Annotated in this window: 61 protein-coding genes (1 of these 61 running past the window's edge); 35 read left to right on the top strand and 26 right to left on the bottom strand. The window is 40.4% G+C overall.

Going from position 1 to position 57671, the window contains the following annotated elements; translation table 11 throughout:
- Together NLF92_RS10410 and NLF92_RS10405 are read right to left on the bottom strand one after the other, a co-directional pair.
- Positions 1 to 342, bottom strand: the beginning of a protein-coding gene (locus tag NLF92_RS10410) for a VCBS domain-containing protein (RefSeq protein WP_254101584.1). The gene continues 1887 nt to the left of window position 1, outside the view; 342 of the gene's 2229 nt are visible here — the first part of the coding sequence; it begins with the start codon at positions 340 to 342; the stop codon falls past the left edge of the window.
- A gap of 85 nt (positions 343 to 427) precedes the next feature.
- Positions 428 to 3472, bottom strand: coding sequence for a TonB-dependent receptor (locus NLF92_RS10405; RefSeq protein ID WP_254101582.1), 3045 nt, complete (start codon positions 3470 to 3472; stop codon positions 428 to 430).
- A gap of 174 nt (positions 3473 to 3646) precedes the next feature.
- On the opposite strand from NLF92_RS10405, the gene NLF92_RS10400 reads away from it, so the two are divergent.
- A complete protein-coding gene (locus NLF92_RS10400; RefSeq protein WP_254101576.1) occupies positions 3647 to 4654 on the top strand; it encodes a polysaccharide lyase family 7 protein in 1008 nt (335 codons plus the stop codon).
- A complete protein-coding gene (locus NLF92_RS10395) occupies positions 4647 to 6176 on the top strand; it encodes a polysaccharide lyase family 7 protein (protein WP_254101574.1) in 1530 nt (509 codons plus the stop codon). The genes NLF92_RS10400 and NLF92_RS10395 overlap by 8 nt, the downstream gene beginning before the upstream one ends.
- A gap of 36 nt (positions 6177 to 6212) precedes the next feature.
- On the opposite strand, the gene NLF92_RS10390 is transcribed toward NLF92_RS10395, so the two are convergent.
- Both NLF92_RS10390 and NLF92_RS10385 read right to left on the bottom strand, forming a co-directional pair.
- Positions 6213 to 7142, bottom strand: coding sequence for a bile acid:sodium symporter family protein (locus NLF92_RS10390; RefSeq protein ID WP_254101572.1), 930 nt, complete (start codon positions 7140 to 7142; stop codon positions 6213 to 6215).
- A 27-nt stretch (positions 7143 to 7169) separates the two neighbouring features.
- Positions 7170 to 9332 (bottom strand): S9 family peptidase, encoded by a 2163-nt coding sequence (locus NLF92_RS10385; protein ID WP_254101592.1) that lies wholly within the window; start codon positions 9330 to 9332, stop codon positions 7170 to 7172.
- A 147-nt stretch (positions 9333 to 9479) separates the two neighbouring features.
- Here NLF92_RS10385 and NLF92_RS10380 point away from each other — a divergent pair, with 147 nt between their 5' ends.
- The 3 genes from NLF92_RS10380 to NLF92_RS10370 are packed head-to-tail and all read left to right on the top strand — an operon-like array spanning position 9480 to position 11291.
- A complete protein-coding gene (locus tag NLF92_RS10380) occupies positions 9480 to 10112 on the top strand; it encodes an NAD(P)H-binding protein (RefSeq protein WP_254101570.1) in 633 nt (210 codons plus the stop codon).
- 20 nt (positions 10113 to 10132) lie between these two features.
- A complete protein-coding gene (locus NLF92_RS10375) occupies positions 10133 to 10879 on the top strand; it encodes a tRNA1(Val) (adenine(37)-N6)-methyltransferase (RefSeq protein ID WP_254101568.1) in 747 nt (248 codons plus the stop codon).
- Between the two features lie 25 nt (positions 10880 to 10904).
- Positions 10905 to 11291, top strand: coding sequence for a hypothetical protein (locus NLF92_RS10370; protein WP_254101566.1), 387 nt, complete (start codon positions 10905 to 10907; stop codon positions 11289 to 11291).
- A gap of 132 nt (positions 11292 to 11423) precedes the next feature.
- On the opposite strand, the gene NLF92_RS10365 is transcribed toward NLF92_RS10370, so the two are convergent.
- The 4 genes from NLF92_RS10365 to NLF92_RS10350 all read right to left on the bottom strand — a co-directional run bounded on the left by NLF92_RS10365 (position 11424) and on the right by NLF92_RS10350 (position 15411).
- The gene (locus NLF92_RS10365) at positions 11424 to 11825 is read right to left on the bottom strand and encodes an ExbD/TolR family protein (protein ID WP_254101563.1); all 402 of its coding nucleotides are present in this window, start codon (positions 11823 to 11825) and stop codon (positions 11424 to 11426) included.
- A 120-nt stretch (positions 11826 to 11945) separates the two neighbouring features.
- Positions 11946 to 12737 (bottom strand): CLCA_X family protein, encoded by a 792-nt coding sequence (locus tag NLF92_RS10360; RefSeq protein ID WP_254101561.1) that lies wholly within the window; start codon positions 12735 to 12737, stop codon positions 11946 to 11948.
- Between the two features lie 6 nt (positions 12738 to 12743).
- Positions 12744 to 13277 (bottom strand): flavodoxin FldB, encoded by a 534-nt coding sequence (gene fldB, locus NLF92_RS10355; RefSeq protein WP_254101559.1) that lies wholly within the window; start codon positions 13275 to 13277, stop codon positions 12744 to 12746.
- Between the two features lie 130 nt (positions 13278 to 13407).
- Positions 13408 to 15411, bottom strand: a complete 2004-nt coding sequence (locus NLF92_RS10350) for a metallophosphoesterase family protein (RefSeq protein WP_254101557.1) — start codon at positions 15409 to 15411, stop codon at positions 13408 to 13410.
- Positions 15412 to 15514: 103 nt separating this feature from the next.
- Here NLF92_RS10350 and NLF92_RS10345 point away from each other — a divergent pair, with 103 nt between their 5' ends.
- Entirely contained in the window at positions 15515 to 16756 is a 1242-nt protein-coding gene (locus NLF92_RS10345) for a hypothetical protein (protein ID WP_254101555.1), read from the top strand.
- Between the two features lie 33 nt (positions 16757 to 16789).
- Here the strand turns inward: NLF92_RS10345 and murA are convergent, their stop codons facing one another.
- From murA to mlaF, 7 genes are read right to left on the bottom strand one after another with little or no spacing between them, the layout of a single operon-like run.
- Positions 16790 to 18052 (bottom strand): UDP-N-acetylglucosamine 1-carboxyvinyltransferase, encoded by a 1263-nt coding sequence (murA, locus tag NLF92_RS10340; protein WP_254101553.1) that lies wholly within the window; start codon positions 18050 to 18052, stop codon positions 16790 to 16792.
- An 8-nt stretch (positions 18053 to 18060) separates the two neighbouring features.
- Positions 18061 to 18318, bottom strand: coding sequence for a BolA family protein (locus NLF92_RS10335; protein WP_254101551.1), 258 nt, complete (start codon positions 18316 to 18318; stop codon positions 18061 to 18063).
- A 38-nt stretch (positions 18319 to 18356) separates the two neighbouring features.
- Positions 18357 to 18647 carry an STAS domain-containing protein gene (locus NLF92_RS10330; RefSeq protein ID WP_254101550.1) on the bottom strand — a complete coding sequence of 97 codons (291 nt, stop codon included), beginning with the start codon at positions 18645 to 18647 and terminating at the stop codon, positions 18357 to 18359.
- On the bottom strand, positions 18647 to 19312 hold the full coding sequence (locus NLF92_RS10325) for an MlaC/ttg2D family ABC transporter substrate-binding protein (protein WP_254101548.1): 666 nt from the start codon (positions 19310 to 19312) through the stop codon (positions 18647 to 18649). Before NLF92_RS10325 ends, NLF92_RS10330 begins: the two co-directional genes overlap by 1 nt.
- An 18-nt stretch (positions 19313 to 19330) precedes the next feature.
- The gene (gene mlaD, locus NLF92_RS10320; protein WP_254101546.1) at positions 19331 to 19798 is read right to left on the bottom strand and encodes an outer membrane lipid asymmetry maintenance protein MlaD; all 468 of its coding nucleotides are present in this window, start codon (positions 19796 to 19798) and stop codon (positions 19331 to 19333) included.
- A gap of 8 nt (positions 19799 to 19806) precedes the next feature.
- Positions 19807 to 20586 (bottom strand): lipid asymmetry maintenance ABC transporter permease subunit MlaE, encoded by a 780-nt coding sequence (gene mlaE, locus NLF92_RS10315; protein ID WP_284700412.1) that lies wholly within the window; start codon positions 20584 to 20586, stop codon positions 19807 to 19809.
- A gap of 1 nt (position 20587) precedes the next feature.
- Positions 20588 to 21394, bottom strand: coding sequence for a phospholipid ABC transporter ATP-binding protein MlaF (gene mlaF / locus NLF92_RS10310; RefSeq protein ID WP_254101544.1), 807 nt, complete (start codon positions 21392 to 21394; stop codon positions 20588 to 20590).
- Between the two features lie 304 nt (positions 21395 to 21698).
- Between mlaF and NLF92_RS10305 the strand changes: the two genes are divergently transcribed.
- From NLF92_RS10305 to mgtE, 12 genes are all read left to right on the top strand, one after another.
- Positions 21699 to 22655: a calcium/sodium antiporter gene (locus NLF92_RS10305; protein WP_254101542.1), complete on the top strand. Its 957-nt coding sequence runs from the start codon at positions 21699 to 21701 to the stop codon at positions 22653 to 22655.
- 31 nt (positions 22656 to 22686) lie between these two features.
- Positions 22687 to 23652, top strand: a complete 966-nt coding sequence (locus NLF92_RS10300; RefSeq protein WP_254101540.1) for a KpsF/GutQ family sugar-phosphate isomerase — start codon at positions 22687 to 22689, stop codon at positions 23650 to 23652.
- Positions 23653 to 24213: a 3-deoxy-manno-octulosonate-8-phosphatase KdsC gene (gene kdsC / locus NLF92_RS10295; protein ID WP_254101538.1), complete on the top strand. Its 561-nt coding sequence runs from the start codon at positions 23653 to 23655 to the stop codon at positions 24211 to 24213.
- The gene (gene lptC, locus NLF92_RS10290; protein WP_254101536.1) at positions 24214 to 24780 is read left to right on the top strand and encodes an LPS export ABC transporter periplasmic protein LptC; all 567 of its coding nucleotides are present in this window, start codon (positions 24214 to 24216) and stop codon (positions 24778 to 24780) included.
- An 8-nt stretch (positions 24781 to 24788) separates the two neighbouring features.
- A complete protein-coding gene (gene lptA / locus NLF92_RS10285; RefSeq protein ID WP_254101534.1) occupies positions 24789 to 25349 on the top strand; it encodes a lipopolysaccharide transport periplasmic protein LptA in 561 nt (186 codons plus the stop codon).
- A complete protein-coding gene (lptB, locus tag NLF92_RS10280; RefSeq protein ID WP_254101525.1) occupies positions 25349 to 26074 on the top strand; it encodes an LPS export ABC transporter ATP-binding protein in 726 nt (241 codons plus the stop codon). The genes lptA and lptB overlap by 1 nt, the downstream gene beginning before the upstream one ends.
- A gap of 54 nt (positions 26075 to 26128) precedes the next feature.
- Positions 26129 to 27598 (top strand): RNA polymerase factor sigma-54, encoded by a 1470-nt coding sequence (locus NLF92_RS10275; RefSeq protein ID WP_254101523.1) that lies wholly within the window; start codon positions 26129 to 26131, stop codon positions 27596 to 27598.
- Positions 27599 to 27622: 24 nt separating this feature from the next.
- Complete coding sequence (gene hpf / locus NLF92_RS10270) at positions 27623 to 27910, top strand: ribosome hibernation promoting factor (protein WP_254101521.1); 288 nt, start codon at positions 27623 to 27625, stop codon at positions 27908 to 27910.
- Between the two features lie 3 nt (positions 27911 to 27913).
- The gene (gene ptsN / locus NLF92_RS10265; protein ID WP_254101519.1) at positions 27914 to 28372 is read left to right on the top strand and encodes a PTS IIA-like nitrogen regulatory protein PtsN; all 459 of its coding nucleotides are present in this window, start codon (positions 27914 to 27916) and stop codon (positions 28370 to 28372) included.
- A gap of 13 nt (positions 28373 to 28385) precedes the next feature.
- Positions 28386 to 29258: an RNase adapter RapZ gene (rapZ, locus tag NLF92_RS10260; RefSeq protein WP_254101517.1), complete on the top strand. Its 873-nt coding sequence runs from the start codon at positions 28386 to 28388 to the stop codon at positions 29256 to 29258.
- A gap of 31 nt (positions 29259 to 29289) precedes the next feature.
- Positions 29290 to 29565, top strand: a complete 276-nt coding sequence (locus NLF92_RS10255) for an HPr family phosphocarrier protein (protein WP_254101515.1) — start codon at positions 29290 to 29292, stop codon at positions 29563 to 29565.
- Between the two features lie 118 nt (positions 29566 to 29683).
- Positions 29684 to 31042: a magnesium transporter gene (gene mgtE / locus NLF92_RS10250; protein ID WP_254101513.1), complete on the top strand. Its 1359-nt coding sequence runs from the start codon at positions 29684 to 29686 to the stop codon at positions 31040 to 31042.
- Here mgtE and msrA read toward each other — a convergent pair.
- Complete coding sequence (msrA, locus tag NLF92_RS10245; RefSeq protein ID WP_254101511.1) at positions 31039 to 31581, bottom strand: peptide-methionine (S)-S-oxide reductase MsrA; 543 nt, start codon at positions 31579 to 31581, stop codon at positions 31039 to 31041. The genes mgtE and msrA overlap by 4 nt on opposite strands.
- 145 nt (positions 31582 to 31726) lie before the next feature.
- Between msrA and NLF92_RS10240 the strand changes: the two genes are divergently transcribed.
- The 3 genes from NLF92_RS10240 (at position 31727) to NLF92_RS10230 (ending at position 34369) form a co-directional block, all read left to right on the top strand.
- Positions 31727 to 32116 carry a thiol-disulfide oxidoreductase DCC family protein gene (locus NLF92_RS10240; protein ID WP_254101509.1) on the top strand — a complete coding sequence of 130 codons (390 nt, stop codon included), beginning with the start codon at positions 31727 to 31729 and terminating at the stop codon, positions 32114 to 32116.
- Between the two features lie 11 nt (positions 32117 to 32127).
- Entirely contained in the window at positions 32128 to 32880 is a 753-nt protein-coding gene (locus NLF92_RS10235; RefSeq protein ID WP_254101507.1) for an SDR family NAD(P)-dependent oxidoreductase, read from the top strand.
- A gap of 67 nt (positions 32881 to 32947) precedes the next feature.
- Positions 32948 to 34369 carry a sodium-dependent transporter gene (locus tag NLF92_RS10230; RefSeq protein WP_254101505.1) on the top strand — a complete coding sequence of 474 codons (1422 nt, stop codon included), beginning with the start codon at positions 32948 to 32950 and terminating at the stop codon, positions 34367 to 34369.
- Positions 34370 to 34378: 9 nt separating this feature from the next.
- Here NLF92_RS10230 and NLF92_RS10225 read toward each other — a convergent pair whose 3' ends face one another.
- A complete protein-coding gene (locus NLF92_RS10225; protein WP_254101503.1) occupies positions 34379 to 35242 on the bottom strand; it encodes a Rossmann-fold NAD(P)-binding domain-containing protein in 864 nt (287 codons plus the stop codon).
- Positions 35243 to 36088 (bottom strand): DUF2884 family protein, encoded by an 846-nt coding sequence (locus tag NLF92_RS10220; protein WP_254101501.1) that lies wholly within the window; start codon positions 36086 to 36088, stop codon positions 35243 to 35245.
- A gap of 286 nt (positions 36089 to 36374) precedes the next feature.
- Here NLF92_RS10220 and NLF92_RS10215 point away from each other — a divergent pair, with 286 nt between their 5' ends.
- Positions 36375 to 36563: a hypothetical protein gene (locus NLF92_RS10215; protein WP_254101499.1), complete on the top strand. Its 189-nt coding sequence runs from the start codon at positions 36375 to 36377 to the stop codon at positions 36561 to 36563.
- Positions 36564 to 36749: 186 nt separating this feature from the next.
- On the opposite strand, the gene NLF92_RS10210 is transcribed toward NLF92_RS10215, so the two are convergent.
- Both NLF92_RS10210 and yihG read right to left on the bottom strand, forming a co-directional pair.
- On the bottom strand, positions 36750 to 38012 hold the full coding sequence (locus NLF92_RS10210; protein ID WP_254101497.1) for a mechanosensitive ion channel family protein: 1263 nt from the start codon (positions 38010 to 38012) through the stop codon (positions 36750 to 36752).
- Positions 38013 to 38038: 26 nt separating this feature from the next.
- Complete coding sequence (yihG, locus tag NLF92_RS10205) at positions 38039 to 38932, bottom strand: 1-acylglycerol-3-phosphate O-acyltransferase, YihG family (protein ID WP_254101495.1); 894 nt, start codon at positions 38930 to 38932, stop codon at positions 38039 to 38041.
- 342 nt (positions 38933 to 39274) lie between these two features.
- Between yihG and dusA the strand changes: the two genes are divergently transcribed.
- The 3 genes from dusA to NLF92_RS10190 all read left to right on the top strand — a co-directional run bounded on the left by dusA (position 39275) and on the right by NLF92_RS10190 (position 41013).
- Positions 39275 to 40291 (top strand): tRNA dihydrouridine(20/20a) synthase DusA, encoded by a 1017-nt coding sequence (gene dusA, locus NLF92_RS10200; protein ID WP_254101493.1) that lies wholly within the window; start codon positions 39275 to 39277, stop codon positions 40289 to 40291.
- A 243-nt stretch (positions 40292 to 40534) separates the two neighbouring features.
- The gene (locus NLF92_RS10195) at positions 40535 to 40861 is read left to right on the top strand and encodes a hypothetical protein (RefSeq protein WP_254101491.1); all 327 of its coding nucleotides are present in this window, start codon (positions 40535 to 40537) and stop codon (positions 40859 to 40861) included.
- A 2-nt stretch (positions 40862 to 40863) separates the two neighbouring features.
- Positions 40864 to 41013, top strand: coding sequence for a hypothetical protein (locus NLF92_RS10190; RefSeq protein ID WP_254101489.1), 150 nt, complete (start codon positions 40864 to 40866; stop codon positions 41011 to 41013).
- Between the two features lie 39 nt (positions 41014 to 41052).
- Here NLF92_RS10190 and NLF92_RS10185 read toward each other — a convergent pair whose 3' ends face one another.
- Entirely contained in the window at positions 41053 to 41478 is a 426-nt protein-coding gene (locus NLF92_RS10185) for a hypothetical protein (RefSeq protein ID WP_254101487.1), read from the bottom strand.
- Between the two features lie 374 nt (positions 41479 to 41852).
- Here NLF92_RS10185 and NLF92_RS10180 point away from each other — a divergent pair, with 374 nt between their 5' ends.
- From NLF92_RS10180 to NLF92_RS10145, 8 genes are all read left to right on the top strand, one after another.
- The gene (locus NLF92_RS10180; RefSeq protein WP_254101485.1) at positions 41853 to 42572 is read left to right on the top strand and encodes a PspA/IM30 family protein; all 720 of its coding nucleotides are present in this window, start codon (positions 41853 to 41855) and stop codon (positions 42570 to 42572) included.
- Positions 42573 to 42624: 52 nt separating this feature from the next.
- Positions 42625 to 42828: a PspC domain-containing protein gene (locus NLF92_RS10175; protein ID WP_254101483.1), complete on the top strand. Its 204-nt coding sequence runs from the start codon at positions 42625 to 42627 to the stop codon at positions 42826 to 42828.
- 17 nt (positions 42829 to 42845) lie between these two features.
- Positions 42846 to 43196, top strand: a complete 351-nt coding sequence (locus tag NLF92_RS10170) for a hypothetical protein (protein ID WP_254101481.1) — start codon at positions 42846 to 42848, stop codon at positions 43194 to 43196.
- A 114-nt stretch (positions 43197 to 43310) separates the two neighbouring features.
- On the top strand, positions 43311 to 44303 hold the full coding sequence (locus tag NLF92_RS10165; protein ID WP_254101479.1) for a DUF2333 family protein: 993 nt from the start codon (positions 43311 to 43313) through the stop codon (positions 44301 to 44303).
- Positions 44304 to 44307: 4 nt separating this feature from the next.
- Positions 44308 to 45078 carry a TIGR04219 family outer membrane beta-barrel protein gene (locus tag NLF92_RS10160; protein ID WP_254101477.1) on the top strand — a complete coding sequence of 257 codons (771 nt, stop codon included), beginning with the start codon at positions 44308 to 44310 and terminating at the stop codon, positions 45076 to 45078.
- A 123-nt stretch (positions 45079 to 45201) separates the two neighbouring features.
- On the top strand, positions 45202 to 47004 hold the full coding sequence (locus tag NLF92_RS10155) for an assimilatory sulfite reductase (NADPH) flavoprotein subunit (protein ID WP_254101475.1): 1803 nt from the start codon (positions 45202 to 45204) through the stop codon (positions 47002 to 47004).
- Entirely contained in the window at positions 47004 to 48707 is a 1704-nt protein-coding gene (gene cysI / locus NLF92_RS10150) for an assimilatory sulfite reductase (NADPH) hemoprotein subunit (protein ID WP_254101473.1), read from the top strand. Before NLF92_RS10155 ends, cysI begins: the two co-directional genes overlap by 1 nt.
- Positions 48700 to 49458 (top strand): phosphoadenylyl-sulfate reductase, encoded by a 759-nt coding sequence (locus tag NLF92_RS10145; RefSeq protein WP_254101471.1) that lies wholly within the window; start codon positions 48700 to 48702, stop codon positions 49456 to 49458. The genes cysI and NLF92_RS10145 overlap by 8 nt, the downstream gene beginning before the upstream one ends.
- Positions 49459 to 49545: 87 nt before the next feature.
- On the opposite strand, the gene NLF92_RS10140 is transcribed toward NLF92_RS10145, so the two are convergent.
- The gene (locus NLF92_RS10140) at positions 49546 to 50406 is read right to left on the bottom strand and encodes a TIGR03899 family protein (RefSeq protein ID WP_254101469.1); all 861 of its coding nucleotides are present in this window, start codon (positions 50404 to 50406) and stop codon (positions 49546 to 49548) included.
- Positions 50407 to 50487: 81 nt separating this feature from the next.
- Between NLF92_RS10140 and NLF92_RS10135 the strand changes: the two genes are divergently transcribed.
- A complete protein-coding gene (locus NLF92_RS10135) occupies positions 50488 to 52284 on the top strand; it encodes a bifunctional diguanylate cyclase/phosphodiesterase (RefSeq protein ID WP_254101467.1) in 1797 nt (598 codons plus the stop codon).
- A 120-nt stretch (positions 52285 to 52404) separates the two neighbouring features.
- Here NLF92_RS10135 and sthA read toward each other — a convergent pair whose 3' ends face one another.
- Entirely contained in the window at positions 52405 to 53811 is a 1407-nt protein-coding gene (gene sthA, locus NLF92_RS10130; RefSeq protein ID WP_254101465.1) for a Si-specific NAD(P)(+) transhydrogenase, read from the bottom strand.
- A 66-nt stretch (positions 53812 to 53877) separates the two neighbouring features.
- Entirely contained in the window at positions 53878 to 55032 is a 1155-nt protein-coding gene (locus NLF92_RS10125; RefSeq protein ID WP_254101463.1) for a fatty acid desaturase, read from the bottom strand.
- A gap of 82 nt (positions 55033 to 55114) precedes the next feature.
- On the opposite strand from NLF92_RS10125, the gene fabR reads away from it, so the two are divergent.
- Positions 55115 to 55756, top strand: coding sequence for an HTH-type transcriptional repressor FabR (fabR, locus tag NLF92_RS10120; protein ID WP_254101461.1), 642 nt, complete (start codon positions 55115 to 55117; stop codon positions 55754 to 55756).
- Positions 55757 to 55832: 76 nt separating this feature from the next.
- Here fabR and trmA read toward each other — a convergent pair whose 3' ends face one another.
- Positions 55833 to 56930 (bottom strand): tRNA (uridine(54)-C5)-methyltransferase TrmA, encoded by a 1098-nt coding sequence (gene trmA / locus NLF92_RS10115; RefSeq protein WP_254101459.1) that lies wholly within the window; start codon positions 56928 to 56930, stop codon positions 55833 to 55835.
- A 5-nt stretch (positions 56931 to 56935) separates the two neighbouring features.
- Entirely contained in the window at positions 56936 to 57385 is a 450-nt protein-coding gene (locus tag NLF92_RS10110) for an RNA recognition motif domain-containing protein (RefSeq protein ID WP_254101457.1), read from the bottom strand.
- Positions 57386 to 57671: the final 286 nt, after the last annotated feature.

Here is a 57671-nt window from a genome sequence, read left to right as displayed (position 1 = left end):
AAGTACGGCAGTGGTGTTACCAGAAGTTGTACTTTCGCGATTTCCTGCATTATCTATGTATGTAACCGCCACTCGCATAACATTGCCACGTTGTGCCGTAGTTAGCGTAAAAGTAGAGCTTGTTGCTGCCGTTAGCGGTACATTATTGACTAGCCATTGATAAGCAATATTACTCGTGTCAACACCATCTGCATCGCTTACTGTTGCGGTCAAGGTTTCACCAGCGACTGGGGTACCTGAAATAGCAACGGAACCTGGGGCATTCGTATTTGTTTCGTCAGAGCTACATCCAGAAAGTGCAACTGCTACGGCTCCGAGCGCAAATAATTGGTTAATTTTCATTATCCTTTACCTTTTTATTTTAAGTTAATTTTTATCTTTGCCAAATCATTGGCAACATTCAAAGGGTTATAGTTAATCCTGCTAATTACATTCTGTACTGAATACCAGCAAAGAGGCGCGGACCATATACGTTGATTTCTGCAAAATTATCACGAGTTGGGTTAAACTGACGTTTTGGGTCATCAAAGATATTTAGTGCAGACACTGACATTTTCCAGTTTCTGTCAATGCGATATGAGGCTTTAAATTCATAGACCTCTTTATCATCGATGAAACGTAAGTTCCCTGGAGTACTAATATACTGTTGGAAATACTCACTGCGATACTTGTAGTTAATAGATGCGCTAAACCCATCTTTTTGGTAATAAAGTTGACTAGACAAAACATGTTCTGAGAAACCAAAAATATCCGCTGGGCTCACGATCCCCTGTCTCTGAATTAACTCTTCACCATCAAAGAAGTTTGAAGCACCAAATTGTGCATCCTCAAACTCAAAATCCGAATCAGCGTAGTTATAACTAACTTTAAAACCGGTATTTTGGAAGAACTCATTATCCAGGTAACTAAATGCGTGAGTTGCAGTAAGTTCTATACCTTTAATAGTACTTGTGTCATCCACAACGTTTTGCGTTGTTACAACCGTATCGACATCAACATTATCTACTCTAAAGGTTTCGATTTGCGATGAGTTCTCAAATCCACCTTTAAACTTTTTGATGTATGCACCTAGTGCTAAAACAGTATCAGCGTTGGGATACCATTCTACTGCGACATCATAATTGACAGAGGTCATTGGCTTAGTAAAAGGGTTACCATTAGCACTAGCTAAACCAACCGCATCATCCAAAGATACGCCATCACTACTTTCGCTTAAGCCTGCAAAATCACGGCCATAGCCTAAATCAGATGGGTCAGGTCGAGATAATGCTTTATATACTGCGGCACGTAGCTGCACATCATCGTTGAGTTCCATAACTAGATTCACGCTAGGCAGTAATTCGGTATATTCTCCGACTGCAGAAACAGGAGATAACTCACCTTCTTCAACAATATCCACTAGTGTGTCATCTACTTCGTTATAAACAGCGACCAAATCTCCTCTTAAAGAAGTGGATGTCACTTCAGTGTTGACATAACGCACACCAAAATTACCTCGGATAGGATACTCACCCAGCATAGTGTCGTAGTTCGCTTGAATGTAAGCGGCTGTAGTATTTTCTTGGACGTCGACTGAAGCAATGGTTTGCTCAGGCGCAGGAATAGCAATATCACTGCCTAACAAAGTACTAGCCAAACATAACGGGTCAAATGTCGCCCAAGTATTACCTGTACCTTGAGCGATAACATTGCCATCGCTGTCGACATTAGTAATCAGGGCTTGTCCACCAGAGACACTACTGAGGAAACCAGATTCTGGGAAAACATCATTTTTACAAGTGTTTGAAGCGTTAGCTATCGCCGATTTGTCAAAAGTGTACTCATCTCTTACTCGAGGCACGCTATCGTATTCAAGCTCTGATAAGCGAACACCTGCTTTAATCATAGAAATAGATTCCGAATCAGGTAAATATTCACCATCGAGTCTAAAAGCTGTGATTTTATTATTTCTAAATTGATTTAAGTCTGCTCTAGTTCGTGCACTATCAGCGAATAACTCGTGATGGTTAACGTCAAAGTTTTGCACAGTAAAGATAGGGATTTCAGAGCCGTTTTGAGCAATATCTGTTCTAGTCAAAACACGTCCGCTATTTTCTGCACCAGGAACAGCATTGCCATAAATGTCGCGCTCTTCAGATTGCAAACGTGTTTGAATGATATTTTCGCGGCGTTCAGTTTTAGAAACTGAATAATCTCCACTTAGTTTAAATACGTCACTGACGTCATAAGCGAAAGAAACACCACCGCCGGTATATTCTTCTAAACGCTCTTGGAAAATACTATGGATTTCAATCCGTTGTTCATTGGTGAAACTTTGTACTGCACCACTTTCTGAAACGACTAAGTTACCAGGTAGTTTGTCATCAGGAGACACTAACGGTGAATTAATACGGCGGTTTTCAGCAAAGACCAAATCATTTCTTATTTCAGTGAATACGCGATCAGAGTATTGCCCGTCCATGTTAATTTCTAAACGGTTAGTCGGGCGCCATTGGATGGCTGCGAATACTGCTTCACGATCATCATCAGTCATATTTTGACGATACGAGCGTGAACTAGGTGCGAATAAGAATGGAACGTCAGCATCTGGTGCTTGGCCTGTCGCTGGATCAACCTCCATCACCAAATCACCGGAACCAGAATCACAGTTACTGCTGGCATAAACACCACCAGAACGTGAAGGATCGTTGGCACAATCTCTCCATCCACTGGTCGAGCGAGCTTCTTGCTCAGGGTTGGTTTTGAGATCTTGTTGTACACCGATAGAAATGCCAATTTCACCCAACTTGTCAGAGTTAAACTGATCAATATAACTAGCGGTTAAACGCGTACCAAAATCTCTAGCAGGATCGACAATATCTTTAGTGGCAGGATTGTAATTACCTTTTATTTCAGCTTGGAAACGTTGCTTACCGAAGTCTAAGGGTTTTACTGTATCTAAATGAATTTGTCCGGATACACCACCTTCAATTAGACTAGCTTCTTGTGTTTTATAAATAGCAATTTTGCTAAATAATTCAGAAGGGAATTGAGAGAAATTGACTGAACGGTCACCACTACCGTTGGCCGCTTCGCGTCCATTAAATACGGTACTACCTAAAAAAGGTCCTAAGCCTCGAATCGAAATTTCAGTTGCACCACCTTGTTCAGTGTGTGAAGAAGCACCGGTTAGAGACTCCAAAGCTTCACCAATAGACAGCGCTGGTAATTCACCAATGTCACTTGCCGTCATACCGTCAACAATCGATGTTGATTCTTTTTTTAATGAGATAGCATCTTGTATTGTTCTTCGTACACCTTGTACCTCAATAACTTCTACAGGGTCTTTCTTTTGTGCAGAAGCGTCTTCTTGCTGCGCGAAACTGGGGGCACTTAATGCTCCCATACCAACAACACTTGTGAGTAACAAAGGATTAATAAAAGAACGTTTTATAGATACCGCTAACGTTTTGGGTTGGGTTTTTATATGCATTCCACATTTCCGTGTTTTTGTTATGATCTTACAACCATAAAAACAATTTACTGACAAGATGTCAAGATTTTGTTAACCAAATAAATTTTAAGTATAACCAATTTTAACAAAACACTTACCAAAACATAGATTTAGTGATATGTTTTAGTGGTCAATAAATTTTTGAGAAGTTTTATGTTAAGTATACGTGTATTGTGTGTAACAATTGTTAAAAAGTCGGTTGTCTTCTTTTTAATCCTGGCCTCTTTAATACCAGCGACAGTGTTAGCAGCGGTAAAGGAACATCCTCATGCAGATTTACCAAGTGGTCAGCTTCTTGGTCAACCATTTGTGTTAGATCCTAGTCTTCCTCCAGGAAAAAACTTTGATTTGTTGGATTGGTATTTAACTTTGCCTGTCGATACTAACAAAGATGATAAAGCTGATATTATTCCGGAACAGTTTTTGGACAAAGGATTTACTTTAAGTCCATTATTTTACACTGCAGATGATGGGGGAATGGTCTTTTTATCGCCGAACTATGGTGCGACTACATCAAAAAATACCAAATATGTGAGAACTGAGCTGCGCGAAATGCTTCGCCGTGGCGATACCCGAGTGAAGGTCCAAGGTGTGAACAAAAACAATTGGGTATTTGGTTCCATGCATTTTTCTGGACAGAAAAAAGCAGGTGGGGTAGATGGTTCATTAGAAGCAACGCTAGCGGTTAACCGAGTCTCTACAACCGGAGATGAAAAAAAAGTAGGTCGGGTTATTATTGGGCAAATTCATGCGATAAAAGACGAACCTATCCGTTTGTACTATCGGAAACTACCGCAAAACGATTTAGGCACGTTATATTTTGCGCATGAGATAAACGGTGCTGATGACGTGTGGTATAACATTATCGGCAGTCGTTCTCATACCGCTAAAGCCCCTGAAAATGGAATTCCTTTGGGTGAAAAGTTCAGTTATAAAATTACAGTGGAAAAGGACGATTTGTACGTTACGATTATTCGCGAGGGGCATGAAAATATTACTAAACACGTCGATATGAGTGACAGTGGTTATCATATATCTAACCAATACATGTATTTTAAAGCGGGTGTCTATAATCAAAACAACACAGGTGATGAAAATGATTATGTTCAAGCAACCTTCTATCACCTAAAAAATTCTCATAAAGGATACGATGATGAATAAACCTATCGTGTGCCAAGTTAATAAGACATCTATCAATCAGCACTCTGCTAAACTACTGTGTGTGAGTATATTGTCATCTTTCATGCTAGGTGCTTGTGGTGGTGGATATTCATCCAATCAAGGGTCGATAACACCGCCAACTCCGACAACGCCGACTTCTCCAACAACCCCAGCTACAGAGGTCGCCCCAGAGGGATCTTGCTCAGCAAACCAATTAATTGTCGCGCAAAGTGTTACTGGTAATGGTGACACGGCAACAGCAAATACCCCAACGCGAGTGATTGATAATGATTTAGACACCTTTTGGTTGTCTTCAACAACCCAAGCCAATATTACCATTGATCTGGGGAGCATTTATCAGGTCAAAGAAGTTCGTATTGCTTGGCAAGATGGGCAAAGTGCACCTTATCGTTATGATTTATCGGGTTCTGTTTCTGGGAATGCTTTTTATGACATCGCTACAGGTTTACAAACTACGGGTACTACAGACCTGCCAGAGTCACAGTCGATTACTGCGACCAACTTACGCCATTTAAAATTAACCACAAATTTTAATTCTGGTACCGATGCTGGTATTAGAGAGGTATTCATTTTTGGTTGTGATCTTTCCGGAGCGCGTCAGCAAGTGAGTACTGAATTTGTACTCAGTACGTTGGGCTTAGATCCTAATGTACCGCCAAGTGGGAATTTTGATTTATTGACCTGGGGCTTGGATAACCCTGAAGACAACGACAATAATGGACGGTCTGACCGGATCCAAGAACGGGAGTTAGCTGCAGGCTTTACTAATGACTTCTTCTATACAGGTGCTGATGGTGGGATGGTTTTTAAAGCACCTATATACGCGCCCAAAACATCAACCAATACCAGCTATGCAAGGACTGAGTTGCGCGAGATGTTACGCCGAGGTAACACGAGTATTAGTACCCAAGGTCCGAATTTGAATAATTGGGTGTTGGGTTATCAACCTGAACCGACTAATCCAGTTGGTGGAGTAGGTGGTCATCTGTCAGCGACATTGGCGGTGAATCGCGTAGTAGAAGCGGGTGAAAATTATCAAATTGGTCGTGTTATCATTGGGCAAATACATGCTGGTGATGATGAACCCATTCGATTGTACTATCGCAAGCGCCCAGGCCATGATTTGGGTTATATCTATTTTGCCCATGAAATAAATGGTGGAGATGATACCATCCGGATGGTTTATGGACCTGAATACACCAACCAAAATAACCAGCCTAATTTTACCTCAGCACCGACTATTGGTATCGCCTTAAATGAGGTCTTTAGTTATGAGATTATTCAACAAGATGCTCGTATCGATGTACTCATAAGAAAAGGTGGATTATCGGCACCGATTGTCGGCCATCAATCGATTGATATGGATGCTTTAAATAGTGGCTATGATGTTCAAGGTGAATGGATGTATTTCAAAGCGGGGGCTTATACAGGCAACAATACTGGGGCCCAAGGAGATTTCTTTCAAGTCACTTTTTATGAGCTAGAAAATTCCCACGATTAAGTGGGAATTTTTTCCTTGATAAGTAGGTACCCTTCATTACACGTTACTTTTAGCTGTTTTGCGCCAAAAAGATGCGAGTATAGAGCCGTTTATATTCATCACTGGACCAAAGATCGCAGGCGCAATTCCCATGCTTGCTACTTTACCCATTTCTACTGCAATACCTGACGCTAATCCAGAATTCTGCATACCTACTTCAAATGCGATAGCCCGAGCATCAGCTTCTTCCATTTTTACTAACTTGGCTACACCGTAGCCCAAGATTAAACCTAGGATGTTTTGTAAGAAAACCAATCCAATGAGGGTAAATCCAATGCTTAAAAGGTTATCTCTGCCAGCTGCCGTGATAATCGTAATAATGACAACAATCCCCACCATAGAAACGTAGGGCATTCCTTTGTCAATTAATGGAAATTTACCGTGCAAGAAATGATTAAATAAGAGCCCTGCTAGTACGGGTAAGATGACTATTTTGGTAATACTCCAAAACATGGCAACGGCATCAATCGGAATATATTCACCTGCTAACCAAGACATTAACAGCGGGGTTAAAAAAGGTGCGAGCAAAGTGGAAAAGGCAGTTAAGGTCAAGGAAAGAGCTAAGTTTGCTCCTGATATATATGCCATTACATTAGACGCTAAACCGCCTGGAGAGCAGCCCACTAGGATGATCCCCGCAGCGATTTCTGGTGGTAGTCCAGAGATTAAGGCTAAGCTCATACCGATAAATGGCATAATGGTAAACTGACAAATCAAACCAACAGAAACACCTTTGGGCATTTTAGCGACTCGAACAAAATCATCAACGCCAACAGAAGTCCCCATGCCAAACATGATAATCATCAATAATGGGACAATAAGGCCTGTTAATTTATAGTCTCCAACAGTTAAAAATAGTTCTGGGAAGCTAAGAGCTAATGCAACAACAATAAATATCGAAAGAGTAAACGCAGTATTTTTTAACACATGATATCCTTTTTTTACAAGAAACAATTATTTCAAATGTGTGTTGAAATGCTTGGTGATAGTTTTATACATATGGATGCGAGTATTTTTACCACGAATACTGTGCTTCTTGCCAGGATAGTCCATCGCGGAAAATAAAATTGCATTGTCTTGCATATGTTTATACAACTTAGTGGCATGGGTAAATAGTACGTTATCATCGGCCATACCATGTAAAATTAAGAGTTCACCTTGCAAGTCTTTAGCATAAGGAAATACAGATGCAGCATCATAAGCTTCTGGTACTTTACGAGGGTCTCCCATGTAACGCTCTGTGTAATGGGTATCGTATAAACGCCACTCTGTAACGGGGGCGCCAGAAACTCCCGCAGCATAATACTCAGGCGCTTTAAACATGGACATTAATGTCATATAACCGCCGTAGCTGTGGCCATATACACCAATCTTGTTCTTATCCACATAAGGAAGAGTGCGTAAAAATTTTACCCCAGTAACTTGGTCTTCTACCTCAACAGAACCCATGGCTTGATAAATCGGATCCTCAAATGCTTTCCCCCGGTAATTTGAGCCCCGATTATCAATACTAAATACAACATAACCTTGTTGTGCCCAGTACTGGAACATTAAACCACGGTCACCTCCCCAACGATTCGTCACAACTTGGGCGATGGGTCCACCATAATGGTAAACAATAACAGGGTGCTTGCCAGTGATATTTGTGGGTTTATACAAACGATAATGAAGTTGTGTCCCATCTGATGCCGCTAACGTACCAAATTCAGGAGTAACCCAGGTGTCATAGTATGCGGAGAGTGGATGGGATTCATCCAAAGCATTTTCTGCTAACCAGGTAATAAACTCACCTTTAGATGAATACAAACCTGTTTGTGTAGGGGTATTAATGCTAGAAAAACTATTAGCAAAAATGGATGCATCACGACTGAATTTTACTGCATTAAATTGTCCTAGCGGAGTAATTCTTTGGCTGTCACCCGTGAGCATATTCAATGCATATAAATGGGATTCAATCGGGGTGTCTTTACGTCCAGAAAAGTATAAGGTTTGGTTCTTTTCATCAACTGCATCAATACTAGTGACGACCCAGGTGCCCGTCGTCAGTTGTTTAACTAATTCACCAGAACTCTTGTATAAATAAAGGTGTTTATAACCATCTCTCTCAGACGCCCAAATAAAAGATTGACCGTTATCAATAAAGCGTAGGTCGTTATGTAAGTTGATCCATGTTGGTGATGTCTCTCTTACCAAGACACGTTGTTGTTGAGTCTGGATGTCAACAGCGCGTAATTCCAGTGTTTGTTGGTCCCGACTTTGCCACTGATAGGTGAGGGTTTGACTATTGGGCATCCAATTGACTCTGGGTAAGTAGAAATCTTTCTCTTTACCTAGTTCGACTGGTGTCATCTTGTGTGAGGCTAGATCATGCACAAAAAGCTCAACAAGTACGTTGTCAGTTCCCGCTTTAGGGTATTTTTGCTCAATCATACTAATAGAATCTGCATAAATTTCAGAGCGGGTAATCGTATCTACTGGCGTTTCGTCAATCCGAGTTAGCGCAATTTTAGTCTCATCTGGGGCCCACCAGTAGCCGGTTAAACGCCCCATTTCTTCTTGGGCAACGAATTCCGCCATACCAAATTTAATATTGTCCCCTCCTTCTTGGGTAATGGCTGTTTCACGACCAGTGGCAATCTCCATAATGTAAAGGTTTTGCTCACGGATATAGGAAATATAGTTACCTTTGGGAGAGAACTTCAAATCAGTTTCAAACTCTGGAGTGTTGAGTAAACGGACTGCATTTTTGGCACCTAATTTAAAGTAATAGGCATCTCCAGCCAGAGGGAATAAAAGTGCAGTACCATCTTTATTCCAAAAATAACTCACAATACCTGAACCGGATAACCGCATTCTTTCACGACGTGCTTTTTCTTCATCTGACAGCACCTCTTCACCACTATGTAAATCATCGGCATCAAAGAGCATTTGCGCTTCTCCTGATGCAATATTATATTCCCAAAGGTCAAAGCGATTATTGTCGGTTAATTTAGCGCGAATAAAGGTCACACGTTGACCATCTGGAGATAATTTGACTTGGCTGGGAGCTTTGCCGGATAAGCTAGGGGCAGAAAATATTCGCTCAATCGAAAGTTCTTGGGCATTAGCGGTGACCATGAGACTACTAACAAGTGTGGAACCAACGAGGTATTTAGCTACTATTCTTAGGGTTTTATGTAACATTTTTGTGCTTCCAAATTATTTTAATTATCATGCTCCAAATTATCATACATCACGTATTAAATTACCATGAAAACAATGCAGATGGTCTCACCCCAAAAAACGGCTACTGTAATTGGTGCAACAGGTTTGGTTGGTCGCTCCTTGGTGCAACAATTATTGGTATCCCCTGAATATTCTCAAGTCACGTGTTTAGTTAGACGTCCCCTTGGGAACAACGAATTCCACGATCCGGAAAAGAAGTTACAACCATTGGTCATCGATTTTGATTATTTACAAGATTACCAAGGTTATTTTTCGGTCAATCATGTTTTTTGTTGTTTAGGTACAACCATAAAAAAAGCAGGTTCTAAATCAGCATTTCGTTATGTGGATTTTCAGTTGGTACACGTATGTGCACAGCTGGCCAGAGCCCAAAGAGCACAAGGGTTTGTTTGGATCTCTTCGGTAGGAGCCAATAAACACAGCAAAAATTTTTACCTCAAGGTAAAAGGTGAGTTAGAAGCGTCTATATTTACGATGCCTCAATTGGAGTATGCTGCAGCAGTTAGACCTTCATTATTAATCGGTTCTCGAAAAGAGTATCGTAGGGGAGAACGTTTTGGCTTGAAACTCTCTAGGTTGATACCTTTTATTTTTGTAGGGCCATTGAAAAAGTATAAGCCTGTACATGCGGATTATGTTGCTCAGCAAATGATTCAATTACAGCCAGAATAAAACACAAGGTTATTTGCCACATGAGTTCATTTTCCGCCGGAAGACCCAAGGCTTTTCGCTTCAAAAAATTTGTCGTTGAACATGACCGTTGTGCGATGAAAGTGGGCACCGATAGTATTATTTTGGGGAGTTGGACGGAACCAAATAATGCTAAATATATTCTAGATATTGGTTCTGGTTCCGGTATTTTGACGTTGATGATGGCACAAAAAGCGTCGCCAAAGGCAATGCTGACTGGGGTTGAGCTGGATGAAAGAGCGCATCACCAATCAGAACAAAATGTACAACGCGCACACTTTCCCCAAGCCATAAAAATGCTCAATGCAGATATTAAAACCATTTATCCATCGCAAAAATACGATTTGATCATTACTAATCCGCCATATTTCAAAGACGAAATCATAGCTGAGCAACGTCGTAATCCTATTTCCACTTCGCGCAACCAAGCACGTAGTCAATCTAGTCTCTCCCATGATGAATTATGCGAGACTGCTTCACGTATGCTGTCCGAAAATGGTCAGTTTGTCTGTATCTTACCGACCCAAGAGATTGATGCCTTTATCGTAAAAGCTAGGGCAGTAGGTTTGCTATTAGAAGATAGAGTTGAAATTCATAGTAATATCTTGGCAAAATCCATTCGGACGATAGTCCGTTTTGTTTTTTCGTCAAATGTGTTGAATGTATCGCGTTTAGTGATTTATGATAATGATGGTCAATACACGGAAGAATACAAAGAATTGTGCAAGGATTTTTATTTAAACTTCTAAATAGGTAAGTAAGAGAGCTTTTAATATGGCAAAAGCATCACAACTCCTACACTCTGTTTTAGCTCAATGGGTCGATAAAATTGATATTAGACCTTTTAGTTGGAATGGCCTTCCTTTGCACGTCCCCGTTTATTCCGTATATGCCATTATTCCTGATCCAGTAGCTGACCATTTTGTGTATCATGGCGATATCCTTGTGCCAATTATGAAATTTGGCAAATATTCCATTCCTCTTATTGACCCTAGTAAAGAAGGAATTAAACATATGCCCAAATTTGCGGTCGTGATTTCGTATAGTCGCGATAATGCCTTTGGGTTATTTGCTTATCCTGCTGATAATATCGAAGAAACCTATCAGATAACTTATGCTGATTGGGACATTTCCCAAGGGACAAAGCCTTTTTACCTGTAATAGTTTTGTTTGTATGCATGTACAATAATGCTAATGAGGGATTGGTGAGTTGTATAAAACCCGCTTAGGATAATATTTAATTAGCGCAAAAAAAAGCCTAGCACGTGCTAGGCTTTTTATCATAAGTCACACTTATTCTTTAACAAGTACCGATACGCGATTAATACCTGCAATTTTAGCCTGGTTCATTACTTCGACAACAATACCGTGTTCTGCATCTTCATGAGCCTGGATGGCAGCAACATCTGTGTTGTTTTCAGCGAGGAAAGTTTGAATGTTCGCAACAACGCGACGGACATCCACTTCACGACCATTCATACGAATAACACCTAGTTCATCAATCTGGATAGATAATGCTTTACTAGGCTGATTTGATTCGTTGTTATCTTTTGGACGGTTAACATCCAAGCCTTTTTCTTTAACGAAAGAAGTAGTAACGATAAAGAAGATTAACATGATGAAAACGATGTCGAGCATCGGGGTCATATCAATTTCAGCTTCATCACCTGCTGAGGTATGCTTTTTTCTTTTCATAAACTCTATATTCTTTTAATAATGATTAATCCAACCAAGCTATAGTATAAGGATTCTGACACAAAAAGGTAGTGAAAATTGTTAATAGATTGTAGGTCGGGGTACTTTTTTTTAGGATCTTTAAATTTTGTGCTGCACCGCACAGCCAAGTTGATAAAAATAAGTGTGTAAGGCTTTGTTGATAGTTGCTCTTAATGCACCTGTAGGATAAGCACCTAACAGTGCTAACTTGGATTGTTTGGTACCTTGCACTAAGAAAGAGTTTTTTATTGGGTGGTCTTGTATCATAGCTTCGAAGGCCCTAGCACAGGCTTCTTGGGGAAGCGTGTAATAAACTGATTTACTTTGTTTATCGAGTGCGACAGCGTGACTAATAAAAGGATTTAAACTGGCGCTTTGCGCACCTACTTCGGGTAATAAAATATGATGCAGGCTCTCCTCTAAACGTTGGTTCAAATTATGTGAAATGATAGTTTTACCACGCAAGCATAATTCACTGGCAAATTGACCTACTTGGGTATTTGCATACATTTTATTGGCAATATAATGGTCAAAGGCGTGAAACCATTCATGTGCCAAAGAACCTGCGCCAGCATTTTTGGCTAGACTGAGTTCATGTTTAGCAGGCGTATAATGCGCACAGACTCCTTTACGCCCACCTTTGCCAAAGGCTAGTGCCAAACGACCATTTAAGGAAATAACGGATTCGGGGACTTGTAAAATATCGCAAAGGTCATACAACGCATCAAAAAAAAGATTAGCACCAAGTTGTTGCTCTTCTTTGGCCACCCATTTACCCACTTCGATACTGCGGAAACCAAAGCATTTTATAATATCGCCAAAACTGACGTCTGCACCTGCCCGATGCTCATTTCCGTTGCGATAAAACCCTTGATGCAGGCGCGAAGTCATAACGGTCTAACGCAAATCATCTAAAATACTGGCACACCAACTGTGAATTCGAGCATCGGTGACGTCGAATTGGTTTTCATCATCAAGGGACAGACCGACGAAGAATTCAGAATCTTCAGTAAGAGCTTTGGAAGCCTTAAATTCATATCCTTTATTAGGCCAATAGCCCGTAATTTCAGCGCCAAGCGGAACGATTACATCGTGCAGCATGCCTAGAGCATCTTGAAACCAATCAGCATAACCATATTGATCACCTAAACCGTATAGTGCGACCGTTTTTCCAGTAAAGTCGATGTCATTGACATCATCCCAACTGGATTCCCAGTCTTCTTGTAGTTCACCAAAATCCCATGTTGAGATCCCTAAAATCACTTTTTTAAACTGAGCAATTTTGTGTAATGGAGTATCTTTGATATCAAACAATTCAACTGCTGCAGGGGCAATCAGAGGGTCGAGTTCTGCTTTTATTTTCTCTGCTGCCATTTCGGTATAACAGGTGGTGGAACCATAAAATAAACCAATATTTACTGACAAAAGCATATCTCCAAATAATTTAAGAGCATTTTAGCAAAGCAGGATCAGACGAACAATCTTTCGGCTATAACTAAGTACAAATAAGTGGCCTGTTCACGATACTTGCGATTATATTGATGGCTAGTATATTAAGCAGTTATCCTGTTTTGGAGCGCGGTTTAAACAAAATCACATGACCTTGATATGTCAATACTGAACACTCTACATCTTCTAAAGAACGGATGGGGAGCTCAGGAATGTGCAAAATCCCAATACCATTGTGGTTGATGAGTCCAGCCGGGGCAAATCCCAAGGGTTGTCTCGTGCTAATCTTCATTTGCCGACGCTTGGTAAAGACATTCAGCGGCGATTTACTTCCATAAAACCAACGATTTAAGGTATCTAGTTTACTGATTAAGGCTGTCGGAAACGCATTTTTTAAACCACTACAAGTAAACTGTAACACCTGTGGAGAATTTCTTTGAAAACGCATTTTTACATCATAGACGAAGGAATAGTGGACATCTCCCGAGAGGATAATAAAGCGAGGCGGCGTTTTGACATGGCGAAAAATGTTTAGCATAACATTGGCTGTGCCTCGATGCGCCATCCAATTTTCTGCATCTACGGTTAATGCCTGACCTAACCAAGTAAACACTCTTTGGATCATTTCAATAAATTTCACACCATAAATAGGCGCAGCAGAAATCACAATGACATCATCTTCATCTACGATAGATTGTTGAAACTCGACTAAAGACTCCCAGTCCATCAATCCAGAGGGTTTATCCATATTTGATTCGGAACGCCAGCGTTGCGTTCGAGTGTCTAAAACCCTGACTGGAGGTTGGGTTTTAAGTGAGTAATGCCATGTTGACCAAGCAAAAATTACGTCTAATAATTCATCATGCTGGTGTATACCTATATCCGATATATGTTTTTCTACAGCAGCAAACAACGGCGTTAATTGTTTGGGCTGGTTGCCACTGCCTTGACACAAAAAATATCCTAATAAAGCGTTACCGATCATACGCTTAGACAGAGGATGATTATAAGCATCTGCTTCCCAACCACGCGTTAAATTCCAATCATCGGTAACATCATGATCATCAAAAATCATGTAGGTCGGAATATGCGCTAAAGCCCTCTGTACTTTTGGCAGTGTCGCAACAAAATTGGTAATGAGCGGTACTTCATCGGCATAACGTTGGTGATAAGCCGGATCCAAATGAGCCGGTGGTGAAATAGAACACAACTGCCAGAGAGTCGGTGACCAAGTTAACAGATACATAGCAATATTTTCGGCAAAACTCATCAAGTGATTTTGTGCGTTGACAGATGTAAAAATCGGCTTGCGTTTGGCTTGGAAAAAAGATTTTGCCAATTCTTTATTCTGTTTGACATCAGGTAGAATATTTTCTCTTTGATAATAACCATCAGGATGCTCAGCTAACTCACTGGCGTCAGAAATCGCTGCTTCGAGAAAAGACTCTGAAAACAAACCCAATGCTGCAATCACTTGTTGAATGACATGTAGCGTGGGTCCAGCCACATCATCAGCGTAAATTTGATCGCCGGTTAAAAACAGACAGTCTGGCGGGGGAGGCAGTCTTGTTGTGGTATTTGCACGGATATCAATATCGGCATGGGTATCAGTGAGCAGAGTGTCTGCTGAATTATCGTTGACCTCAGTTAAAGCCTGAGCAAGTACGTTATCAAGTTGAGCCAAGGCATCGCCTTGCTGATGATGAGGCTTCCGACATGAACCGTGATACACATTTTGTAGTATATCTGGAATACCAAACGGTATTGTCGTTTCTTTACCGTAAAACATCGTCGGGCAACATTCATGTAAAGATGACGTCTTAGTTTTAGTTTTCAATGAGAGTTGATAATTTGCAGATAAGGTACTATCAAATAAATTCTGCTGTTGAATGTGCAAAAGGTGGATAAACGCATGAGATCCGACCTGAGTTTGCTGATGTTGAGCGTGCTCTTCAGCGAAAGCAATAACGGTATTAGCTTGTTGCAACGTCAGTTCAGGCGAACACTTTTCTGAAGTAACCCACCATAATGTAAAGGCATCAGTACCAACATGACGCAGGATAGGACCAGCGAGGATCAGAGGTAATGCTGTTTGAGGGCTATTTTGTATATTCATTTATCAATATTTTTTATCCATATCCACTCTGTTTATCCATAGTGGAAGAAGAGAACTTGTTATATCATCTACCTATCAAGACTAACAAAAGTTGTTGTGAAATATGCAGAAAAAATGTGTCAACTTGTTACTTTTATCGGCTGTGTTCTGTGCATCCTGTGCGGTTCAGATAACGCCAGATACTCCAGGCTATATTGATGCACAAGACTACATCCCAAAACATATAGTCAACACAGCATCGTCAGAATCTCGGGAATTGGCAACTGCGTCAGAACTAGAAGTGGTTGGTCAATGGTTAACCGCCATAGATGATAGCTTGGGATTTTATATCGACCCTCAGCCGTCAGGATTAACCTGGTACAAAAATACATTAGTTTCGATTTCGGATGCTAGTGCTGATGCAACTCAGATAAAACAATTACATTTTATCGACCCACACAGCAGTATCGTTACCAAATCACAACCCTATACTATCGCCCCAAATGTAGTCGATAGTTGTTTTACGCAATATTTACTCACTAAACCTGATTTAGAGGCATTGGTGAAAGATCCACTTAGCCCCGATTCTTTTATTACAGTAACAGAAGATGCATCGACGTTAGGGAAACTCAGCCCAGCATGTAAAGCCAAATTTTCTGCTACACATTCTACCTCTTATCCTACTGTTTTAGTGCGCTTACAACTCGTACCAAAAAGTTCAGATACAGGAATTCAGGCGTTTGCTAATGCTCCACTTCAGGTTACTGGTGTAAGAGCTGTACAATTTCCAATGAGTTCAGAGGTAGGCAATTTTGCTAATGATGGTATAGAAGGCTTAGCGATTGTTGGTGAACAGCTGTTTCTGGGCTTAGAGAAGAATATGCATAACCAAGCACGTGTTTTTAGTACACAATTACACGATGCATTCTGGCAAACCGAAGAATTTATCGCTGTTCAAGATACTTACATTGATTATCCAAACTACGCCAAGACAAGACCTAATCCGATTAATGGGCTGGAAACGTTTACATGGAATGGTCAGGACTGGTTAATTGCAGCTGCACGAAATGATAATGAATTATGGTTAGTCAATGTTAACAATGTGACTGATAAATATAAGGTTAAACTGAAATTTATTGCACCCAATATAGGTGCTTCTTGCCCAAGGTTATCAACTATGGATAATGCTTCTTTAGAAGGCGTCGCTGTTGCCAATGGCGTCTTGTACGCAGTGAATGATCCTTGGAAAAAAAACTACCACAAAAATATCAAGTGTGAAGAGATGCGTATTTTTTATGAAAATTCAGCGCCACTCTTATTTAAAATTACCCTTGAGGAAGTATGGCAACGGGCACAAAAACTTTAGTTAAGTGCCCTCATGTAAAGCTTTAGGGAGATTTTATTCCTGTTCTCGGGTGATTTTTGCACCCAAGGCTTGGAGTTTCACTTCGATCGCTTCGTATCCTCTATCTAAATGATAGATACGATTAACGTGCGTTTCGCCTTCAGCTACCAAACCAGCAATAACCAGACTAGCTGATGCACGTAAATCAGTCGCCATGACTGGGGCGCCTTTGAGTAATTCCTTACCTTTGCACACTGCATGATTACCATCGAGTTGGATATCTGCACCCATTCGTTGTAGCTCAGGTACATGCATAAACCTGTTTTCAAAAATGGTTTCAGTCACGACACCGGTACCTTCAGCTAAACAATTCATTGCCACAAACTGCGCTTGCATGTCTGTTGGAAAGGCTGGATGTGGCGCCGTTTTGATGTCAACAGCTTGGGCACGTTTACCATGCATATCCAAGGTAATAGTATTGGCCGTTGTAGTAATTTCTGCACCGGCTTTACGTAATTTGTCTAAGACTGCATCCAAGGTATCTGGTGCGGCATTTAAACAGCGTATTTTGCCACCAGTTGCTGCAGCAGCAACCAAAAAAGTACCCGTTTCAATGCGATCAGGCAAGACTGAATAATCACAACCAGATAGTGAACTGACACCTTCAATCGTAATGGTAGATGTTCCAGCGCCTTTAATGTTTGCGCCCATAGCATTTAAGCAGTTTGCTAGGTCTTCGATTTCAGGTTCTCTGGCGGCATTATCTAAGGTGGTGGTACCATCAGCAAGTGCAGCTGCCATCATGAGGTTTTCAGTTGCACCCACACTAACGATATCCATAAAAATATGAGCACCTTTAAGACGGCCAACAACGGATGCTTTGATATAACCTTCATCGACAACAATCTCTGCCCCCATCTGCTCTAAACCGGTCAAGTGAAGGTTGACGGGACGAGCACCTATAGCACAGCCTCCTGGTAGCGAGACATCAGCATGACGATGTTTTGCCAATAATGGTCCCAAAACCAAAATGGAAGCTCGCATCGTTCTTACTAACTCATAAGAAGCGACGGTTGAAGTGAGCTCATGGGCATCTATCGTTAACGTGTTTTTGTCCGCAAACGTGATTTTGGCACCCATGCCTTCAAGCAACTTGACTGAGGTTGTAATATCTCTCAGAGCAGGTACATTGCGAAAGGTGATTGGTGTATCAGCTAATAATGAAGCCATCAGTAATGGTAAAGCCGCGTTTTTGGCCCCTGAAATAACCACATCACCTGCCAAAGCAGGACTTTTGTTAATAACTAATTTATCCATAATGAGCCCTACATTGGCATATTGAACATTTTTTCTTTACGCCATTGTTCTTCGGTAAATGTTTTTATGGAAACGGCATGCATTGATCCATCAGCAATTTTATCATTGAGTGGGGCATATACGAATTGCTGTTTTTTGACACGCGACATATCTGCAAAGACATCACTAACAGCAATAATGTTGAAATGTGAGCCGTCACTCTTAACGTGCACTTCGGCCAAGGATAATGTGTCTTTTAAGAACGTTTCTAATTCTGCTGTCGTCATAATTCTCTCAAGTTATAGATCTTGTTATTGATACACTTTTACTGTGTGAAAAGTGATTGGGCGTTACTTAATTTTGCGAGTTGCATGATATTTGAAGGCACATCTTGCCACTCTAACGCAATATTGGCAGAGCGACAATCGCGCATGATGTTAATCAGCCATGCCAGCCCAGCACTATCGACTGCTGTGAGTTCACTCAAGTTGATAGTCAGTAAGGAACAGTGTCGAAACTTCGGCTCAGTTTTCAATAAGTCATGTTTAATCGTCTGCTTGGTTAATTGACCAGATAGCGTTAAAACATTGTTTTGGAAGTTTGTCGAGTAAGCCATTACTGAATTAACTCACCAGGAGCCACACCATTTTGTAAAACGATAGGCTGGTTTATTTTTTCTTGCATAAGAGCAATCACAGTATCGATACCGTCTTGGCGTAAGATGGTTTCAAACTCGCTACGTTGGCTAGAAAGCAGACTGATACCTTCTGCGACCATGTCATAAGCGCCCCATTTATTTTTGCGACGGTCAAAGCGCACTTTGAAAGCCACTTTTATATCTGGTCGGCCTTCATCTTGAATCACTGCTCGGATGGTCACCGTACGCTTGCCTTTATAATCACCTGCCGGTTCAAAAATCACTGACTGGTCGTCGTAATAACCAAGTGCGTTCGCATAAGTAGTGACCAGGTATTCACGAAATACTTCGACAAACTCGTTGCGTTTAGCCTCAGGCACTGTTTTTACTCGATTGCCTAAAGTCATGAACGCGGCAAAGCGATAATCCACATTAGGCAGGAGGTTTTCTCTCATGATGGTGCGCAGGTGTTCTGGATTAGCTTGAATTTGCTCTTGTTCTTCCTTCATCCGAGCAAAAGTGGTTGATGCAGAGGTTTGAATCATCTCGTAAGGATTCACCTCTTCTTGTTCGGAAGCGGCAAAACTTGTGCTGGAATAGACATAAACCATACAAAGCGCAAGCACATTTAAGAAACGTAACATAGCTATTCTCCGGGAAAATTATTCGCTGTCGCGACTAAATAAAAATTGGCCAATCAGGTCTTCTAAAACTAACGCTGATTTGGTGTCTTCAATATAATCACCATTGGCTAAGATATATGGGTCATCAAAGGCAAAACCAGGTTGTAAACCAACGTATTGTTCGCCCAACAAGCCTGACGTTAATATAGCGACAGATGTAGTATCTGGAAACGTATTGTACTGGCTTGATATTTGGAGTACGACAACCGGAGTAAAATCTTCTGGGTCCAAATAAATTCTATCAACACGGCCTATAGTCACTCCACCAACACGAACTGCTGAGCGCGGTTGAAGGCCACCAATATTGTCAAATTTTGCATATAAAGTATAAGTTTGATCGTCACTAGCAAGGCCTTTGTTAGCGACATTTATTGCTAGTAATAAGGTAGCAGCAATCGTCAATATGACAAAAAGACCTACCATTAGTTCCGTTTTACGCGTTGTCATGTTAACTCCTAATTAATTCCGAACATTAATGCCGTTAAGACAAAATCTAAACCAAGTACTGTTAATGATGAATAAACGACTGTTTGAGTCGTTGCTTGGGAAATGCCTTCCGATGTTGGAATCGCATCATAACCTTTAAAAATGGCAATCCACGTTACGACAAAAGCAAACACAATGCTTTTGATAATGCCATTGACGACGTCTTTATCCCATTCTACAGTGGCCTGCATAATCGACCAGTAAGAGCCTGCGTCTACGCCCAACCAATCGACGCCAACTAAGTGCCCCCCCAGAATACCGACGGCTGAGAAGATCAATGCCAACATCGGCATAGCAATCAGTCCAGCCCAAAAGCGCGGAGCGACGACACGACGCAAAGGATCCACCGCCATCATCTCAAGACTACTCAGTTGTTCTGTCGCTTTCATCAAACCAATTTCTGCGGTTAATGCAGAGCCTGCACGGCCGGCAAATAACAATGCAGTCACGACTGGCCCTAATTCACGTAATAAAGACAGGGCAACCATAGGTCCAAGTGAACCCTCAGCGCCGTAATTAACTAGTATGGTGTAGCCTTGCAGGGCCATTACCATGCCGATAAATAAACCAGATACAATAATAATTAATAAAGACTGCACCCCAACGACATAGATTTGTTGGATGGTTAAACGGACGTTTTTTATCTTTGGAGCTGCGCATAAGGCACCGACTAACATCAAAAATGCGCGACCAAAGGTGGCGATTGTATTTAAGGTGTTATGGCCAATATCGATAATTTTCTGAATCATATTATCCCACCAAATCTTGAGTTAAGTCGTTGGCTGGGAAATGAAATGGTACTGGACCATCAGCATTGCCTTGCAGAAATTGTTGAACTAACGGTGACGATGAGTGTTTAATCTCATCAGCACTGCCTTCACCAATGATTTTCTGATTCGCTAGGATGTAGACATAATCCGCAATATCTAACACTTCACTGACATCATGAGTGACTACGATGCTAGTTAAATTCAACGCTGCGTTTAACGCTTTAATCAGTTTGACCAAGACGCCCATCGAAATCGGGTCTTGGCCGGCAAACGGCTCATCGTACATAATGAGTTCAGGATCTAAAGCAATCGCTCTGGCAAGTGCAGCTCGGCGTGCCATTCCACCAGATAATTCACTCGGCATGAGCTGTGCAGCACCGCGTAAGCCTACAGCTTCAAGTTTCAAATGAACCAGGGTGGCGATGACACTTTCTGACAAGTGGGTATGTTCGCGCAAAGCAAAAGCAACATTGTCGAACACACTGATGTCTGTAAATAAAGCCCCGCTCTGAAAGAGCATACTCATTTTCTTGCGAGTTTCATAAAGGTCTTTACGGGGTAAGTTTGGGATAGACTCCCCAGCAAAAATTATATCACCTGAGTCAGGTTTGAGTTGTCCGCCAATCAAACGTAGTAAAGTCGTTTTACCGATACCACTAGGGCCCATCACAGCAGTGATTTTGCCTTGCGGGATCCGCAGATTAATATCGTCGTAGATCGTTCTTGAACCTCTAGAAAAGGTTAAGTTGTTTACTTCAACAAGATATTGATGATTATCTTTGGACAAAATTCATTTCCATGTTTTATTTTTAGCCCTTAAAGTCAGTCATTATGAGGGTTAAATCAGTTTTTTGCAAAAGGGAATAGTAACAAGTTATAACAAACTGTTTAATTTTATAAATATTATGCAATATGCACTATTTATTGAGATATAAGCTTTATAAATACTACTTTGCCCTTATAATTGTACTTATATGTTATTTTTCAATCTCATAGACTGTTTTAAATTAATTTTTTTCAGCTATAGTTGGGAAGTGCTACTTACATCGAAGAATAAAATTTTACTTGTGGAATAAAGGAATCAGTCATCCGTGCTCATCCAAATCGCTATTTTTATTGTAGGTCTTATAGTTCTGAGCTGGAGTGCTGACCGTTTTGTGTATGGTGCATCAGCACTAGCCAAAAACTTTGGTATTGCTCCTATGTTAATCGGGTTGACGATTGTTGCTATGGGGTCATCTGCGCCTGAAATCGTGGTTGCGGCTACCGCTTCGTTAAATGGCTCTGCCGACACCGCTGTGGGGAATGCAATTGGCTCCAATATCACTAATATCGCACTTGTTTTAGGCATTACCGCTTTAGTCAAACCCTTGTTGGTCTCTTCCGGTACATTAAAACGCGAATTTCCCATTTTGTTAATTGTATCTGGTATTGCTGTCTATATTTTGTCCGATCAAAACTTTTCTCAAGTTGAAGGTATTACGTTATTAGTCTTATTTGTTTTTACTATTGGCGGAATGGCTTGGTTGTCTTTGCGAGTAGATAAAGATGATCCACTCATTGATGAAAATGAATTAGAGATCCCCAATGATGTGTCAAATTCCAGTGCCATTATGTGGGTGATCATCGGTTTGGTGACGTTACCTTTGTCAGCACATTTCTTGGTAGAGTCTGCGGTATTCATTGCAAAGCATTTCGGCATTAGTGATTTAGTGATTGGCCTAACCATTATTGCTATTGGTACCAGCTTACCAGAATTAGCGGCCTGTGTAGCGGGTGTGTTAAAAGGTGAAGATGATTTAGCGATGGGGAATATCATCGGGTCGAATATTTTTAATATTTTAGCAGTATTGGGCATGCCCGGTGTAATAGCCCCTGGCTTGATTGATGCCGATGCTGCCAATCGTGATATGTATGTTATGTTAGCCTTGACGGTGCTGTTATTACTATTCAGTTTTAACCTTCGTGGTACGCGAAGGATTAATCGTGTTGAAGGCGCATTTTTGTTATCCTGTTTCTTTGCTTATCAGATTTGGCTTTTTGCATAGCGCTTTTATGTCTTAAAATAGGTGTCGCCACATGACTCAAACCTTTACTGCATCAGCCCTTAGGGTTATTGATACCGAGTTACAGGGTGTCCAAGAACTCAAACATATTATTGACGCCACGTTTACCCAGGCTTGTGAACTACTTTTACAATGTACTGGTAAAGTGGTTGTTTCTGGTATGGGAAAGTCTGGTCATGTCGGTAATAAGATAGCTGCGACGTTAGCAAGTACAGGTACTCCCGCTTTTTTTATGCATCCAGGTGAAGCTAATCATGGGGACTTGGGGATGCTGAGCCCTAATGATGTCGTGATAGCGATTTCTAACTCTGGTGAGACTGGTGAATTGTTGGGGTTATTACCCGTATTAAAACGTCTACATATTCCATATATTGCTATTACCCAAAAACCCCAATCAACTCTCGCCCAACACGCCCAGTTAGTGTTGAGCATCCCTGTTCCAGCCGAAGCTTGTACTTTGGGGCTTGCTCCAACTACATCGACTACCGTCACTCTGGTATTGGGTGATGCGCTAGCCATTGCGCTGCTGGATGCCAAAGGATTTACATCTGAAGACTTTGCCTTATCACACCCAGGTGGCTCTTTGGGACGCAAGTTACTGTTAACCTGTGCGGATATTATGCGTACAGGTGCGGATGTCCCAATAGTTACAGCATCGACTTCTGTGACGGATGCTTTATTTGCGATTAGCGAAAAAGGCTTAGGTTTGACGGGAGTGGTGAGTGAGGATCGCCTTGTTGGTATTTTTACTGATGGTGATCTACGTCGGGTACTGGATCAAAAAATTGATATTCATAGTTCAGTAGTACACTCGGTAATGACGCCCAACGGCATTACGGTAACACCAGATATGCTGGCGGTTGATGCGTTAAATATCATGCAGCAAAAAGCAATTTCAGCGATGTTGGTAGTCAATGATAAACAACAAGTCGTTGGCGCATTTAACATGCACATGTTACTCAGTGCTGGAGTGGTATAAATGACAAATCATACCGTTAAGACCTTATATACAGATTTAGATATCAACCTTTACCATACATTAAAAAATATTCGTTTATTGGTGTGTGATGTCGATGGTATTTTCTCTGATGGACGTATCTATTTAGGCAATGCAGGTGAGGAGCTTAAGGCGTTTCATACTAAAGATGGTTATGGCATAAAGTCACTACAATCAATTGGGGTGGCAGTCGCGATTATAACCGGACGTTCTTCACTTATTGTCGAACAACGTATGCAAGCCTTGGGGGTCAAGCACATTATTCAAGGGTGTGAAACTAAAGGCCAAGCGTTAGCAGACTTGTTAGCCAGCCAAGGGCTAAAGCCTGAACAAGTGGCTGCAATGGGGGATGATATGCCAGATGTTGGTATGTTTGAACTAGCTGCGGTAAAGATAACGGTTGCGGATGGTCACCCGATGGTAAAACAACAGGCAAATTGGATAACGACATTATCTGGAGGATTTGGTGCAGTTCGTGAAGTAACGGACACGCTACTCCAAGCCCAAGGGAATTTGTCGGATATTCATGGAGCGAGTGTTTAAATGAATAGAGTTGGATACGCCATATTAATCCTGTTTTGTGCAGTGGCTGTCGTGTATTTTTTACCTTTTAACCCATCGAATGAAAGCACTGAAGCTCGTCCTGAAAGCATGGGTTTATTGACACCTACTTATCGTGCAGAAGGCATCAAAAGTCGTTTATATGGAACCGATGGGGTGTTAATTCATCAAGTATCTGCTTCAGAAATGAACCATTTTACTGAACTCGGTTTTATGGTTTTTACTCAACCTGAATATGATATTTTTGTGGCAGATGGCACGGAATACGCGATAAATGCTGACTCTGCTACCCTGTACGAAGATAACCGAGTGGTGCTTGAAGATAATATTATTATTCAATCGTTGAATATTGATGACTTTATTCGCCAAATTAATGCACAATATCTACAAATGGATATGGTTTCTAAAGACATTAATTCAGATGCCTTGATTGAGTTGACTGGAGCTGAGTTCAGTATGTTAAGTAATGGCTTAACTGGAAATTTAGCAAGAAAGCAGTTTGCGTTGATCGACCACGTAAAAACTGAATTTATTGTGAATCAACCTTAGGTAAATAAATGACACTTTCTTCTTTCAATGTTTGTATAACATTAGCACTTTTATTCATCATTAGTAGCGTGCCTTTTGCCAACGCTGATGACTCTGATTTTGAGCAACCTATTCGCATTGATGCCAAAACTACGTTTGCCGATGGCGTAAAAAAAATGACAGTACTCAAAGATGGTGTTGTGATTCGCCAAGGTTCTTTACAAATTCTCGCTGATGAAGTCCGGGTTGACGCAGCTTTGGGTGAAGGCAATGAAGTGTTTATTGCACTTGGTAAACCTGCCCGTTATTCACAAACTATCCAAGACGGTTCGTTGGTAGAAGCTAAAGCAAATGAGATTCGGTATACCGTTGTAGATAAAAAAATTCAGTTAGTTGGTAGTGCTCAGTTAAAACAAAACACTAGCGAAGTAAATGGGCAAACGATCATTTTTGATATGCAAAATGAACAATTTACGGCTTTGGGTGGCTCAGCCGAACAAGGGCGAGTGTCAGCCGTTTTCCAAACTAAAAAATCGACAGCCAAAGCCATCGATTCAGATAATTCTAATAAAGTAGAGGATAAGCCCTAATGGCAGTATTAAAAGCCTCTAATTTAGCGAAAAGTTATAAATCTAGACAAGTGGTTAGGGATGTTTCCATCTCAGTAGAATCAGGACAAATTGTGGGGTTACTAGGGCCTAATGGCGCAGGTAAAACCACGACTTTTTATATGATTGTCGGGATTGTGCCACTGGACCATGGTGAAATCTTACTCGACCAAACTGACCTGACGTTACAGCCGATGCATGAGCGTGCCAGGCAGGGAATTGGCTACCTACCACAAGAAGCATCGGTGTTTCGTAAGTTAACGGTATATGAAAACATCATGGCCATTTTGCAAACTCGCGGTGCGTTGAGTACAGAGCAAAAAGAGCAAAAAGCGGATGCTTTACTAGAAGAATTCAATATTACCCATATTCGCAACTCTCAAGGTATGGCATTGTCAGGCGGCGAACGCCGTCGTGTTGAAATCGCACGCGCTTTAGCCGCTGATCCTCAGTTCATTTTACTTGATGAGCCTTTTGCGGGGGTTGACCCTATTTCTGTCGGGGATATTAAAAATATTATTCAACAGCTAAAACAAAAAGGCATCGGTGTATTAATTACAGACCACAATGTTCGTGAAACACTTGATGTCTGTGAGAAAGCTTACATTGTTAGTGCAGGAGAGCTGATTGCCTCTGGCACTGCAACACAAGTCCTTGAAAATAAAAGGGTTAAGGAAGTATACCTTGGGGAACAATTTAGGCTATAATCAACCTATAAGCAAATATTTGGATGTTATTTGCGAGAAAGGATTAAGGAATAAATGAAACCTTCACTGCAACTCAAATTTAGCCAACAATTGACTATGACGCCGCAACTCCAGCAGGCCATAAAGTTGTTGCAACTATCAACACTAGATCTACAACAAGAGATTCAAGAAGCACTTGATGCCAATCCTTTACTCGAAGTCGAAGATGCGTTTAACGAAAAAACGGAAAGTCTAGATACTGGCTCTACGGATACTACTGTGGCCAGCACTGATGAAGCGTCTGGCGATAACATGACCAGTTCAGATGCCTTAGAAAGTAACAATGTTTCCGATGAACTCCCCCTAGATAGTACTTGGGATGAGTACTATTCTGCTTCTTCAGCGCCAGCTCCAATGTCATCGACTAATGATGACGAAATGGTGTATCAAGGCGAAACAACCGAAAATATTCAAGACCACTTGTTATGGCAGGCTGATCTGACTCCATTTAGCGATGTCGACAGAGCGATTGCCATGGCCATCATTGATAGTATCGATGAATCAGGTTATCTCACGGTATCCAGTGAAGAAATTCTCGAGGCGATAGACGATGAAAATATTGAGTTGGATGAAGTGGAGTGCGTCTTAAAACGTATTCAAATGTTTGACCCCATTGGTTCAGGCTCGCGCAATCCTCAAGAATGTTTATTAGTACAACTCAGGCAATTTAGCGATGACGTGCCATACTTAAATGAAGCCAAGGCTATCATCACAGAGTATTCAGATCTGCTAGCCAATAAAGACTATCGTACGTTGATGCGCAAATCTCATTTGAAAGAAGAGCAATTACGAGAGGTCATGCTGTTACTACAGACTTTAAATCCGCGTCCAGGAAGTGCTTTGATTACCAAAGAGCCTGAATATGTGATCCCTGATGTATCCGTGAGCAAAAAAAATGGTCGCTGGGTTGTGGAACTAAATCCAGATTCGCTACCCAAACTTAATATCAATCAACATTATGCATCGTTGAGTAAAAGCTCAAAAAATACCAGTGATTCACAATTTGTTAAATCGCATATGCAAGAAGCCAAATGGTTTATAAAAAGTTTGGAAAGTCGCAACGAAACATTGATGAAAGTAGCTAATTGTATCGTGCAGCAGCAAATGGGCTTTTTTGAACATGGCCCTGAAATGATGAAGCCGATGGTACTGAATGATGTTGCAGAAATGGTAGATATGCATGAGTCGACCATTTCTCGAGTCACTACCCAAAAATATATGCATACGCCTCGTGGTATCTATGAATTGAAATATTTCTTTTCGAGCCATGTCGCAACAGATTCTGGGGGCGAATGCTCATCTACGGCAATTCGCGCCTTAATCAAAAAATTAGTAGCAGCTGAAAATACAGCTAAGCCGCTAAGTGATAGTAAGATTGCAGAATTGTTAGCCGATCAAGGAATTAAAGTAGCACGGCGGACAATTGCAAAGTACCGGGAATCGTTATCGATTCCACCATCAAACCAACGCAAAAGCTTGGTTTAGTAATACAACAGAAGGAAGTCAAATATGCAGATAAACCTTACTGGTCATCATGTAGAAATCACGGATTCGCTCCGTAATTATGTCGATACTAAATTTGAAAAACTAGAAAGACATTTCGATCACATTAACAATGTGCATGTAATTCTCAATGTCGAAAAAATCAATCAAAAAGCCGAAGCAGTAGTGAATTTAAATGGTGGGGAAGTCTTCGCTACTTCAGAAAACGCCGATATGTACGCTGCAATTGATAGTTTGATTGACAAATTAGACCGACAAGTGATAAAACATAAGGAAAAATTGCAAAGACATTAAGTCATGCCTCTTTCAAGTATTTTATCTAAAGACCGCGCTTTTTGTGCGGTCTCCTGTCAAAGCAAAAAGAAAATATTGGAACGCGTTAGTGAAATAGGCGCCCAGTATTATGAAGATATTCCTCAAGCCACCATTTTATCGAGTCTCGTACAACGAGAAAAAATGGGTTCGACCGGTATTGGACACGGTGTTGCTATCCCGCATGGCCGTTTATCTGATATCGATGAAGTCATCGCGATTGTACTTATTACTGAGACACCCATTGCCTTTGATGCGATTGACAACCAACCCGTTGATATTTTTTTCTCCTTATTGGTGCCTGAAGACCAAATTTCTGGTCACCTACAAACATTAGCTGGAATCGCAGCTAAACTAAATGATAAAACGATTTTAAAACAGTTACGGCAAGCGGCAAGCGGTGAAGCTATCGTTTCGATACTACTCAGTGACGAAACGGATTAAGGATTAGTCAAATATGAATCTTATTATTGTATCTGGCCGTTCAGGTTCTGGAAAATCGATTGCGTTACGTGCTTTAGAGGATCTTGGTTATTATTGTGTTGATAATATTCCAGTGAATCTGTTGCCGACTTTGACCCATGCCGTCATTAATGAATATGAAAATGTGGCGATTAGTATCGATGTCAGGAATATTCCTAAAGAGTCAAATGAACTCAATGATATCTTAGATTACCTGCCTGATTCATGGAATATTTCAGTGATATATCTGGATTCTAGTACGGATATTTTGCTCAAAAGATACAGTGAAACACGCCGTTTACATCCACTGACCAAAAATAATCAATCTTTGGAAAATGCGATTATAGCTGAACAAGAATTGCTGCAACCGTTACGAGAAAAGTCTGATTTGTATATTGATACAGACAAGCTAACCGTCCATGAATTAGCTGAAATCATTCGAGAACGTATTTTAGGTAAAAAAAGCTCTCGTTTAGTCGTGGTATTTGAATCATTCGGTTTTAAGTATGGCATTCCAAAGGATGCTGATTATGTGTTTGATGCCCGTTTTTTACCCAATCCACATTGGGAACCAGAGTTAAAACATTTCACAGGCTTGGACCAGCCTATTGAGATATTTCTCGGTAGCCAACCCATCGTCACTAAATTTATCTGGCAAATTCAAAATCTTATCTCGACCTGGTTACCCCATTTAGAGCGCAATAACCGTAGTTATGTTAGTGTTGCAATAGGGTGCACTGGAGGGAAGCATCGGTCTGTCTACGTTGCAGAGCAATTAGCTAAAAATATAAAAGAAAGTCATCCTGATGTGCAGATTCGACATCGTGAAATGCAAAAATATGAAAGTAAAACCGCACACGAGTCTTAACGTTAACCTAAGATAGGAGTCGATATCCGTTATGTCCCCACTGACGAAAACTTTGGTGATCCGAAACAAATTAGGGATCCACGCTAGACCTGCGACACAGCTGGCACAACTATCAGCAAAATATGACGCCCAAATCATGCTTGAAATCGGTGAGAAAACTGCCGATGCTTCTAGTGTACTGGGGTTGATGTTGTTAGAAGGCCAACAAGGGAAATCGGTCACTGTCAGTGTTACTGGTACCGATGCACAGCAAGCTTTAGATGCCGTGGAAGCACTTATCTGTCAAAATTTTAATGAAAGTACTTAGTGTTTATGTCACTTGATTAACCGTTTTTGTCCCAGATACCTTGGTATGACCATATAAATTCACACTCATTTCTGAAAATACGTTATCATTAACCATCTTACCTTGTGTGATTGTGATTATGACAGACACCCTTGCCACAAATTTTTCTTCAGAACAGGTCAGTAATATTATTGCTGCGCTTAATGCTGGCAAATTTGTCTCTGTCAGAAAAATCTTACATGAAACTCCTGCTCCTGATGTGGCATTGCTACTGGAATCTAGCCCAACCAAAACCCGTGATGATTTATGGCAGTTAATCGATCCTGATTTTCACGGAGATGTGCTAGAAGAACTGTCTGAGGATGTACGTAACGGTATCATTGCTAAAATGATGCCTGATACGGTCGTTGATGCCCTCGAAGACATGGATACGGACGATTTAGCTGAGACTTTGAGTACGTTACCTGATGAGGTCCTGCAAGATATTTTGACATCGATGGACTCGCAAGACCGACATCGAGCAGAACAAGCATTGAGTTATGGTGAAGAAACCGCTGGTTTCATCATGAATACCGATACGATTACATTACGCCCTGATGTTGCCATTGATGTCATTCTACGCTATTTGCGTTTGCGTGGTGAGTTGCCAGAAAATACTGATACTTTTTATGTGGTGAATCGTTCTGATGTCTTAATTGGTTCGGTGCCCGTCACTCGTTTAATTACCTCTTCTCCAGATGTAACCGTTGCTGAAATCATGGACGAAGAGCCAGAAGTGATTGGGGTTGGCATGCCTGATGACCAAGTCGCGAGTTTATTTGAACGCTACAACTGGTTATCTGCGCCAGTGGTCGATGAGAATCATCATTTGGTGGGACGAATTACGATTGATGATGTTGTTGATATTATCCGTGAAGACGCTGAGCACTCAATGATGTCAATGGCTGGTCTAGATGATGAAGAAGATACGTTTGCGCCAGCATTACAATCGACCCAACGCCGTTCAATTTGGTTGGGTGTGAACTTAGTGACAGCATTACTTGCCGCAATGGTGTCTGATATGTTTGAGCAAACTCTATCTCAATTGGCGGTATTAGCGATTTTAAATACGATTGTACCCAGTATGGGTGGGGTTGCAGGTAATCAAACCTTGACTTTGGTTATTCGAGGTATGGCGCTGGGGCATGTCAACGACTCAAATGCTAAGTTTCTGATCAGCAAAGAATTATTGATTGGTTTTTTAAATGGAATTATTTGGGCCACGCTCATTGCGTCAGTCGTCGCATTATGGAAACAAGACTTTATGTTGGGGGTGATTATCGCATTTGCCATGTTAGTCAATATGATTGCTGCGGGACTCGCTGGAGCAACTTTACCTTTAATTATGAAAAAGCTAAAAATTGATCCAGCGCTCGCTGGTAGCGTAATTTTAACGACCATTACCGACGTTATTGGGATCTTCGCCTTTTTAGGTACGGCAACGTTATTTTTGATTTAATCGACTTTTAGATATTCCACAAAGCGTTGTTTAAATTTAGCGATTTTAGGGCCGACCACGAGATTGCAGTAGGTATTACCCGGGTTATTATTAAAGTAGTCTTGATGATAATCCTCCGCAGGGTAGTAGTTTTTTACCGGTTCTAGTTCAGTTACAATCGGTGCCGCATAAATTTTATCTGCGGTTAACTTCTCAATAAAAGCTTCTGCAATCTCTTTTTGTTCGGTGGTGTGATAATAAATACCGCCACGATATTGTGTACCAGTATCATTTCCTTGTTTATTTAGTTGTGTCGGATCATGGAGTCCGAAGAAAATCTCCAAAATGGTGGTAAAGTCGATAATGTCTGCATCAAATGTGACTCTGACAATTTCATTGTATCCAGTTTCTCCTGTGCATACCGCTTCATAAGTAGGATTTTCTGTATGCCCGTTACTGTACCCAGAGATCGCACTTTGTACGCCTTTTACCTTATTAAACGCTGATTCTATGCACCAGAAGCAACCACCACCTAGTGTGATTTCTTGTATATTAGCCATGACGAGATTTCCTAAAAATGATATGTACTATATATGAATATAGGGATTATCCAATAAAGTTCAATCAGCATACGTTGTATGGTGCACTTTATTATTGTTTTTTACGTATATGTATTGTGTTTAAAGCGTTAACTGAGGATAAAAAATGCACCTGACGTTGTTTTATGACGGTATGTGCCCCCTGTGTCAAAAGGAGATGCAGCATTTAATTAAATATAATACGGCAAAGCATTTGGCTTTTGTCGATATTATGGATCCTGAATTTCCAGAAAAATATCCACATCTAGATTGGGAGGCATTGAATAATCGAATTCATGGCGAGTTTTCTGATGGTCGCGTTGTCACTGGACTAGATTGTACATATTGGGCATGGAAGTTAGTGGGCAAAGGTTGGGTTTACGCGCCTTTGCGTTGGCCTGTAGTGCGGTGGTTTGCAGATCACGCATATAACATTTTCGCCAAACACCGATATAAAATCTCTTACTGGCTGACTGGACAAGAGCGCTGTCCGCGATGTGAATTAAAAAATCAATAAGGGTTATAAATATGCGTACAGGTTTACTGATTGGAAGTAATGGCGGAATCGCCCAAGCTCTCATTGTCGAGCTTTTTCAAAGTGGTACCGTTGGACATCTACATACCGTATCACGCAGTGCTAACGATTTAACAGCAGGCCCACTGTCAGAATATCGTTCGAAAATCACTCACCACACAATAAATTCGCAAAATGAAAGCGAAGTTATAGATTTTGTTGCAGCTTGTCATACTCAAGATATAAAGTTTGATTATGTGATATCAACAGTCGGTGTGCTTCACCAGCAGGTGTCTGACAACGTGACATTAAAGCCAGAAAAACGCCTCGAAGATATCGATCCAGTTGCGTTAGCTGAGTATTTCGCGATAAATACCATAGTGCCGGCTATCTGGTTAAAGCATTTACTTAAAATACTGCCCAAGTCTCGAGCGGTCATTGCTTTTTTCTCTGCTCGAGTCGGCAGCATTGAAGATAATCGTTTGGGTGGCTGGTATGGTTATCGTGCCTCAAAGTCAGCGTTAAACATGCTCATAAAAAACGCAAGCATCGAATATCAACGACGCAACAAACACAGTATTTTAATTTCTTATCACCCAGGTACTGTGGCTACAGGATTATCCAAACCCTTTCAGGCAAATGTAAAACCTGGCAAATTATTTACGCCAGAATTTACCGCACAGTGCTTAATAAAACAGTTGCATGCCGCAGAGGTGGAACAAAGTCCGTATTATGTAGATTGGGATGGACAAAAAATCCCTTGGTAAATGACATTTATAGTGAACATTGTTAATATTCGGAAACGATAATAAGAATATTTTATAAGGGTTCATTATGGGTGCAGCACGCGAACAGTTCGGTTCTAAAATCGGCTTTATTCTAGCGGCAGCAGGCTCAGCAGTTGGGATTGGTAATTTGGTTGGATTCCCAGTCGGTGCAGCTAAAAATGGGGGCGGTGCGTTCCTTTTTATGTATGCTGTTTTTGTATTTTTTATATGTTTGCCTGTGATGTTGGCTGAAATGTCTGTTGGACGTCATACGCAAAAAGATCCCCTTGGTGCATATAATAAATTAGGTCAGCGCAACACAGGTTGGAATATCGCTGGTTGGTTGTCGATTATCACCCCGTTTATGATCGCAGTATTCTATTCTGTCATTACCATATGGATCTTTGGTTACTTGGTAGAGTCTATGTTAGGAAACTTAGACTCTTTAGCAAACCCAGATACTTTTGGTGGTTTTATTAACTCAGACGTCGTTTTTGGGTATATGGCGATTGTCCTAGGGATTGTCTATTTAATACTTCAAGGGGGCGTAAAAGAAGGGATAGAAAGGGCGGCTAAGCTATTAATGCCAGCGTTGTTTATCATGCTTATAGGTATGGTGATATTTGTCTTGTTTCAGGATAATGCCATGGCAGGTGTGACTTTTTACTTAGTCCCAGATTTCTCTAAGATTGATTCAGGCGTCGTCAATGGTGCCCTCTCACAAGCATTTTTCTCATTGTCTTTGGGGATGGGGATTATGATTACTTATGGTAGTTACATTTCTAATAAATCTGATATTCCAGGATCGGCAAAACTGGTTGCATTAACCGATACAGCTGTTGCTTTTACAGCAGGGTTAATGATTTTACCTGCTATATTTTCATTTAATCCCAATATTCAGCCTGATGAGCTAAGTGAGTCATCGGTAGGGCTTATTTTTACATTCTTACCTAAAATATTTTTGGCACTACAGGCGAGTATTGGGTATGTCGGTGCAAGTATTGTAGCAAGTACGTTTTTCCTATTAGTGTTTTTTGCTGCTATTACTTCTTTAGTTTCTATTTTTGAGGTACCTGTAGCATCACTGATGAGTGAAAAAGACTTACCACGAAAAAAAGCACTTAGTCTGTGTGGTTTACTGCTTATTGTTTTATCTACATTATGTGCTTTGTCTTTTGGCAAAGTCGGTTTCTTAACGCAGTTTATGGAATATGGTGGTGCGACAAAATCCTTCTTTGATGTGGTAATTGATGTGTTTTACGAGACTATTTTACCTTTAAACGGTTTGTTAATTTGTTTATTTGTCAGTTATCGCTGGAAAAAACACAATTTTAATAAAGCGCTTGAGGAAGGGGCTAGAGGTTATAAACATAGTTTCTTTGAAAAGTATGTGGATATCTCGGTTGGTACTTTCATCCCTGCGATTTTATTGTTCATTTTCATCAACACGGTACTGACCAAATACTTTGGTTATCCACTTATTGGTTAGCTTGTACCTTTAAAGCATATCGAAGGGACTGACGAACTTATACTTAAAACCCAGCATTTGCTGGGTTTTTCTACTTTGGATAGACTTCCCAGATAATGGTTGCAACAGCACGTCTTGATCAAAATCAGGAAATACTAAGCCCTTACTTTTCGCACTTTGTCGGTAATATGTCAGTCGGGAAGGGTGTTCCGGCGCACAGCCGTGAAAAATCACTCCAGTGTGTTGTTGCGTAAAAATCGCCTTTATTAGCCCGATAGCGTCTTCTTGGTGTATAAGATTTACCACCTGTTGGCCATCGTTAAAATACTCTCTTTTACAAATCGAGGTAATAGGATGGCGTGTCGTCGAAATGAGTCCACCTAATCTCAGCACAGTACTTTGACTAGGATAATGACAAAGTAACCATTGTTCCATTTGAGCATGCACTCTACCAGATGGCGTAGTAGGACAGGTCGGGCTCATCTCATCTAACTCAATCAACGTATCCGAAAACTGGCCAAATACCGATGTCGTCGAAATAAAAAGGATTTTGGTATGGTCATTTTGCGCGAGAATAGTGCTTACTAGAGACTGTAAATTACTCAGGAATGGCTGTTCTTGTAGGTCTCGACGTTTGGGTGGAATGTTCAGTAAAACCCAATCACTTTGACGCATAGCAGTGAACATTGCATGGTCAGCATCGCTAGGAAAATGTTGCGGCGTATCTTTACTAAGCACCAATGGATAAGCGGTAATGCCGCTCTCAGTCAGATATGCACACTGTTCTATACGTGTACTTGTCCCATATAGTTTGTGCCCTTGCTGATGGAGTTCGCGAGCGAGGGGGAGGCCTAACCAACCACACCCACACATGAAATATTGTTGTCTCATCACTTATTTTACCTGCGCTTGTTCTGCCTTAGCTTCTACTGTTATAAAATTATAATCCGCATACTCAGGTATGAGTGTAGCCAGGCTGGTTTCATTTGCTTCTGCTACCCTCACTATTTCACAAAATACAGTACTGGTTTCAGCTAATGCATTACCGTTAGCCGCCATTTTTTCTTCGATGACTTGCCCTAAAGCATCTGGGTTAAAGTCTTCAAATAAAGGTTCGCCATCACCAAACAGTAAGGCTTTACCCATGGCGATTAAGATTGTCCCCATAAAGTCTTGTATGGTTTCTTCTAGTACAGCATCAAATTCTGCTTGCCACTGAGGGTCTGTCCAATCATCTTGGTTACTAGCGTTAGGATCGATAAAAATAGATCCATCAGGGGCATAGATACTGCTTTCAACTTTAGTTTTAATTTGTGCGATGAGTTCATTGAGTTTAACAACCATGTCGTCTTGTGGACCTAGTAGCTGTGTAAATACTTCATTGACAGCAATGTTTGCTAACTCTAGACCTTGAGCGGCCATTTCTACGCCCATTGGAATGGCACTTCGGACATTGTAGTAATAGCTTTCGATAACGGCTTGTTGTTCTTGATTCAACGGCACGGCTTTACCATCAATACTGAGATTCTGTTCAGCATCAATGACATATGTTTTGGAATGAGTTGCCGGACGAATAGTCAAAATGTCGTTTTGCATTCCCAAGGTACCTCTCATCGCCATTTCGCACCCCTCTATGTGCATCGATGTGTTCGCCTGCACTGGAGTGGCAAGCAATACGACAGACCAAAGTAATGCAATACATGCAACGTTTATTGAATTGCGGAAGTTTGCTTGTGACATTATTAATATTCCTTTTGTTATACTCATGTACTTGATAAGTCCAGCAGGTTTTATGCCAAAAAATTACGACTGAATGCCTATAAATACTGGGGTTTATAATACGATATAATACAGCAAATAGGTAAATCCATTAGCATTTTAGCAAAATCCTTATTTGTTCGTGAAATTGGCTAATCGTTGATAAAAATCAAATTATCCGATGTTTCGCTGCGAATTCACGTATAAGGGCTATAGGTTTCCAGTGCTTATTGGTATAATTAAGAAAGTTTATTTTTTGGAGAACATCATGGGTGAATGGATCAGTGCAGTTGCATTTGGCATCGGCGTACTAGCATTAGTTTTAGGCTTAACAAGTATCATTATGGCATTCATAGCTGACAAATCAGGGAATGGCATGCAAGAGAAAGTCGAGTACGGTTTTTTCGGCGTTACGGGCTTCGTCATTTTTGCCCTAATGGGGTATGCACTTGCATAAGCGTTTCTTCTAAACGCATATATGGTTATTGTCGTTGCAACCAACGTGTTGTAGCTAATCATTTATCTAGCCTCCTGATTAAGCACTTTTATAGCTAAAATCAAGAGGCTTTTTATGTAGTAGCTATGCAGAAGTATAACGGCGATATTTTTTATTCTCCCACCATTAATACCCTACCAATTATTGTTATCCCGGTTTCGATTGATCACTAATGCGTTGATATAAACGCAGCCCAAACAGTGGCATGATTGCAAAAAAATGGTCAAAAATGTCGGCTTGGATCCCTTCGTACTCGACCCATACTTTATTGCGACTAAAACAATATACTTCTAGGGGGATCCCTACTTCACTGGGTTCTTTTTGACGAACCATTAGCGTCATATGTTGTGCTATTTGTGGATGTTGCTGAAGATAAGCGGTCATGTACGCCCGAAATGTACCTATATTAGTCAATCTACGGGCATTCAATAAATCATTTTGGTCAATATCTTGGTCATTGTGAAATTGCTGGAGCTCGGTGAGTTTTTCGGCCAGATACGGTTTTATAAAACGTACATTGACTAGGTTATCTAACATATCTTGATCACAAAACCCCACACTATTGACATCAATGTGTATCGAACGTTTGATGCGACGGCCACCTGAACGCAGCATTCCTTGCCAGTTTTTGATGACTTCATTAGTCAAAGTATAGGTAGGTAAAGTGGCGATCGTTTTATCCCAGTTTTGGATTTTTACCACATTTAAGCCGATTTCTTTGATTTCACCGTCTACGTTATAGGCTTGCATTTCAATCCAATCACCCGTGTTGAACATACGGTTTGCGGCGATTTGGATCCCAGCAACAAACCCTAGAATTGTGTCTTTAAATATCAACAATAAAATAGCGGCAATTGCAGTTAAACCAGAGAGTAGAAGTAATGGGCTTTTGTCGATGAGCAAGGAAACAGTGAGTAAGATTGCGATGATCGCAAAGGTTAGCTTACTTACCTGGATAAACCCAGTGATAGGCGCACGTTCGGCTAGTTTTGACTCATTATAAAGCTGTTCAATGGTGTTCAGTAAAGCGTAGACAGCGAAGATCGAGAATAAAACGAGATAAATTTGTGCGCCTTTGAGAAATAGAGGTAACAAAATGGGGTTTTTTTCAAATAATAATGGCGCGGCAAGATAAATAAAAATCGCTGGCGTCAAATGGCCCAAACGCCGAAAAAAGCCGTTTTCTAGTAACACATCATCCCAATTATGGGTGTTTTTGAATAATACCGTTATGAATCTGGATTGTAGGATCTTATGCACTAGATAATACGTGATAGCAGCACAAATAATAAGAGTAACGGTAGCCGCTATTTTATAAAGTAAATGTTCTGGGGTAAATAAATGAGCATAATTGGGGAACAGCTCATGCATAAAATCTAGGAATTTTTGAGTTACAGCGTTGTTATTCATGTTTTGCGTTATCAACTTTGAGAAGGTTAAGAGCTTGTGAGAAACTGTTTAATACGCTCGTCTTTTTGTTGCCACGTCGTATTCAACCATTGTTGGAATGAATGTCGGAATGTTTCATCATTAAAGTAATCGCCAATAAGATGTTCTTCTACCGGTAATACCCTAACATCAATTGCGATTCGCTTCATTCTACCACATAACATATCCATCATAGGATGTTCCACATTACCAGGATACAAAATACTCACGTCCAGAATATTGTGGAATTGTTCTCCCATAGCTGCAAGGGCAAAAGCAATACCGGCAGCTTTGGGGCGTAGCAAATACTGATAAGGACTCTTTTTTGCTTGATGTTTTTCAGGGGTGAATCGAGTCCCTTCAACGAAATTGATAACGGTCGTAGGCGTTTGCGCATAACGCTCACATTTTTTTCGCGTCGTTGCGATATCCGTTCCCTTTTTTTCAGGATGCTTTGCCAGGTATTCCTTGGAGTATCTTTTCATAAATGGCATATCCAACGCCCAAGCACCTAACCCAACAAAAGGTAACCAAATGAGCTCTTTCTTAAGAAAAAATTTCGGTGAAGGAACTCTGCCTTGGGCAAAGGCAATCATTAGGATGACATCCAAATAACTGCGATGATTAGCCGTAATCAAATACCATTTATTTTTGGAAAGCTCACCTGTAATGCGAATGTCGATGTTAATACGGTTGAATGTTTCAATGAAAAAAACGCTAATTGTTCCAAAATTTACCGCAAAGCTATCAGTAATAAAACTGAGTACTCGACGCACAGGAGGAACAGGAATGACGAGTTTGATGAGACCTAAAACAAAAATTAAAGTTGCCCAAAACCCTAAATTAATCATCTGTAATAAAAAGTGAATTGGGAAAATGATAATAGCTTTTATTTTGTGCACAACCAACCTCACTATTAGAACTATCTGAACACAACCAGCAAGAACAAACGGTTGAATTCATAGGTATTTGTAAACATTTGCATCGTATGGAATAAATGGTTTTGCGTCAAATATTTTATCATTAGGTTCAGGGTGTTGATGGCCTCAATAACTGACGTATAAAATCCAGGATGAACTGCGCAAAATCGTTTTCGAATGGTATAATGCACAAACGTGTTTGTCTGCTTATGGTCTTCCTGAAGATGAAATATCAGCACAAAGAGCTAAAAAGTCCTGAATTTTAGAGAATCCAAAATTGTTAATAGTTAACGTAACGTCTTATAAATCAAATGGTGCAGAGTGATGGCTGCGAAAATAGATCACAGAATGTCAGTCGCCCCTATGCTGGATTGGACAGACAAACATTGTCGTTATTTTCTCAGACAAATAAGTCGTCATACTTTGCTGTACACAGAAATGGTGACGACCGGAGCTATTATTTTTGGGAAAGGAGACTTTCTTTCTTATAACGATGCTGAACATCCAGTTGCCCTGCAGTTAGGGGGGAGTGATGCCGCACATATGGCACAATGTGCAGTGAAAGCCCAAGAATATGGTTATGATGAAGTCAATATCAATGTGGGCTGTCCATCTGATCGCGTCCAAAATGGTCGCTTTGGTGCCTGTTTGATGGCTGAGCCTAATACTGTGGCTGAATGTATCAAAGCGATGCAAGCCGAAGTTGATATCCCCGTCACAGTCAAATCCCGTATTGGGATTGACGACATGGATGAATATAAAGATCTATCTACGTTTATAGAGATAGTGGCAGGTGCAGGCTGCAACGATTTTACTGTTCATGCCAGAAAGGCATGGTTAAAAGGTTTGAGTCCCAAGGAAAATCGTGACATTCCTCCCTTATTGTACGATAGAGTGTATCAACTAAAAACTGAGTTTCCTGACCTTCATATCGGGATTAACGGTGGTGTCAAAACACTTGCCCAAGCGAAACACCATTTACAATTTGTTGATAGCGTTATGATTGGGCGAGAAGTTTATAGTAATCCTTATATTCTGAGTAAAGTGGATGCCGAGTTTTATAATGACGATACGGCAGTACCGACACGTGAAGAAGTTGTTCAGCGTATGTATAAATATACTCAACAACATGTCTCAGCCGGTGGTAAAGTATGGCATGTGGTGAGGCATATGATGGGCTTGTTTCAGGGGCAACCAGGTGGGCGTGTTTGGCGTCGTTACTTGAGTGAAAATGCTATCGGGGCAGATAAATCACCTGATGTTTTATTAGCTGCATTGGAGGCAATGATACAAACCCGTGATAAGGCTCAACAATTTCTAGATGATAAACCTCAAATATAACTTAAGTATTTAAATGCATATCTTTAAGGTGGTTAAAAATGCTAATCCAATAGTGTTTTTAACTATTTTTTAGGTAAAAAACTTTTTATCCTATTCATTTCCAATATTTTAACTGAATTTAAATTCAATAAAATCAGTGCTTTACGATTTTCTTATGAGTTGGCACAACCTTCGCAATATTATCTTCGTCTTAACTAATAACGCATCACAAGATGCTAATACATGACTCAAAGGATAACGATTATGTTTACTAAAATGATTATTGCGACCACACTTTTATCTTCAGCTACTTTTGCTTCAGCAGTCCAAGCCGAGCAAAAAGTTCCTTTAAACCAGTTTGTTGATAGTTTAGTTCAGCAAACAGTGAGTATTACTACACAAGACTTAGCATATGCAGTTCAGTCGGATGTTGCACAAACAGCTTACAACTTTAACTTAGACGGCACGCCAACGATATCCACCAATATCGAAATGGTAGATTTAGCAAGTACCGTAGAAATTAATTCAGAAATCAAATCTCAAACTCTAGTGCTGAATGTCGATAATAAAGCATCAACTACTGCGGAATAGTTATGTTTTTATTGATGGATTTAGTGCTCTTGATGAGCGGACCGATTATCGCATTTGTGATGGCAGTGATAGTGTTTTTCGGAGCGTTAGTCTTACCTCCAAAAACGATGTATATCCTGCATCATAAAATGCAGAAACTACGCAAGGGCTGAGTCCGAATTCGTCCTTGCTAGTTGATTGCGAGCACACACCTAGGCGAGCCGCGCTGCTAGCTCTTCCCAGCTTAACTGTTTAGTATATTTTAATTTAACCACCTTTCTATAATAATCGTATAACGCCATATTGTGTTCAGTCTCATCATGAGTGACTTGTTGAGGTACTATTTTTTTAATTTCATCAGCAGAATGTTTTGGCTCTTTTTGGAATGCTTCTAAGGTGACGAAATCTTCCTCTGTGAGATGACAATCAAACACCCCCGGTCGCATTTTCATCTGTTCTAATGTATACGGAGTCACCACCACGACCGCAAAGTCACCCGTTGTGAAGTAATTATTTTGTGTAAATAAAAGCGGCTTGTAAATCGATGTAATACTGTTGGTATATAAGAGGAAATCCAGTTTTGCAAAGGAGTAGGTACCGGCCAACCTCATCACAAACATGTTGTTATGATTTTGCATATGTTATTTCTTGTGTTAGGAATTTAGTCTCGCGGCGAATTTTAAAACAAAAGTTGTGATTTGCAAATTGACAGGATAACTCCTGTAACCACTCCCCTCGAACGACTTACACAATCACACGGTAATAGTGAACGATACTCGCTTAACTGGCATGTGGTTTGAAAATAAAGCCGGCATGTGGTTAAAAAAACTAAAAGTTGGTTTTTTTGATTAAAAAATAGTTTCAGCTTTCCCCTCTGTCTATTTTTTAATATCAACTTTTTTATAAACCTATTTAAAAACAATGACTTATAATTGATTTTTGTTTTGGCATAGGACTTGTAATACAAAATAGTAAGTGAGACTTTTCACAGCACAACCCCGAGGAAAATATCATGGGTGTATTTACAAGAATGAATGACATCGTCCAGGCTAATTTTAATGCGATGTTAGACAAAGCAGAAGATCCACAAAAAGTAATGCGTTTAATTATCCAAGAGATGGAAGAAACATTAGTAGAGCTGCGTTCGACTTCGGCCAAAAACTTAGCTGAGCAAAAGGAGTCTTTACGCAAGCAAGAACGTCTAGCTGCTGATGCTAAAATGTGGACGGATAAAGCAGAACTAGCCCTGCGTCACAACAAAGAAGAGCTTGCTAGAGCAGCTTTAATCCAAAAACAGGAATGTTTAGCCGAACAAGAAATAGTGGTAAAAAACTTATCTGTTATTGATGAGAATCTACAACTATTGGAGTCAGATGCGCATAAGTTATCGACGAAGTTGTTAGAAGCAAAACAAAAACAGAAAATTTTATCCAGCAAAGAAGTGACTATCACAACCCGTTTAAAAGCCAAAAATATGCAAGCGCGTTATGACGTTGATACAGCCATTGAGAAATTTGCAAGTTACGAACGTAAAGTCTCAGATTTGGAAGCGCAAGTGGATGCATATGACATAGTGCCAAGCACATATTCTTTGGCTCAAGAAATCGCAAACTTGGCGCAAGAGTCGTCACTCGACCAAGAATTAATAAAGTTAAAAGCAAAATTACAAAGTGACTCTGTCAGTACTGATGTCGCTCAACCCAGCAGTTCAACAAACTCATCGGCAGCCTAGTGTCTGCCGCGGTTTTTCTTATCAATATTTACAGTTTTAAAGAGGATTTATTATGACTCGTTATAACCAAAGTGCACTATTTAGAGACGGTGCTAACCCTATGATCAGTGGTGTGTGTAGTGGTCTTGCTAAATACTTGAAAATCAACCCATTATGGACCCGTACAGGTGCTGTAGTTGGTTTCTTAATGGCGCCAGTAGCAGTAGCACTTGCCTATGTTTTGGCGGTATTATTGTTGCGCAAACGTCTAGTCTGAGCGAAAGGATTGCCAGCATGAAAAATTTAATAATAGCTATCTTAATGGTCATTTTGTTAGTAAATGGTCTGTTACATGTCGTGTATGAATGGTTTGATTTTACGCTAATGCTTAACAGTTTTAATTTAGACATAGTTTCAGCAAGTATATTATTTAGCGCATTATCAATTATTGCTGTGATCATTGGATTTGTAGTGGCGGTGAGTGTATTGGGTACGGTCGTATTTGTCGGCTTTGCCATATTAAGTTCGGTATTTATTGTCTCTATGACAGCCTTTTGGCCCGCGTTATTAATTATGTTACTAGCGATTTGGTTGCTGAGTAATAAAGTTAATAAAGACCTTGGTGATAATGTGACTACGTTTTAGTCGAAACTGAGTTGCTTACCTCTTAGGCATTTAGCATTAGAACTTGTAATTACAGAGTTTTTCACACAAATTAATGCTAAGATTAACTTATCAAATCTTAGTTGAAGGAACACGATGAGAGATTTTATTACCCCCAAAAATACCGGCATAGCCGCAAGTATTATTCTTTTCTTCTTTATTGTCATTGGTTTTTATTGGAGTTTGGCACCGAGTACTTTTTCGGTGCGTGAAGAAGTTCAACAAGCCGCAGCTACAATGAATGTAAAACCTGTCACCGGATTTGCCAGCGCTACAGCTGTTTTGAAGGTGGGAGACACCCTTTTGAATAAATCAGGCGGATATCTGTCTAATGATAAAATGCCGCCAAGTGTATTTTTGGATAATATGCCGGCCTGGGAGTTCGGCGTTTTGGAAATGCTGCGTGATATGACCTTGTCTATGCGCAAAGATTTCTCACGTTCCCAATCCCAATCAAGGGAAAACCCTTATTTAGTGAAAGCGCAGCCTAATTTAAATATCAACAGTAATGCTTGGGTCTTTCCTTCCGCAGAATCTGAGTATCAAAAAGCGTTTGCTGAAATAGCCAAATATCGAAAGGAACTAGCAGACCCTAATAGCCAAGGCAGCCAATTTTTTGCTCGCGCAGATAATCTTCGCGATTGGTTGAAAGAAGTTGAAAAACGTCTTGGCAGTATGTCACAAAAGCTCAGTGCAAGTGTTGGTTCGGAAGTGATAAATACCGACTTGGCAGGGGATAGTGCTGCCAGTCAATCTACCCCAACTCCCCAGCAATTTGAAAATAAAACCAGTTGGTTTCAGTTAGATAATAATTTTTATGAAGCACGAGGCATGTCCTGGGCGTTATTACACTTTTTAAAAGCGGTAGAAATGGATTTTGCTGATGTCTTGGCAAAGAAAAATGCCTTGGTGAGCTTACGTCAAATTATTCGTGAATTAGAATCGACCCAAGAAATGGTTTTTTCACCCATGATCCTTAACGGCAGTGGTTTTGGTATGTTAGCCAATCATTCATTGGTTATGGCGAATTATATCTCGCGTGCGAATGCAGGCATTATTGAGTTATCAGAATTATTAAATCAAGGTTAATACAATGACATTTTCTTTTCAGCAAATTGCAGTAAGTTCACTTATTGCTTCGACTTTATTAGCAAGTTCAGCCAAATCGGATACCCTTTTAGGTGTATATGCTGGGGCACAAATGTGGGCAATGGAGTCGACAGGTTCTGTTGCAACATCCGCCGATGATTTGCTCAGTTTTGCTTACGATGATGAGCGTCAGAGTAGTTTTTATGTGGCGCTTGAGCATTTTGTTCCTTTTGTGCCTAATGCCAAAATCATTGTGACAACATTAGAAACGGATGGCAATACGACCATAAACCAGGACTTTACCTTTGCTGGTGAAACTTTTACCGTCAACGCGGAGTTGCAAAACATATTAGATCTGACTTCCACTGATCATATATTGTATTACGAAATTTTAGATAATGACCTAGTCAGTATTGATGTTGGTATAAATGCCAAAAAATTAGATGGTGCTATTACCGTAAGAGATACTGTGTCAAATACGGCATCTGTACAACAAATGAATGGTTTCATTCCGATGTTGTATTCACGGGTTGAATTGGGGATCCCCGCAACCGACATTTCTCTTTTTGCTGAAGGGAGTTATTTAGCTATTGATGATAATAATATTATGGACGTTAATGCGGCCTTAGAGTATAGAGTTATTGACAGTTTGGCTATGAACATGGCATTTCAGTTGGGGTATCGCTCTATCCAAGCAGAGCTTGATGATATTGATAATACTTATGCAGACATCGATTTTACAGGTGTTTATGCAGGTGTAGAGGTACATTTTTAATTATTTGCTTAAACACAATATCTAATAGTCCATTAAGTAATAAAAAAGCGCTATTTATTCTTTTATAATATGAATGGGGTGAATTACACTTCTCGCATCATCAGTTAAATAGACGCTTTTTTTATGTCGAATACTCCGATCCAACCTGGTTTTATTGAACCAAACCAGTTAAATGCGATAACCCAGGCGATGGCTGGGCTTAATAGTCAACAATTGACTTGGCTCAGTGGTTACACTGCTGGATTAGCTGCTGCTGGAACTGTTCCATTAGAACAGCCTACACAGGCACAAGCCTCTTCTGCCCAATTAACCATTTTGTACGGCTCACAAACGGGCAATGCCAAGGGTGTAGCAAATGCATTTGGCGAGCAAGCCAAAGCAGAAGGAATCAACGCTAAAGTTGTTTCTATGGCGGATTACAAACCTCGCCAACTTAAATCTGAGACGCATTTAGCGGTTATTGTATCGACGCACGGTGAGGGTGATGCTCCAGATGACGCGGTTGAATTCCATGAATATGTCGCAAGCAAAAAAGCCCCAAAAGTTGCCCAATTGAAGTATTCAGTGTTGGGTCTTGGTGATACCAGTTATGAATTCTTTTGCCAAACAGCTAAAGATTTTGATACCCGTCTTAGTGCTTTAGGTGCCAATGCGGTTGCTGCAAGAGTGGATTGTGATGTGGATTATGACAGTGCAGCAAAAGCTTGGGGTGATGCTGTTATTGCAGCTATAAAAGATGATTTTGCTGCTCAAACAACCTCAGTCCCTGCCACGTTTGCGGCGAATGCTCCGAGTTTAGTCAGTGCTACGACAACTTACGACAAAAAGAACCCGTTTACAGCCACATTATCTGAAAGCTTAAAGATCACGGGTCGGGATTCAGTAAAAGATATTCGTCATATTGAAATCTCCCTTGAAGATTCCGGTATGTCCTACGAAGTAGGAGATGCGCTAGGGGTGTACTTCTTAAATTCTCCAGATGTTGTAGAGCGTATTTTAAGTACCCTTAAATTATCAGGGGATACTGAAGTGACAGTGCAAGATTCCACAATGTCATTGCACCAAGCATTAACTGAAAAACTAGAACTGACATTATCTTATCCAACATTTGTGAGCAAGTTAGCAGAAGTTACCGAAGATGCGAAATTACAAGATTTACTCGCAGATAAGAAAGCACTACGTGAGTATATTGTAGATCGTCAAATCGTAGATATTGTGATAGATAATCCAGTCTCAGTGAGTGCACAACAGCTTGTTGATGCTTTGCGTCCGCTCACAGCTCGTTTGTATTCAATTGCCTCAAGTCAAACAGAAGTAGAAGATGAAGTCCATCTTACTGTAGCCCATGTAGCGTACGATGCACATGGTTTTGCTCATCAAGGTGGCGCCTCAGGTTTCTTATCTACGCGTTTAGAAGAAGGTGCCGAGGTCAAGGTTTATGTCGAACCAAACCCTAACTTCCGTTTACCTGCTGATCCTAATACACCAGTCATTATGGTAGGTCCAGGTACCGGTATTGCTCCGTTCCGTGCATTTATGCAAGAACGTGATGCACAAGGCGCAGAAGGGGATAACTGGTTATTTTTTGGTAACCCAAGCTTTACCCAAGACTTCCTTTACCAAACCGAGTGGCAAGGCTACAAAAAATCAGGCTTATTAACTCACATCAGCCTCGCATTTTCGCGTGACCAAGCTGAGAAGATTTACGTTCAACATCGCCTACTTGAGCAGGGTGCAGAAGTGTATGCTTGGCTAGAACGAGGTGCGCATTTTTATGTGTGTGGTGATGCCATGCATATGGCTAAAGATGTTGAGAATGCACTATTAGAAATTTATCAGACGCACGGTAAACAAAGTGCCGATGAAGCAAAACAAAGTTTATTAGCTTTACGTAAAGCTAAACGTTACCAGAAGGACGTCTACTAATGACTGACAAGAACACATTAATTGTTGAAGGCAAGTTAGCAGACAATGAACGCATGAAAACGCAAAGTAATTTTTTGCGTGGCACCATTACTGAAGACTTAAAAGATGATCTCACTGGTGGCTTTACTCCAGATAACTTTCAGTTAATTCGTTTCCATGGAATGTATCAACAAGACGATAGAGATATTCGTGGTGAACGAACCAAGCAAAAATTAGAACCATTGCACAATGTTATGTTACGTGCACGTTTACCTGGTGGTGTTATTACGGGAGAGCAGTGGTTAGCGATTGATAAATTTGCTGATGATTACACGATGTATGGTTCGATTAGATTGACTACTCGCCAAACATTTCAGTTTCACGGGGTTCTAAAACCAAATATTAAGCTGATGCACCAAACTTTGCACTCAGTAGGCATTGATTCCATTGCAACCGCTGGAGACGTCAATCGAAACGTATTATGCACGTCAAACCCAGAACAATCTGCAGTCCATACTGAAGCGTTTGAATGGGCTAAAAAAATCTCTGAGCACCTACTGCCAAAAACCAAAGCGTATGCTGAAATTTGGTTGGACGGTGAAAAGGTTGAGACCACAGAAGAGCCTATTTTGGGGAGTACTTATTTACCTCGTAAATTTAAAACAACCGTCGTGATTCCGCCACAAAATGATGTGGATGTGCACGCTAACGATTTGAACTTTGTAGCGATCGAAGAAGATGGTGAATTGGTTGGTTTCAATGTGTTAGTGGGTGGTGGTTTAGCTATGACACATGGTGATGAATCTACCTTCCCTCGTCGTGCAGATGATTTCGGCTTTATAAGTTTAGAGCATACTCTAGCAGTAGCAGAAGCAGTAGTCAGTACTCAACGTGATTGGGGTAACCGCGTCAACCGTAAAAATGCAAAGACGAAATACACGCTTGAAAGAGTCGGTGTTGAAACGTTTAAAGCTGAAGTTGAAAAACGTGCTGGTGTCAGTTTTACTGCATCACGACCTTTTACATTTACTAGTCGTGGTGACCGTTTTGGTTGGGTAGAAGGTGTAGATGGTAAGTTCCATCTTACTTGTTTCATCGAAAATGGTCGTATTCTAGATTACCCGGATAAAAAATTGAAAACAGGTTGTCGTGAAATTGCCAAAATTCATCCTGGTGAATTTAGACTCACAGCTAACCAAAATTTAGTGATTGCCGCTGTTCCGGTAGAGCTGAAAGATCAGATTGAGGCATTGGCGCAAGCACACGGTTTGATGCCAAATGTTTCTGCACAACGCAAAGACTCTATGGCTTGTGTGTCACTGCCTACCTGTCCATTAGCTATGGCAGAAGCAGAACGTTATTTGCCACAAGCAGTCGACACACTTGAAGGTATTTTGGCTAAACATGGTATGCCTGACGAGAGTATTATTTACCGAATTACAGGCTGTCCCAACGGTTGTGGGCGTGCGATGCTGGCCGAAATCGGGTTAGTAGGTAAAGGACCCAACAAATATAATTTACATATTGGTGGTAACCGCGAAGGTACACGTATTCCTAAAATGTATAAGGAAAATATCACTGACGTTGAGATTATGGACATACTCGATGATTTAATTGGCCAATGGTCAGTCAATCGAGAAAGTAATGAAGCATTTGGCGATTTTGTTATTCGGGCTGGCATTGTTGCTCCAGTCATTGATTCTGCGAAGGACTTTTATGCTTAATTCTGCGCACAATGATACATCTACCTCGTCCACGCCAGACATAACAGCCTGGGATAAAGCCGCTTTAGCTGAGCTAGCGCCTGAGTTAGAAGCAATGTCACCGGTCGCTAGAGTGGAATGGGCATTTGCTAATTTGCCACAAAATGCCATTGTGTCGTCGAGCTTTGGTGCCCAATCCGCTGTTATGTTGCATTTGATATCCAGTGTTGCGCCTGGTACGCCGGTGGTTTTAACCGATACGGGTTACCTTTTCCCTGAAACGTATCAATTTATTGATGAGATGACTGAAAAATTAAATCTTAATTTACAGGTGTATCGAGCCCCGATTTCTGCTGCATGGCAAGAAGCCAAGTATGGCAAATTATGGGAACAAGGCGTTGAAGGGATTGAGACTTATAATAAGTTGAATAAAGTGGAGCCAATGCACAGAGCATTAGCTGAACTTAATGTAGGTACTTGGTTTGCGGGCTTACGTCGCTCGCAGTCAGGCGGACGCAGTACACTGCCGGTGGCACAGCGTGTTGGTAATCAAATCAAGGTATACCCAATTATTGATCAATCGAATAAACTCTTACATGATTATTTAAAGGCTAATAACTTACCTTATCACCCGTTATGGGAGCAAGGGTATGTCTCTATCGGTGACTGGCATACAACACGTCCACTCACCGCCGGTATGACGGAAGAAGATACGCGCTTTTTTGGTCTAAAAAGAGAATGCGGTTTACATGAGTATGGTGACGGTATTTAAGTAATATCGTCACCATTCATATAAAAGGCTCGACGCATTATAAAAGCGTTATTTGTTGTACTTTTAACATGATTTAGACTTCGTCTTTTAATAAAAATCAAACCCTTTTTTTAGGGCTTCTTTCATTTCGTAAAAGTACGTTTCTTGGGGTTCCTTTTTTAATAACCCTGCAATTTCATTGCCTGCACTGGTCATTTTATAATATCGTAAAGAGGTATTTTTACGTTTTGGTGTCAGGTAAAATTGTCTGTCTAATTGCTGCCATTGTTGTCTTTTATCAGTGGCGATTGGACCCGTTTCAATCTCATCTTTATACATCAAACCAAGTGCATCGAACGCAAGTAAATCAGAATAAGCTAGGCCAAAGCGATACAACGCAATATCTTCTCTGATGAAGCTCCTACCGACTCTTAAAATAGAGGGTTTAGCACTGAAGCCAGAGATGACCATTGGTACTGTATCTGTTGGTGTCGTAGCAGCCAAATTACATATATTATTAAATGCTTTGGTATCGTTAAGTGTCAAAGATTTGATGATTTTTAGTGTGGGTAAGCTAATACTCCCTGGTTTGGTAATCTCTTTAATTAAGAGATTCGCCCAAACATCTTGCATAGAACTAGAGTGGATTTCCTGTGCGATTTCAACAAAATTAAACCACCAATCGACATCCATATTGCCCTTTGGCACACTTGTTTGTGGTTTGCTTAACGCTTTTGTCAAAATACTTTTAAGATTATTAGCTTTGCGAGTGTAAAGAGCATCATTTACTGCATTAGCAAATAGATTAACGTTGGATGATTCGATTCCACTTTGTTCTACACCAAGCAATGCGCACCATTTTAATAGGCGCTGCTGGGCGGGATAGACAGAGGTAGGTATGGAAGAAACCTGTTGTGATGGATTATTGGGTACAGCAACAGTTCTCCCAATATCCTTATCAGGTTTCATTAAATTTATTTTCCTAAGTGTTAGCTAACTAAGGTGTTGTGAACTATATTTTAGATATGTTCACTTTGCAGATATATTGTTTTGTCAAAAGTAAAGCAAGTTTTCCCAACCGCTAAAAGTGTCGCTGACAAATGCCAAAATCTTACAAAATCTGGTGCATTAAAAGTTATCGGCGCGACCAGTAATTTCTTTAGTAAAAATTCTTTATCAGATTTCTGTGAAGGGTTAATTTTACAGTTCTGTGCCAGTTATCAACTCGCTCCAGAGGATATCCTATGTTTAAAAGTCGGGAGTATTATTCAGCAACGTGATACCAATGTTCGTATTTGCGCTGCAGCAGGAGAGAACACTAAGTATATCAATCAACCACTAAAACTGTTGAATGATCAGCGTATTACTAAGACCGTCGATGAAGCGTTTAGAGTAAAGCGGACTATTCATCATACTACTAGCACACTATTTTTTGTGGGTGACAATAACTTTGAAATGGTGATGTTTATAAATAGCAAAATTGAACATGATTCAGCTATGTTTGTAGACTTGCAACATTTATTAAATGGTATTAAAGCAGGTTATAAGCATGTCGCTTTATTTTTAGACTTGCATACCACTGCATTTAAAGATGTATTAACCAAATTACCTAATCGCAACGATTTCATCAATTTTCTAAACACGCCTGATTACTCAAAAAGTATGGACGGGTTACATGTTTTGATTATTGATATAAACCATTTTTCAGATGTAAATGATGCTCTGGGTCAGGATACTGGTGATATGCTGTTACGTGCAGTCGCCAAACGCTTAAAATCCAGTTTGGAAAAAAGCATTACTATTAGTCGCATAGGGCCCGATGTGTTTGGTTTAGTTGGTCCAGCAGCTTTGTTAAAGCCTGAAGATATTTCTTTAATCTTCGAATCACCATTTCGTGCGGGGCAATATTCATTACCAGTATCTGTAAATATGGGAATTTGTCATTTAGATAGCGAATATGATAACGGTGCTGATATCTTTAGGCGTTGTAATTTAGCATTAAACCGAGCTAAGAAAAATTCTACGCTGAATCATTTTTGGTATAGTTTTGAAATAGAAGAAAAAACCTTATGGAGAATAGAGTTAATTCGCCGTTTGACGTCCGCTTTTGAGCGTCGAGAGTTGGAGTTGTGGTTTCAGCCACAATTGTGTTTAAACTCTATGAAGGTTTGTGGTGTCGAAGCATTGTTACGTTGGCCTGATGCTAATGGTAAGTTTATTCCACCAAATCAGTTTATTCCCGCAGCTGAGTATTCTGGCTTAATCGTGGATTTAGGTTTATGGGTGTTCCGTGAAGCTTTGCGAAGTGCTCGTATGTTACATGCTCAAGGATATAAAGATCTCACGATTGCTGTGAATGTGTCTATCATTCAGCTAAGAAGTAATAATTTTGCTCAAAACATCAAATTATTATTGTCCGAGTTCACTGTGGATCCATCTCTTATCGAACTGGAGATCACTGAAAGTGTCGTGATGGATGAACCCGATGTGGTGATCCAAAGTTTACATCAACTCAAAGAACTAGGGTTTAAAATTGCTATTGATGATTTTGGTACAGGATTTTCTTCTTTAAGTTATTTACAAAAAATGCCGATTGACCGTTTGAAGGTCGATCGACAATTTGTCCAAGAATTTACCCCTGATACTCAAGCACATATTGCAGAAACCATTATTGCTTTAGCGCATAAGTTAAACTTATCGACGATTGCTGAAGGGGTAGAACGACCAGATCAGGCAGAATTTTTAAAAGAGATTGGGTGTGAACAGGTCCAAGGCTATTTATATGCCAGACCCATGCCTTTGAGTAATTTGTTTGTCCATTTACAAAATCAAAACAATTCACTTTAGGTGATTCAAATTACTCTCATCAGAGCATACTTATACGGTTGTCATCCTGATTTAGTCATATCAATTTGCGGCAGTATCTGAGTTCAGAAAATACTGCCGTCAAATCTGTTCTATTAATATTTAGAACAAGCGGTTCAAACCGTTTAATGCCGCGACTCGATAGGCTTCGGCCATGGTAGGGTAGTTGAACGTCGTGTTAACAAAGTACTCTATGGTATTGCCTTTGCCTTTTTGCTGCATAATGGCTTGTCCAATGTGGACGATTTCAGAAGCACGCTCGCCAAAACAATGGATCCCTAGAATTTTTTTCGTTTCACGATGGAATAAGATTTTCAGACTACCGACCATTGAATTTGCGATTTGTGCTCTTGCTAGGTGTTTAAACTGTGCTCGACCTACCTCATAAGGTACCTTGGCTTCTGTTAATTCTTGTTCTGTTTTACCGACTGAAGAAATTTCGGGAATGGTGTAAATTCCTGTCGGTATATCAGCCACCAGACCGTTATGCACTTTCCCTGCTGATAAGATAGCTTCTGCGGCAAATCGCCCCTGATTATAAGCAGCAGATGCCAAGCTTGGGTAGCCGATAACATCACCTACTGCATAGATATGGCCGACCTCAGTTTGATAATTTTCATTGACCGAAAGCTGTCCTCGCGAATCAGGTGTCAGGCCAATTTCAGGAAGGTTCAGCATTTCTGTATTACCTGAACGTCCATTAGCAAAAAGTAAGCAATCAGCACGCATTTTTTTGCCTGATTCAGTAGTGATCACCACATGGTCTTCACTACCTTCGATTTTGTCATAAGTTTCATTATGGCGCACGACTACACCATTGTTCCACAGGTGATAGCTCAATGAATCAGATATCTCATCATCTAAGAATGATAATAAGCGGTCTCGCATATTGAATAAATCAACTTTGACCCCCATACCGCGGAAGATAGAGGCGTACTCTGTACCAATAACGCCGGCTCCGTAAATAATCATGCTTTTGGGATCATGTTGCATGGATAAAATCGTATCGGAGTTATAAATGCGTGGATGACTAAAATCAATATCCGGTGGAGTGTAAGGGCGTGAACCTGTAGCAATGACAAAAGTATCGGCAGTGATGTTTTCAAAAGTGCCATCATCGCGTGTAATTTTAAGTGTATTAGTATCGATAAAGCTTGCTTGTCCATGCATCAGCGATACTCGATTACGCGAATAAAACCCGCCACGTAATTTCGTTTGTTTGCGGATGACTCCACTAGCGTGTGACATGATGTCTTTGAAGGTGAGACGTTGACTTGCATCGGTTTGGTTGAACAATGGCGACTGATTGTATTCAATCAAACGACTCACGGAATGACGTAATGCTTTTGATGGAATCGTGCCCCAATGAGTACAACCACCACCAACATGCTCATAACGTTCAATAACAGCAACGGTTTTTCCTGCTTTGGATAACTGCATCGCAGCACCTTCACCACCTGGTCCGGTGCCTATCACTACAACGTCAAAATGCGCCAATGTCTGTTCCATAATTCTTTCCAATGTAAAAAAGCCGATACTCAGATATCGGCTTTAGGGTGTTATACTTAAGAGTGTTTATGCCGGTAGCAATTGTAACTTATATATTGCATTCCAGCGCTCTTTTTGTAGCAAAAAAGCATTTTGTAATTCGGTGCATCTTTGTTGTAATAGTGCTTTCTCTTGAGTGACCTTTTCTACCGAACGTTCAACAGATTTTTGTAACTGTCTTTGTTGGACTCTAACTAAGCGTTTTTTGGTTGCATAATACTCATTACACTTTTCTAGTAATACAGCATACTCTTCTTCCAACTTAGCCTTTAAAATTTCAGCGTTAGGATATTTTGCTATTTTGTTTTGTGCTTTTAATAATTGCATTGAAAATTTAGCTTGCTGGATTCTGTCTTCAGGGCACTTGCGTAGGTTTTTTGCCATGCCAAGTACAGAAAGAGATTTGATCAACCATTTAGTCGGATCATAGTGCCACCAGCGGATACCATTGCGATAGTCATATTCAAATATATGATGGAAATTATGATAACCCTCACCAAAAGTAAACAATGCTAAGATACCATTGTCTTTGGCTGTGTTGACGTCGGTATAGGTTTGCTTGCCCCATATATGACAAAGTGAGTTAATGAAGAAGGTAACATGATGAACCATGACGATCCTGGCAACACCAGCTAACAGAACCATGCCTAATATCGAACCATTTAAATAACCCAGTAGCGCCGTAATTCCGAAGTTGGCTAATAACACAATCGGGACATAATAATTGTGCTGCCACATGACTATTTTATCCTTTTGTAAGTCACGGCAATTTGAATAGTCGGTATAGCGTTCAGATTGATATTCACGTAACATCCATCCCATATGCGAAAACCAAAAACCACGCTTAGCTGAATATGGGTCTTTGTCGTTTACATCGACATGTTTATGGTGCACACGGTGGTCGCTGGCCCAGTGTAGAATACTATTTTGTAAAGTCATAGCACCGCCAACAGCAAGTACAAATCTAACAAAACTATTTGCTTCATAGGCTTTATGTGACCACAGACGGTGATAACCAGCAGTGATTGACATACCTGTGAAGAAGAAAAGGAAGATTGTGGTAGCGATTTCAAATCCATTGAAGCCGATAGTCATTGCCCAGTAAGGAACACCAATCAAGGTGATTAGCGTCAACACGGTAAATAGAATGACATTGAATTTGATCAAAGGGGGTTTTTGCATAAATAAATCTTTAAAATTTCAGCGTACAGTTGTACGCTAAATGTAATTCACTCAGCTAAAATTAGCAAGGATATTCCATCTAATGTCTAATAAAAAATCTCGTTTAGAACAAAAAATGGAAACGAGACAAAACATTATAAATGCCGCGTTTCGATGTTTAGATGCCGAAAAAAGCCTTTCATCTGTTTCTCTTAGAGAGGTCGCAAGGGAAGCTAACATAGCACCTACCTCTTTTTATCGTCATTTCAAGGATATTGATGAATTAGGCTTAACTTTGGTGGATGAGGCTGGACTCGCTTTACGGCAACTAATGCGCAGTGCACGTAAAAGAATCACCCATGATGTCAGTGCTATAGAAACTTCAGTCGATACATTTATGGAGTTTATTGCTGAACACAAAAATGTATTTCGTGTTTTGTTGCGGGAACACACAGGTACGTCAGCGGGTTTCCGTTCAGCTGTTTTACGGGAGATCCATCACTTTACTAAAGAGTTGTCAGATTACATTGTCTTGCGAGAAAAGACAGCTAAAGGGCTTGCTGATTTACAAGCGGAAGCAATGGTCAAAATAGTCTTTAGTGCAGGAGCAGAAGCACTAGATGCGGATCCCGAACAAGCCTTGATTATCGCCAAAAAGGTCAAACAACAATTAATGCTAGTACAGCTTGGAGCCAAACACTTTACACCCAAAGAACAAAAAGCAAGGGATAAGAGCAGTCTTTAACTGCCAGCACAGCAAGCATTTTCGCAGAGTATATGCATCTCGAGTTGTGTCCTTCGTGTGATGCATATACGCAAATTTATTGTTTCTTTCGTAGAATGACGCCAGCTTCCATATGATGGGTAAATGGAAATTGATCAAACAATGCACTTTGAATAACATCATGCGTTGTGGTTAGCGAAACTAAGTTATTCGCCAGCGTTTCAGGATTGCAGGATATATATATAATGTTTTCATACTGGGCAATCATTTGTATTGTTGCAGCATCTAATCCTGCTCGAGGAGGATCGACTAAAACTGTCGTAAAGTTAAAATCGTCTAAATTTACTTGTACTTCTTGTAACCGACGAAACTCTCTTACCTTGTTTTTTGCTTGCACAAACTCTTCAGCAGATAACCTCACAATAGCACAATTGTCGATGTTGTTTTCGGCGATATTAAACTGTGCTGCGTTTACTGACGTTTTAGATATTTCTGTTGCGACAACATTATCGAAGACTGTTGCTAATGGGATAGAGAAGTTTCCAGCACCACAATAGAGTTCAAGTAAGTCACCCTGACACTCCCGACCAAAGGCCATTGTCCATGCGAGCATCGCTTCGTTAACTTTGGCATTGGGTTGGGTGAAGCTGTTTTCTACGTGTTTGAAGATAAACTCACGACCATCTACTTTGAGCTTTTCAATAACAAAGTCTTGTGTACAAATTACCTTCTGTTTTTTTGCTCTACCGATAAAGTGGACAGGATAGGATGCACTTAGCTCTAGACGTAACTGATTAATAGCTTGGTACCATTCATCATCTAATGGTTTGTGATAGACCAATGATATGACGAGTTGCTCATTCAAGCAGGATAGATAATCTATTTGAAATAATTTATTTCTCAGTATAGCTGAGGTTTTAACAGCACTGATGACATCAGTCATAGCCTGGTTAATTAAAACAGAAGCTGCAGGAAATTGATCAACACGGTATTTTTGTTTGGACTGCTGATCAAACATTATATGGTATAAGTCGTCCCCATCATGCCATACACGAAATTCAGCACGCATTCGGTAATGCTCTGGTTCTGATTCGGCAACATAAGTTTTTTGTAAAATGGGGTCTGAAATAAACGGGGCAAGTAACTCAGCGAAACGATGTTTTTTTTCGCTGAGTTGAATCTGATAATCTGACATTAATGTTAGTCTTCTACTTTCTCTTTAGCTAAACGAACTTTCAACGTACGTTCTTCAAATGTAGTGTCGTTTAGTTTCTTAATCATTTTATTAGCGGCATCACTAGCGACTTCAACAAAACCAAAACCTTTTGGTTTACCAGTTCTTCTGTCCTTCAACAATCTGACTGAGTCAACATAACCGTATTGTTCAAAGTGGAGTTTAATTGATGCTTCTTTGGAACGGTAAGGAAGATTGCCTATATATAAAGTAGTAAGTTCTGCTGGACTACTAGGATTTGTGTTTGCGTTAGTAGATTTTGTAGGTAAATCTAACTGACAAACAATAAACGTTAAAACAACACCAACTACAAATGCTAATGCAGGAGTAAGAAAAGTGAGTTTTGATACGATAAAGAATCCTGCAAGTAATAGGAACGCTAGGATAATAAGTGTGTTGGTATTAACCGATTTCATAATAAACCTTTTTGTTATCATTATTGTTATAATAGTAGGAAAGCTTAAAAAAGCTGAATAAGTTTACTCTTATTGTACATTTAAGCAACTATACCCGGAATTTCACGTAGTTTTGCGACATAAACGTGGGTAGTAAAAGACTTAGAGTGTCTCAGTAGATTAAAGATTGAGCATTCGGACTCAAAAAGTGATCTTTTTTGCAGATATCATAATTTAGAGGTTGACGCATGCCAAGAAGGATGTAGAATGCGCACCTCGCTTGAGACGACCCACTCAACACCAACGG

It is taken from the genome of Opacimonas viscosa, from assembly GCF_024199005.1.
Lineage (GTDB): Bacteria > Pseudomonadota > Gammaproteobacteria > Enterobacterales > Alteromonadaceae > Opacimonas > Opacimonas viscosa.
Note: the sequence above shows the minus strand (reverse complement) of the source record. Positions and strands in the feature narration are given on the sequence as shown.

Bases quoted from the DNA above. Each gene is read 5' to 3' on its own strand.
- lptC (WP_254101536.1), top strand. From the start codon at position 24,214: ATGAATAGAGTTGGATACGCCATATTAATCCTGTTTTGTGCAGTGGCT.
- lptB (WP_254101525.1), top strand. From the start codon at position 25,349: ATGGCAGTATTAAAAGCCTCTAATTTAGCGAAAAGTTATAAATCTAGA.
- sthA (WP_254101465.1), bottom strand. From the start codon at position 53,811: ATGGAACAGACATTGGCGCATTTTGACGTTGTAGTGATAGGCACCGGA.
- NLF92_RS10385 (WP_254101592.1), bottom strand. From the start codon at position 9,332: ATGGTCACCGCTAATGCCCAAGAACTTTCGATTGAGCGAATATTTTCT.
- NLF92_RS10155 (WP_254101475.1), top strand. From the start codon at position 45,202: ATGTCGAATACTCCGATCCAACCTGGTTTTATTGAACCAAACCAGTTA.
- NLF92_RS10360 (WP_254101561.1), bottom strand. From the start codon at position 12,737: ATGACTTCGCGCCTGCATCAAGGGTTTTATCGCAACGGAAATGAGCAT.
- NLF92_RS10345 (WP_254101555.1), top strand. From the start codon at position 15,515: ATGCAGAAAAAATGTGTCAACTTGTTACTTTTATCGGCTGTGTTCTGT.
- NLF92_RS10170 (WP_254101481.1), top strand. From the start codon at position 42,846: ATGAAAAATTTAATAATAGCTATCTTAATGGTCATTTTGTTAGTAAAT.
- NLF92_RS10350 (WP_254101557.1), bottom strand. From the start codon at position 15,411: ATGAATATACAAAATAGCCCTCAAACAGCATTACCTCTGATCCTCGCT.
- NLF92_RS10145 (WP_254101471.1), top strand. From the start codon at position 48,700: ATGCTTAATTCTGCGCACAATGATACATCTACCTCGTCCACGCCAGAC.
- NLF92_RS10240 (WP_254101509.1), top strand. From the start codon at position 31,727: ATGCACCTGACGTTGTTTTATGACGGTATGTGCCCCCTGTGTCAAAAG.
- NLF92_RS10230 (WP_254101505.1), top strand. From the start codon at position 32,948: ATGGGTGCAGCACGCGAACAGTTCGGTTCTAAAATCGGCTTTATTCTA.
- NLF92_RS10255 (WP_254101515.1), top strand. From the start codon at position 29,290: ATGTCCCCACTGACGAAAACTTTGGTGATCCGAAACAAATTAGGGATC.
- NLF92_RS10395 (WP_254101574.1), top strand. From the start codon at position 4,647: ATGAATAAACCTATCGTGTGCCAAGTTAATAAGACATCTATCAATCAG.
- kdsC (WP_254101538.1), top strand. From the start codon at position 23,653: ATGACAAATCATACCGTTAAGACCTTATATACAGATTTAGATATCAAC.
- lptA (WP_254101534.1), top strand. From the start codon at position 24,789: ATGACACTTTCTTCTTTCAATGTTTGTATAACATTAGCACTTTTATTC.
- mgtE (WP_254101513.1), top strand. From the start codon at position 29,684: ATGACAGACACCCTTGCCACAAATTTTTCTTCAGAACAGGTCAGTAAT.
- fabR (WP_254101461.1), top strand. From the start codon at position 55,115: ATGTCTAATAAAAAATCTCGTTTAGAACAAAAAATGGAAACGAGACAA.
- NLF92_RS10175 (WP_254101483.1), top strand. From the start codon at position 42,625: ATGACTCGTTATAACCAAAGTGCACTATTTAGAGACGGTGCTAACCCT.
- NLF92_RS10300 (WP_254101540.1), top strand. From the start codon at position 22,687: ATGACTCAAACCTTTACTGCATCAGCCCTTAGGGTTATTGATACCGAG.
- trmA (WP_254101459.1), bottom strand. From the start codon at position 56,930: ATGTCAGATTATCAGATTCAACTCAGCGAAAAAAAACATCGTTTCGCT.
- ptsN (WP_254101519.1), top strand. From the start codon at position 27,914: ATGCCTCTTTCAAGTATTTTATCTAAAGACCGCGCTTTTTGTGCGGTC.
- NLF92_RS10180 (WP_254101485.1), top strand. From the start codon at position 41,853: ATGGGTGTATTTACAAGAATGAATGACATCGTCCAGGCTAATTTTAAT.
- NLF92_RS10365 (WP_254101563.1), bottom strand. From the start codon at position 11,825: ATGAAAAGAAAAAAGCATACCTCAGCAGGTGATGAAGCTGAAATTGAT.
- NLF92_RS10405 (WP_254101582.1), bottom strand. From the start codon at position 3,472: ATGCATATAAAAACCCAACCCAAAACGTTAGCGGTATCTATAAAACGT.
- dusA (WP_254101493.1), top strand. From the start codon at position 39,275: ATGGCTGCGAAAATAGATCACAGAATGTCAGTCGCCCCTATGCTGGAT.
- msrA (WP_254101511.1), bottom strand. From the start codon at position 31,581: ATGGCTAATATACAAGAAATCACACTAGGTGGTGGTTGCTTCTGGTGC.
- NLF92_RS10235 (WP_254101507.1), top strand. From the start codon at position 32,128: ATGCGTACAGGTTTACTGATTGGAAGTAATGGCGGAATCGCCCAAGCT.
- murA (WP_254101553.1), bottom strand. From the start codon at position 18,052: ATGGATAAATTAGTTATTAACAAAAGTCCTGCTTTGGCAGGTGATGTG.
- NLF92_RS10210 (WP_254101497.1), bottom strand. From the start codon at position 38,012: ATGAATAACAACGCTGTAACTCAAAAATTCCTAGATTTTATGCATGAG.
- NLF92_RS10195 (WP_254101491.1), top strand. From the start codon at position 40,535: ATGTTTACTAAAATGATTATTGCGACCACACTTTTATCTTCAGCTACT.
- NLF92_RS10185 (WP_254101487.1), bottom strand. From the start codon at position 41,478: ATGCAAAATCATAACAACATGTTTGTGATGAGGTTGGCCGGTACCTAC.
- NLF92_RS10125 (WP_254101463.1), bottom strand. From the start codon at position 55,032: ATGCAAAAACCCCCTTTGATCAAATTCAATGTCATTCTATTTACCGTG.
- NLF92_RS10275 (WP_254101523.1), top strand. From the start codon at position 26,129: ATGAAACCTTCACTGCAACTCAAATTTAGCCAACAATTGACTATGACG.
- NLF92_RS10160 (WP_254101477.1), top strand. From the start codon at position 44,308: ATGACATTTTCTTTTCAGCAAATTGCAGTAAGTTCACTTATTGCTTCG.
- NLF92_RS10375 (WP_254101568.1), top strand. From the start codon at position 10,133: ATGAGTTCATTTTCCGCCGGAAGACCCAAGGCTTTTCGCTTCAAAAAA.
- mlaD (WP_254101546.1), bottom strand. From the start codon at position 19,798: ATGACAACGCGTAAAACGGAACTAATGGTAGGTCTTTTTGTCATATTG.
- NLF92_RS10380 (WP_254101570.1), top strand. From the start codon at position 9,480: ATGGTCTCACCCCAAAAAACGGCTACTGTAATTGGTGCAACAGGTTTG.
- NLF92_RS10400 (WP_254101576.1), top strand. From the start codon at position 3,647: ATGTTAAGTATACGTGTATTGTGTGTAACAATTGTTAAAAAGTCGGTT.
- NLF92_RS10110 (WP_254101457.1), bottom strand. From the start codon at position 57,385: ATGAAATCGGTTAATACCAACACACTTATTATCCTAGCGTTCCTATTA.
- cysI (WP_254101473.1), top strand. From the start codon at position 47,004: ATGACTGACAAGAACACATTAATTGTTGAAGGCAAGTTAGCAGACAAT.
- NLF92_RS10140 (WP_254101469.1), bottom strand. From the start codon at position 50,406: ATGAAACCTGATAAGGATATTGGGAGAACTGTTGCTGTACCCAATAAT.
- NLF92_RS10215 (WP_254101499.1), top strand. From the start codon at position 36,375: ATGGGTGAATGGATCAGTGCAGTTGCATTTGGCATCGGCGTACTAGCA.
- NLF92_RS10325 (WP_254101548.1), bottom strand. From the start codon at position 19,312: ATGTTACGTTTCTTAAATGTGCTTGCGCTTTGTATGGTTTATGTCTAT.
- NLF92_RS10190 (WP_254101489.1), top strand. From the start codon at position 40,864: ATGTTTTTATTGATGGATTTAGTGCTCTTGATGAGCGGACCGATTATC.
- fldB (WP_254101559.1), bottom strand. From the start codon at position 13,277: ATGCTTTTGTCAGTAAATATTGGTTTATTTTATGGTTCCACCACCTGT.
- NLF92_RS10165 (WP_254101479.1), top strand. From the start codon at position 43,311: ATGAGAGATTTTATTACCCCCAAAAATACCGGCATAGCCGCAAGTATT.
- rapZ (WP_254101517.1), top strand. From the start codon at position 28,386: ATGAATCTTATTATTGTATCTGGCCGTTCAGGTTCTGGAAAATCGATT.
- NLF92_RS10370 (WP_254101566.1), top strand. From the start codon at position 10,905: ATGGCAAAAGCATCACAACTCCTACACTCTGTTTTAGCTCAATGGGTC.
- NLF92_RS10220 (WP_254101501.1), bottom strand. From the start codon at position 36,088: ATGTCACAAGCAAACTTCCGCAATTCAATAAACGTTGCATGTATTGCA.
- NLF92_RS10335 (WP_254101551.1), bottom strand. From the start codon at position 18,318: ATGACGACAGCAGAATTAGAAACGTTCTTAAAAGACACATTATCCTTG.
- hpf (WP_254101521.1), top strand. From the start codon at position 27,623: ATGCAGATAAACCTTACTGGTCATCATGTAGAAATCACGGATTCGCTC.
- NLF92_RS10330 (WP_254101550.1), bottom strand. From the start codon at position 18,647: ATGGCTTACTCGACAAACTTCCAAAACAATGTTTTAACGCTATCTGGT.
- mlaE (WP_284700412.1), bottom strand. From the start codon at position 20,586: ATGATTCAGAAAATTATCGATATTGGCCATAACACCTTAAATACAATC.